Here is a 57,671-nt window from a genome sequence, read left to right as displayed (position 1 = left end):
ATTTGATCTCGCCGGTGAAGTCAGGATTCTCTGCTTCTGTCAGGTATTTAAACAGCGGTGCAATGTCATCACCTTTAACACTCACTTTGGTGCTCATTGGGAAAGTAACTTTGTACAAATCCGTACAGAAAGTATGAATATCGGCATCGCTGCCAGGCTCTTGCTGGCCAAAGTTATTTGCCGGGAAACCAACTACTACTAATTTGTCTTTGTAAGTTTCGGCCAATTGCTCTAACTCTTTGTATTGTGGCGTAAAGCCGCATTTTGAAGCGGTGTTAACCACTAAGATTTTTTTGCCTTTAAATTTAGCCAGAGAGAAGTCTTTTCCTTCAATGGTTTTCAATTTAAAATCGTAAACAGATGCTGTTTTGGTTACAAATAGCAGCGCCAAACAAATTGCTAATATTTTCATGTTGTGTTAATTTGGTTTCAGTGTATGTGAGCGTTACGGTAAAATTACCCAATTAGTTGCCGCTTAGCCAAATAGTAATCTTCTTTTTCTGTCATTTTTTTCTTGGCGGGGGCAGATTTGTCTGTATAACCCAGCAAATGCAGCGCGCCGTGAATGATTACCCGGTGTAGCTCGTCAGCATCGCTAACCTTAAATTTGGCAGCATTTTCTTGTATGCGGGGTATGGAGATAAAGATATCGCCAACTATTTTTCCCTCTTCTTCAGAATTATCAAAGGTGATGATATCTGTGTAGGTATCATGATCCAGGTATTGCTGATTAATCTGTAACAAATACGCATCCGAACAAAAAACGTAGGTAAGCTCGCTTAATTTATAACCTTCGGCAATGACAGTATCAGTTATCCATCGCCTCAGTTTTGCTTTATCCTTTAACTTGTAGGTGATATCCTCCTCAAAAAACTGGATAGCCGGCATTACAGTTTAAATAACAGTTCAACCTCGTTGCCCTTGGTATTGAATACACATTGGTCTGCCAGGTGCTTAACAATAAATACTCCTCTGCCGGTTAAGTTTTCCAGGTTTTCTTCGGCGGTTGGATCGGGCAGGTCATTATAATCAAAGCCATCTCCTTCATCGGTAATTGTCCAGGTTGCGCGTTTAGGGTCAACCTCAACGTTTACGATCACTATTTTCGCGGGGTCTAATTTATTACCGTGCACAATGGCATTGGTAACTACCTCATTAAGACAGGTCATCATGTTTGCAAATATGTCATCAGCAACCTGGTATTTGTCGGCTATTTCCTCAATCAAAGTTTCCAATAGCGTAATACTATCACGCTTAGAGGGCAATTGTAAAGTATATAAGTCGGTTGCTTGAATAGGTGCTTCCATATTATTTTGCATTAAGTTGATCAAAATACGATTTTATTTTTTGCTTGTAGTACAAATTAAGTGCAGGGGGAACGGTCTTGATTTGCTCTGTTTGTTTTCCTTTGGCCTGCTGATAATCTTGCAGTGCTTTTATATAACCCGGCGGCATGTCTTTACCAGCGTTGCTCTCCCGTTGCTTATCTTGTTCTCTTTCCTGTTCTGCTTTTTCGGCCTCCAGTAAACGTGTGTGAATTTCCTGCTGGCGCTTAATTGCCTCGTCTGTTATTTTTCTGTTTACGATATCTTTTTCGGTTTGTTCCATTTGGCGCGATATTTTATCCGCATCCTTAACACCCAAACCTCCGTCTTTGCTTTCATCATTATTTAATTGTTGCAAAGATTGACGGATCATTTGCTGCTCGCGGGCCATTTTTGCCAGTTGCTCACTCATCTGGCCCTGCTGGCTCTGGCTCATTGGTGTACCGCCTTGCTTTTGCATCTGGTCGCGCATTTTTTGCATATTTTGACTCAGCTTTTCCTCCATCTGTCGTAATTGCGAAACAGATGGTTGTTTGCTTTTGCCACCCTTGCCGCCTTGGTTCATTTTGTTTTGTAGCTGGGCCAGTGCGTCGGCCAACATCAGCGCCAGGTTATTCATTGATGTCATGGCATACTGTTGATTGCGGTTAGCTTCGGCAGTACGCCGGTCGCCCAAATTGTCGAGCGCACCATCAATTTGTGTGTTAATTGCGGTTATTTCACGGTTTACGGTCGATTGTATTTGCGGAATACGTTTGCTCAGCGAAAATAAACTATCCTCGGCTGTTTTTAAATTATCCTTTATATTTTTTTGAGTTTGTGCCAGCGTAACATAATTAGGGTCTGACGGGTTGATGGTTCTGAAAGATTCCATTACCTTTTCCTGGCCAAACGAGCTATTTACCAAACTTTTCAATAACTCGCGCAACTGCTTTACATCAACCTCGGTTTGTTTGCTTTCGCCATCTTGCTGATCCTGCTCCATTTTTTCCGCCATTTTCTGCATTTGTTTGGCGGCGTTTTGCTGCGATTGCGAAGCTTTAGACTTGTTGTTTTTTGACAACTGATCTGAGCTTTCCTGCATTTGGTTCTGGATCTGGCTTTCCTGATCCTGCGGATTTTTATAGTCTTGCTTATTTTCAGAATTCTCCAGGTCTTTCAGATTTTTCTTAATAGCGTCGAACTCCTTATTCAAGTTTTCCTGTTGTTGTTTCAAGCGCTCTGCATTGTCCTTATCGGCTTGCGAGTTTGGGTCATTGGTTTTTTGCTGATCGGCCTGTTTGCTTTGGTCGGATAATGTCTGCTGCTTATCGGCGAGTTTTTTTAACTGATTGATGTTTTGATTCAGCTTTTGATCAAACTCCAGTTTCTTGTAGAGCTCCAGCATCCTGTCAAGCTCCTTTTTCAAGGATTTGTTGTCCGTCTGCATTTTAGAAAGCTCGTCGCGGGTACCTTCTTTTTGTTGATCCTGCATGAGTTGCTGCAGCTTTTCCAACAGCTCTTTGGTTTTAGGATCGAGCACGTTGTTTAGCAGGTTCTCGATCTGCTTTTGCTCTTCCAGCAACTCTTTGTTCTGCGGTTCGTTTTCGCGGCGATTATACAGGTTCTTTTTATTATCGTCCTGAATCTGTTTCACCATATCGTCCAGGTCTTTGCGTTTTTGCATCAAATCTTCAACCTGTTTCTTTTCGTCGAACGATAACGAAGTTTTGTCAAGCAGCGTCTGCTCCATTTTTTTAGAGTCGCGCTCTATCTGGTCGGCCAGTTTAATGGCCGATTGCATTTTTTGTTTAACGCCCGTAGTGCCGGCATTTAGCTCATCGCGCAGCTCATTCGCATCGGGTACGTGTAAAGAGCGCTCAGCCGTGCGGGCTTTCTGCGGACCGGTTACTTCGTTATTATCGGCTACTTCAAAGAAATAAGTTACCTGGTCGCCCGGTTTAATGCCCATGTCTTTCAGGTTCCAGAAATAAAAGAAATCTGAAAGCGATTGATTCAAATCGGCTTTAACGGATTTAATTTGGTCTTTTCCGTCCGGCCCGCCAATGCGGTAATGAAAAGTCAGCGACGAAAAACCATGATCATCCTGGATCTTGCCATTAAAATAAAAAGACTGGTGGCTAACCGAATCCGGCTTTTCATCAACGCTGATGGTTGGCGGCTCGTCGGCAATGGTATTGATGCGGTATGACGCGGAGTCGCTTTGCGAAACCATGGCATTCTGCGGATTCAGCTTGTAGATAGACGGCTTGATGACCCGCTCGATATGTTCAAAGAGATCAGTACTAGCGGGAGCCAGGTTGTGCAGCTGATCATTCATTTCGAATGACAGCGCGCTGGCATTTTGCGTATGAAACAGCCATTTAACGGTTGTCCCTGCGGGGATGGTCAGATCGCCGGCATTGGCTAAAGTTTCGTTTTTCTTATGCAGATAAGCCGGATACTTTAGCTCCACATCAAAATGCAATAACGAAGGGCGCAGGTTTACTTTGATCTCGTAAGGCTGCGAGGTAAAGCCATTGCCAATTAATCTGAACGTGGTGTTTTGTTGCAGATTACTAAACTGATAATGAAAGCGGCTAACGTTTTCTTTGTCCAGTTTAAACGTTGCGCCGGCGGTTTCTACATAAATGTCTGCAGGTAACTGGTTGCCGGTAAGTTTCAGGTCCAGTTTTAAATCCTGGCCCTGTACGGCAGAAAGCGTATTGTTTAATACCACAAATTGAAAAGGCGCAACCGGCGCAAAGTATTCGTTATGCCGGATGATCTTTTTAGTACTCTCGGTCAAAACGGAAGGCGCAGCCAACCCAATAACAATGATGACCGCGACCGGGACCAATATCCACTTTAAATACTTGTTGTTTTCACGGATGTTTATGGCTGATGGAAAGCGGACCGGTTTCAGGTTTTCGATGCGTTGATCAATGCTCGCCTCAATCAAAGCGCGGTGGCGCTCATCTTCGGCAGCCAGTTTTTTAAGCTGGAGGGTGTTGAGCAGTTTGTCATTGATATCGCTAAAGTGCTTAGCAATGATGGCGGCCGCTTCGTCGTGGGTTAGCGTTTTGCCCAATTGCATCAGCGCCAAAATAGGCGGAATAACGAGCCAGCCAATCAACCCCAGATTCAACAGGATAAACCCGTAAAACAAAATCCCCCGAAAAAATGAATTGAAATTGCCGAAGTACTCGCTTACCGTAATAACCACATAGGCCGAAAACAATCCTGCGCCCAAAAAGATCAGCCCCCGCAACAAATTGTTGAGGTAATACTTTTTGATCAAAGTATTGATCTTATGGATCAGGACATTATAGTTTTCGGCAGAGGGCATAATTGGCTTTAAATGTACCGCTAATCAATGTTTAAACTGCAAAACACGCCGTAAATTATACGTTACAGCATATTATATTGGTAAACTAATATAGTGAAAAATAAAAAGCGGCGGTATACATATCAGCCTAAGTTGTTTACTTTTATTATACAAGCCATTAATTATGAGGCAGCATACGGTTGTATATATAGAATAACGCACCAAAACTAGCCTGTTGTTTAACTACGAGTGAAACAAAAAAACACCTAAAAGTCTTTTTTCTTGTTTCATTTTGTTTCACTCTCTTTTTATAATCTCTTTATATAGAGAATGTTGTCATAAAATAGTGTTTCACTTGTTTCATCTTTGACACACGCACGTGAAACAGAACACCCAACAAGGCGTCGGGGGCTCATCCCGACTTCGTTTCACTCGTCGACCACCCTCTTCGCCTTTGGCGGAAAGAGGGTTATTGTTGCTTTATCAATTTGGCTTATTACCATATTTACCGCTTGCGGAAGAGAGGGTGGTCCAGCGAAGCGCCGACCGGGTGAGTCCTCCGCGATGCGGTCTAAAGCCACGCCCTCCAAATTTACCCACACATGATAATCACCTCAAATACTTGCCTTACCTTTGTAAGGTAAACTTATTAGTTTATCGAATTATATGGATAATAATCTCGAATATGTATCGGATCTGCGCACTATAGTAGGGCGATTGATCAAGAAACTCAGGAAGGAGTCGAGCACGGCACAGCAGATGTCGTTAACAGAACGCTCGACGCTGGGCCTGCTGTATCAGCACCGGTCCCTGCTGCCCAGCGAGCTGGCGGCAATGGAAAAGATCACCAATCAATCCATGTCCGAAATACTGAGGCACATGGCGGAGTTGGGTTTTATTACCCGTACCGCATCCGAAATAGATAAACGAAAGGTAAACATCAGCCTGTCTGCCGAAGGCGAAAAAACATTATTGCAAATGCGCAATGAGCGCGACCGCTGGCTAAGCCAGGCTATAACCGCCACATGCACACCGGCAGAACAAGAACAAATTAAACAAGTCATCGGTTTACTCACCAAAATAGTTGAGTTTGAGTAGGCTGAGATTGAGCGTGATTTAGAGGATAAGATTAAATTAATGGACATTACTACATTCAGAGCATTCAAGAGCCGCAACTACCGGCTCTATTTTACGGGCCAGTCTATATCATTAATTGGTACCTGGATGCAAAAAACCGCCGTAAGCTGGGTTATCTATACGCTTACACACTCCACGCTGATGCTGGGGGTTACCTTGTTTGCCAGCCAGTTCCCCTCGTTTTTGTTTTCGCTGATGGGCGGCGTGGTGTCAGACAGATACAACCGGTTCCGCGTGTTGCTGCTTACGCAGTTTGCCTCGATGGTGCAGGCGGTACTGTTAGCCGTGCTGATATTGCTTAAACACTACGAGGTTTGGGAAATATTGAGCCTGAGCGTGATGTTGGGGATCATTAATGCATTTGATGTGCCCGCGCGGCAGTCGCTGGTTTATGAGATGGTGGAAGATAAGAACGACCTGCCTAATGCCCTGGCCTTAAATTCGTCGATGGTAAACTTGTCGAGACTGATTGGTCCGGCGATAGCGGGCCTGATCCTGGAGGGCCTGGGCGATGGCGCCTGTTTTGTGGGTAACGCTATGAGTTTTGTCGCGGTTATCGCTTCGTTATTGATGATGCGACTGCCGAAATACGTAAAGAAAGAGCATAAGAAAAATGTATTCGGCGAATTGCGCGAAGGGTTCTCTTACATCAAACGCACACCGTCTATTTTGTTTGTGTTGGTGATGCTGGCGCTGATGAGTTTGATGGTGTTGCCGTTTAGTACCTTGATACCTTACTATGCCCGCGATGTGTTTAAAGGCACGGCCACCACCTTCGGTATCATTGACAGCTTTATTGGGCTGGGGGCGTTTTCGGGGGCGATATTCCTGGCATCGCAAAAGCCGGGCGCCAATTTGCCGAAGATTTTATTCATTAACACCATTGTTTTTGGTGTTGGATTAATGTTGTTCTCGCACGAAGGCATTTACCCGTTGGCGCTGCTATTTGTAACCATAGCCGGTTTTGGGATGATGTCGCAGGTAACGGTGAGTAATACATTGATTCAAACTACCGTCGACCCCGCCATGCGCGGCCGGGTGATCAGCTTTTATGCTATGGCGTTTTTCGGTATGCAGCCTTTAGGTGGTTTGCTGGTAGGGGCCATATCTAAATGGGTTGGTACTAAAGATACATTGATGGGCGAAGGCGTAGCGGCTTTGCTTGTCGCCGGACTGCACTGGCGCCATCTGCGCAGCGAGAAACGGAAGGCTAAAGTTAAAAAAGTGGTAATAGACCCAACAGTGGTTCACGCAGTTCAAAGTTAACATCAAAAATAACCCTCTTTCCGCCGAAGGCGAAGAGAGGGTGGTCCAGCAAAGCGCAGACCGGGTGAGTCCCCCGCGTTAGTGATAGCAGCGGATACCGGCCCCGAGCTTAAGGCCTTGAAGGCGTATGAGCGGATAGCACGGGCCGCAGGCAACGCCATAAGTTACCTGTCGGCGATTAACTCACCCCGACATCACTTCGTTTGTCGACCCTCTCTTCGCCTTCGGCGGAAAGAGGGTGAACATCCGCCGTTAAAATATGTTAAAGTTAAATCGAACGTTTTAAATAATAGTAAATTGGTGCCGCTTAAACATGAGTAAAACCATCAAACATATTGCCTTAGCGCTTAGCTGCCTGTTTACATTCAGCCAAACGCAGGCGCAGGATGCCTTGCTGAAAGGCCGCGTGCAGGAGTTGAAAAATGAAGTTTTGCTATCGGGTATTAAGGTAGAGAACCAGACCCAGCATGAAACCGTATTTAGCGATTCGCGCGGAGCCTTTATCATCAGGGCCAAAAAAGGCGATGTGGTTTGTTTCTCTGGAACCAATTACGCGCCGGACACCGTTTACATAGCCGACTTTAAATACCTGGTGATATCACTTGAGCCAAAAATTAATCAGTTGCAGGAAGTAAACGTTAAAACCACCGAGGCCCATTTAGGAAACCTAAGCGCTGCGCCTAATACGGGCCCACTGGGAAGTAAAACCATAGTTTATCAAAAAGACGAAGGCCCCGACAAAAGGAACGGCGGTCTGAAATTAAAACTCTTCGATTCGCACAGCGATGAAAAGAAACGGGAAAAGTTACGAAAGTTGGAAGAAGGTGATGCGCAATATCACGAGATCGTGATGGTTTTTAACGAAGAGAACCTCAAAAAATATGTGCCGCTAAGAGGGCAGGAGCTTAAGAACTTCATTTTAAAATATACGCCCGATGCCGATACGTACTATAGTGGCAAGTTTAATCTTGCGAGCTACCTTAATGAGAGTTATAAAGAATTTATGACGATACCGGAGGATAAACGAAAATCGACCACGTACTTTCAGTTAGACGGCGACGGTAACTAGTTCTCCCAAACGCTTTAAAAACAAAAGCCGTCCAGATTATTCGGGACGGCTTTGTCATTATATATAGACACTAATTAGGGGCAAATTTCAATTTGATAGTCTTCATTTAAGTTTAAAAAAGGGCCGAAATACTCTCGCAGTCTTTCGACCCTACATCTACCTATGAAAAACAACCCTTTTGGGAGGGTTATGAATATAAGACAAACACAATGCCAATTGTAACAACCGTGTTACACAAAGCTAAATTGGACTGATTATATCGGGATGTGGAATTAACTATGGAGAAAATCTTCCCCAATTAGGGCATGATATACTCAAATTGTTGCACAAGAGTTAATAAACACTGAGGAGAGAATGATAGGGTTGTTACCATAGCCGAAAGATGATGCCAAACATCGCCATTTAAGGCGTTCATAAATTATTTTGCTGTGGTTTAGCAAAATAGCAAACTATCCGTAAATACGGTTGTTAGAAATATTATGGAGTACAATGTATATCTGTTAGCTACCGATCCCAATAATCCGTGCCGCGACGTTATCCACTCGAGGGATACTGAATTGAAGATAAGGGTGTCTTGTTTAGACTCTGATACCTTTGTGGCTAATCCTAACGAGATACAGTTGTTTGGCTACGCCAATAAAAAGCTATACGCCTTTGAGACGATAGATATTGCGGCAGAAGATGCTTTAGACGTGGTTGGGGCGATACAGTGGTATGCAGATTATATCGAATACCCCGAAATGGAAATTTTGCCCGAGGACCCACGCCCCGGACAAAATATCGCTATGTAATTATACGTTAACCTTAGCCAGGTAGTCCATATTAATTTTCATGCTTGCAGATGGCGATCCTGCCGGATACTCTTCCTGCTCAACGAAATAATACTCTAAACCGGCAAGTTTAGCTTGTTTAAATAAACCGGCAATATCCAGCCCGCCATTACCAAACTCTACGCTGTTTTTACCCTTCATATCTTTTAGGTGCCATAATTTAAAACGGCCCGGATTAGCGGTAAAGTAATCTATCGGGTTTTTTCCCGCGGCTACAACCCAGCCCAGGTCCATTTCCATAGTAACCAATTCTGGGTCGGTGTTTACCAATAGTATGTCATAAAGTGTCTGACCTTGATCTTGTTTGAATTCAAAATCGTGGTTATGGTAGCCAAATTTTAAACCGGCAGCCGCACATTCTTCGCCCGCTTTGTTAAAACGTTCAGAAACTTTCTGATAGTTTTCTATCGTATCGCCAGAGAAAGGCAATGATGAACATACCAGGTAGTCCTGGCCGGACTCGGCAGCCTGCTCAATTGTTTTTTGCCAGTTTTCATCAATGCTGCAATGGCCGCTGCGCAATGTCATACCCAGATCTTTACAGGCTTGCTTCATTTGCTTGCCTGTTAAGCCGTAGTATAAACCCTTACCGCTTGCGGCAGATTCTACTTGTTTAATGCCCAGATTGGCAATCGTTTTCAATGTTGCATATGCATCTTTCAGCATCTCATCGCGGAAGGTATATAGTTGTATACCGGCGTCGCTGGTGGCTTTTTTAGCTGCTGCAAATGTAAAAGAAGGCAACAGTACCGATCCTACGGCCAGTGCCCCCATGTTTTTTAAGAAATCCCTACGTTTGTTCATGTGTGTATGTGTTGAGTTGTGTGTATACTCTGTTAATTGCTATCTAAAAATTTAATGTTATGTAGCTTAATAGGCGTACCGGTAAACACAAAGTATATATCGGTTATGCCCAGGTTTGGCGGCAAAATAGCCTTAACGTCGCCAGGGGTATAATAGCCGGTGTATTTAGCCAATAATGTGCCCTGCGGCGAGCCTGCATGCACTTCAATAGTACCGGCAACGTCTGTTTTGCTGTTTGATACGCCAAAGGCTATCTGTTTGATGTCCGTTAAATCTGTTGAACTGAAACGCAACCAGGCACCATCAGTTTTATTGGTAGCGACAGTACTGTCGCGGTTAAATGAAATTTCATGAAACTCGGTAGTCTTCGATACCGGCACGGTCGGCGCATGCAGTACCAGCGTTCGTTCGCCCGTTTGGGCCGGCAGCCCTTTGGCACCGCGATCGGTGTAAGCCGCACGCAGGATAAAGCTGCCGTCGGTATTTTTGTTGGTTGCCGGGATGCTGGTGGTGTAGGAGCCACTAACCGGTAATGATTTTACTGCAGCCTTAGGATAGGCTAAACTCAACACATATTTAACAATAGCTTTTACGTCGCCGTCTGCCAGCGCAGGGTGTGCAGGCATCATGGCATCGCCCCAGTTGCCCGAGCCGCCCGTAATAATTTTTTTAGCTAAACGGTCCGGCGCACCAGGATCGCCTTTATATTTTATGGCTACCTGCGTAAATGCGGGGCCCAATACTTTTTCGGTAACAGAGTGGCATGAACGACAATCATTTTTAGCGATCAATGCAATACCCGCAGCATTTTCTGCATTGGCATCAACCGCGCCTTGTTTAGAGGCAATGGCCGTCATATTATATCCCTCCGACAAATAATCGGCGCTTACCGATACGTGCGATGGCAAAATGCGTTTGTTGGCCAGGCTGCCGTCTTCCTTGTCGTTTACACTAACACTATACTGAATGGTTTTATCCGGGAAGAAAAAGCTGGAGTTACCCGCGGTTACATTAAATTTAACCACAGGAGGCTCATTGCCGGCATTAATTTGCACTGCTTTACTGTTTTTACCGCCATGTACGTCGGTAACGGTTAATAACGCTTTATAAATACCCGGCGTAATTAGTTGCACGGCTGGGTTTGCTTGCGCGATGACTTTGAAAGGCGCGCCGTTGCGGGTGATCTTCCATGAATAACTTAATTTATCGCCATCGGCATCTTTGGTGCCTTTTGATGATAATACAACCTTCAATGGTACAGCGCCGGCTGTTTTGTCTGCCGATGCTTGTACCTCTGGTTTACGGTTGCCACCATTATATTCTATGCGGATTAATTCTGCTTCGGGATTATCTTTGAAATAACCATTGCCGTATTCCAACACATATAAATCGCCGCTTGGGCCAAATTTCATATCAATTGGTCCGCGTAGTTTAAAGCCCGGCAGAAAGCGTTCCATGCCGGCGTAATTTCCCGCATCGTCGATAGATACCACGTTGATCCAGCCACGCACCCAATCGGTAACAAACCATTTACCTTCATAATAAGATGGGAACGGACGCGGAGCGCCTATAAAATCATCCGCATGAAAAAGTGGACCGCCAACGGCGCTGTCGCCACCACTTTCCAGCAATGGCCATTTGGTGCTTTGTTGTTTTGAATAATAAATGAAAGCCGGAGTAGCCGGAGGTAAATCTGTCAAACCGGTATTATTTGGCGAGGTGTTTTTGGGATGAGCGGCATCAAACCATTCGCCAGATTTTTTTGTGGCGAAATCATAATGATTATAAGCCAGGTTATCGGCCACAAAATATGGCCAGCCATAGTTACCCGGTTTTTTAGCCTGGTTAAATTCGTCGTATGATTGTGGTCCGCGGTTTTTAAAATCGTCCTCGCTGCCATCCGGTCCAACTTCGCCCCAATATAACCAGCCGGTTTTGCTGTCGATAGTTAAGCGCCAAGGATTACGATCGCCCATGGTGTAAATTTCGGGGCGGGTTTTAGCTGTACCCACAGGGAATAGATTTCCTTGCGGAATAGTATAAGTACCGTCTGCTTCCGGGTGTATTCTCAAAATTTTACCGCGCAGGTCATTGGTATTTGATGCGCCTTTTTGCGAATCTTCTGCCGACATACCCGGGCGCTCATCCAGCGGCGTAAATCCGTCAGATGCGCGAGAGAAGGTATTATCACCGGTGCTCAGGTATAAATTTTTGTTCTTGTCAAAAACCATCCCGCCACCAACGTGGCAGCACTCGTAGCGTTGTACAACCACATCCAACAGGTGTTTGCGCGTTGATTCATCCAGAGGGCCTTTGCCGTCCCATGTATAGCGTACTAAAGAGTTTTTTGGGTCATTGCCAGCAGGAGAGTAATAAATATAGATCCAGTGGTTTTTATAAAAGTCGGGATCAAGGATCACGCCTTGTAAACCATCTTCGGCCTCGCTTACCTCGCCGGTTTGGCTAACGTATTTAGTGCTTACGGCAAATTCATGAATGATGGAGGTTTTTTGCGTAGTTGGGTCGTATAGCTTCAATTTTCCTTTACGCTCGGCGTAAATAACTTTTCCGTCTTTGAGCACCTGGAATTGCATGGGTTCCTGCACATCTTGCGCCAGTACCACTTTGGTAAAACGGTTCTCGTCCGGCTTAATGGTTGATTGAGCCGAAGCATTTAAAAGGACGGTGGCTGTTAGTAAGCCTGTGAATAAAATACGTCTACGCATAATTTCGTTGTTAAGATAGCAATGAAAGCTGGTTTTTGTTGAGAATAAATCTGTTATCTCGCTGATTTTTTACAAAAGACTAAATTTGTTACACAAATCAGACAAATAACAGACAATAATTGGCAGGGGCAAACATATTCAAAAATCTGCGCATGCCGAAAGGCGGTGTATTTTTTACACTTAATAAACCCAAATAACGGTCAAATTTCATCCACCACGTCATCGCCACGCTCGTACCTCGCTCGCGATGACGTGGTGGATATGATTTTGCATTGAAACGCGGCTTATGCCTCTATGATTAAAAGATTTTCAATAAGTTTGAGCAAGCCTTTTGTAAACCAACCCAACGTCCCATGGTTAAAATAAAACATCGTCTTTTATTGAAGATGCTTTTGTTGTTGCCCGCTTGCCCGCTACTACTGCCGGGCCGGGTCTTTGCACAAGTTCCGCAAAATATCAACGCCACCTCAACCCTGGCCGACCCGGCCATGGAAAGCCATTTCAAAATACCGCCGCATAGCGCCCGGCCATGGGTGTTCTGGATGTGGTTGCGTGTTAATGTCGACGAAAAAGCGATAACGGCCGATCTGGAAGAGATGCATAAAAAAGGCATAGAAGGCGCAATACTTTACGAAAGCGGTACCGGCTACGAACCCGGCTCGATGACGGCCAATATGGTGTTGGAAGGCAAAAAATATGTGATTAAACCAAGTGCAGATCTGAAAGGCGCTTTCCAGGCCCCGCTGCCGGTCCCTTTATTAAACTCATGGGATAAACGCACCCGCGAACTATTCAGGTTCGCAGCCAAAGAAGCTAACCGCATCGGGATAAAATTTGTATTGAGCGTGGGCTTGGCTGGAACCTCCGGACCAATAGACCCGGAATATGGACAGCAGGCGCTGATCTGGTCGGAGAAGGATGTGGTTGGCGGCACAGCCGTTAATGAGCAATTGCCGGACCCATCGCAAACTGTTTTAGCGATGCATGAATCGGTTGCCAATTCATCTGCTGATTATAAAAAGAAATTAAGCCGCATGCCGGCTATAGCCAAAAGCGAATTTAAGCGTCATGAAATAGCGGTACTGGCAATACCGGATGAGGCGAATGTGCAAGCATCGCAAGTGATTAATATTTCTGATAAAATGGATGCCGACGGCAAACTGCAATGGAATGCCCCGGCCGGTAAATGGAAGATTATGCGTTTTGCGTATCGCCCAACAGGCAACCATGATGTGTGGGGATATTTTACCGATGGCATGAGCGCAGAAGCGCTAGACACCACCTGGCACACCACCATTGGCAAAATGCTGAAAGAAATGACGCCCGAAGAGCGCAAGGGCCTTTACGGGGTAGAGGATGATAGCTGGGAGGGGGGCGAAACCACCTGGACCAAATTGTTCGCTCAAAAATTTAAAGAACAACATCATTACGATTTGATAGCATGGCTGCCGGCTGTTGCGGGTATCACCCTGGGCGATACCACACAAACCGACGGCATCCGCCGGGACTATTACCGCACCATTGCCGACCTGATAGCCGCTAACCATTACGGCCACCTGCGCGAGCTGGCTAATCAAAACAGATTAGTCTGTTATTCGGAAGCGGCGGGACCAAACACATCGCAGTTAGACAACCTTAAAAACTCTAACGCGGTAGATATGGCTATGGGCGAATACTGGGTGCCTTCGGTGCACCGTGCTACGCCTGAGCGGCGGTTCCTGTTACGCAATACCGCAACGGCTAATCACGTCTATGGGAAAAAAGTAACAGCCTGCGAGGGCTTTACTTCCGTCGGCCCACACTGGGAAGAAAGCTTCTTTGACCTGAAAAACGTAGCCGACCAGGCTTTTTGCGATGGTTTGAATTTGAACGTGTTTCATAATTTCACCCAGTCGCTGCTGGTTGATGCCAAGCCCAACTATGTTTATTTTGCGGGGACGCATTATAGCCGCAATGTAACCTGGTGGGAGCAAACCCCGGCGTTTAATGCCTATATGGGCCGCTGCTCATACATGCTGCAGCAAGGTTTATTTGTTGCCGATGCCTTGTATTATATGGGCGATGGCATCGGCCATGGCGAGCAAATGAAATCAACTCCTGAACTACCGGCCCAAGGCTATGACCATGATAACTGTAACCTCGACGTGCTGCTACATCGCGTTAGCGTAAAAAACGGGCGACTGGTATTGCCTGATGGTATGAGTTATAAAATGTTGGTGTTACCTAATCAACCTAAAATGGCTTACACGGCTTTGCAAAAAATCGCCGGGTTGATAAACAGCGGAGCAATAGTGGTTGGTCCGCAGCCGGAGGGCTTGGCGGGATTGGTTTTAAATGTGGATAATAGTATAAAAGCTAAACAGATGATTAGCGAACTATGGTCGCCAAACGCAAAGCATCATGTCATTAGCAATCAAAGCCCGGCGCAAGTATTGAAGGATATTAAACTACTGCCCGATTTTGAATATACCGGACTAAGCACAACCGGCGAGATAGACTGGATTCACAGACGGGTAGCCGGTAACGATATCTACTTTGTCGCCAGCCGGTGGGATGCTAAAGAAAAGATCAATGCCACTTTTCGCGTCAGCGGCAAACAACCGGAGTTATGGGATGCGGTAACAGGTGAGATGCGCATCGCAAAAGCTTTTACCCAAAGCAACGGCCGGACTACAGTGCCATTGGCGTTTGAACCGCGCGGTTCGGTATTTGTAGTTTTCAGGAAACCAATAGCCGCTACTGCAAAAGGAACAACGCGGTCAAACTATGCAAGCTATATCACAAAAGCTACTTTAAAAGGCAGCTGGGAATTACACTTCGACCCCAAATGGGGCGGCCCGGCTAAAATCAAGATCGACTCGCTGATGGATTGGACCCGGTTTGACGATTATAACATCAAACATTATTCGGGCACGGCGATTTACAATAAAACATTTAATGTGGCTAAGGCCGATGTCGGCAAAAAATTATTGCTTGATTTAGGCGAAGTTCACGAAGAAGCTGTGGTAAAAGTAAATGGCATTGACTTGGGTGTGGTGTGGACCAAGCCGGCACGCATTGATATCAGTAAAGCCATTCATCCCGGCGAGAATAAGTTGGAAATAACCGTGGTGAACTTATGGCCCAACCGGCTGATCGGCGATGAACCGCTGCCGCAGGAAAAACGCTTTACGCAAACCAATATTCACAAGTTTAGTAAAGACACACCGTTGCTGCCCTCTGGCTTGATTGGGCCGGTAGAACTGGAAGAAGCAAAATAAGTTATTAAACTATGCGCTACCTTCTTAGGATAATTATTTCCGGTATTATTTTGATCGCTGTTTGCAACAATGTATCGGCGCAGCAAATGGAATTATCCAACAAAAATGCATCGCGCGAAGCGAAAGCGCTATACTCTTACATCCAGGCGATGTATGGGCATAAAATGCTGGCCGGGCAAATGACATCAAATTGGGGCAGTTTTGACGAATTAAAATATTTGAAAGACTCTACCGACAAACAACCGGCCATTCGCGGGCTTGATTTCATCGACAGCAATAAGAATGAGCGCGAGGTAAAGTTTGCCAAAAAATGGTGGCGCAAAGGCGGTATCCCAACCATCATGTGGCATTGGGGGGCCCCGGCTATTGGCAGTGGTTATGAAAACACCAAGAAGGAAGTCGATATAGACAAGGTGTTCCAATACGGTACGCCAGAGAATATTGCGTTTTGGAAAGAGCTGGATGAAAAAGCGAAGCTCCTTGAAAAATTAAAGCGCCGTCATATCCCGGTTTTGTGGCGTCCCTTTCATGAATTGAATGGTAGCTGGTTTTGGTGGGGCAAAAAAGGGCCGGCGCAGTTTAAGCGGCTTTGGATAACCATGTACAATTACTATGTGCACGAAAAACATCTCGATAATTTGATCTGGGTTTTATGCTACGCCGATAAGCCCGACAGCGCCTGGTACCCCGGCAGGCAATATGTTGATATAGCCGGTGCCGATACGTACCAGACTGAAGATAAAGTGCCGCGACTGGCTATGTATGATGGTGTGAGGTCTATTGTTGGGGATACGCTGCCTATAGCCATGCACGAATGCGGCATTCCGCCCGATCCGGAGAAGTCATTTGCCGAGGGTGTTAAATGGTCATGGTTTATGGAATGGCACACCAACTTCCTGACTAAAGTACCTGTGCAACAGCTGCGCGCTGTTTACAACAGCGATCTGGTTATTACGCTGGATAAAGTGCCCGATATCATGAAAGTATACGGCGGAGCCAGGCCTACTCTCTGGCGACGAGTACGAAACTTCTTCGACACGTTGTCTATTAAACGGCCATTTCACCTAACAGGCCCACGTAAAACCTCTTATCTGCCGGGCCAATAAAAGTCCTAAAGTTGTATATATAAGTCAGGGTAGTGCTAAAATTTGTTAATACATTAGTACTTATACCAATTATACTTCCTGATGAAACTTATTAAACCGCTTGGTTGGTTGGCGATGCTATTTGTTGTGCAGCCGCTGATGGCTCAAAATGTAAATGTTAAATCGCCGGATGGAAATATCAGGTTCGAGCTGTCGCTGACCAAAGAGAAACCGATCTATCGCGTTAGCTACAAAGGTAAATCAATTATCAACAACTCCGGCCTGGGCCTGTCTTTTAAAGACAGTGGAAATTTTGTATCGAACTTAAAAATGCTGAAGCCCATTTATAAAAATGGTGTGGAGCAATATGATTTGGTGGTAGGTAAAACCAAACACGTAAACAACAGCTATCGGGAGGCTATTATTCCTTTGGTTGAAAGCAATAGTCTGCAAAGAAGCATTAATATTGTTGTTAGGGTTTTTAATGATGGTGTTGCTTTCAGATATGATTTTCCGCAGCAAAAAAATTGGGCGGCCTATACTTTGACAAACGAGAACAGCGAGTTTAACGTAGCAGGTGATCCGCAGCTGCGGATTTTGTCATTCAAAAACTATGATAACGCGCATGAAGGACTTTATGAGAAAATGCCGTTAAGCGCATTAAAAGACGATGCGCTGGTGGATATGCCTGCATTGTTTGAATTTCCCAATAAAGTATATATGGCTATTACCGAAGCGAGCCTACGCAATTACGCCGGAATGTACCTGGGGAAGCACAACGGCGGATTGATCAGCAAGCTATCCCCGCTGCCGGGACAAACGGAAATAAAAGTAAAAGCTATCATTCCGCATCATACCCCCTGGAGGGTAATGATGATCAGCGACCGGGTTGGTGCATTGATCGAGTCGAACATCCTGACCGATTTGAACGAGGCATCTAAGATCAAAGATGTGTCCTGGATTAAACCAGGTAAAACCTCATTCCACTGGTGGAACGGCGACGTAATGCCCGACACCTCGTTTATGCCGGGTGTGAACTTTGAGTTCAATAAATATTACATCGATTTCTGCGCGCGCAATCATATCGAATACCATTCGGTAATTGGGTATGGCGGCTTCGCCTGGTACAGCAATAATTGGCCAGGCTATGGTTCGCCGGGTACCTATTCAGATGTAACTAAGCCCGTTGGTTCGCTGGATATGCAGAAGGTATGCGATTATGCCAAATCCAAAGGGGTAGGAGTTCACGTTTGGATACATTGGCAAGCGCTTTATCCGCAACTTGAAGCCGCCTTTACCCAGTTTGAGAAATGGGGGATCAAAGGTATGATGGTCGACTTTCTGAATCGCGACGACCAGGAGATGGTAAAGATTCAAGAGGATATTTTGGAGCACGCGGCTGCGCACCATTTGTTTATTCAATTTCATGGGGCATACAAACCCACAGGAATGAGCCGGACCTACCCTAACGAATTTACCCGCGAAGGCACGTACAACTACGAAAACAACAAGTGGCGCGCCGAGGGTCTTCCTCCCGAACATGATCTGGATATTGCGTTTACCCGTTTACTGGCCGGCCCAACAGATTATCATTTAGGAGGGTTCAGAGCCGTACCTCCCGCCGAGTTTAAAACACATTTTATTCGCCCTGAGATGATTGGTACGCGCTGCCACATGCTGGCTATGTATGTGGTGATGGAAAGTTATCTGCACATGGTGGCCGATTATCCTGAAGCCTATGAGGGCCAACCTGGATTTGACTTTGTAAAAGCCGTCCCCACAGTTTGGGATGAAACCAAGGTATTAAATGCCGAACCTGGCGGGTTTTTAACCATTGCCCGTAAGCACGGCGACGACTGGTACGTAGGTACAATTAATAACAGCAGGCAGCGGACACTGAAAATATCGTTTGATTTTTTACCGCCAGGCAATTACCAGGCCGAGTTATACCAGGACGCCGCAGATGACTATAGAAACCCCAATCATCTGACCAAGATTATCAAAACAGTTAGTAATAAAGATGTGATAGATGTGCCCATTGCTGCCGGTGGAGGGCAGGCTATGCGAATATTGAAACAATAAAATAAATAAACCGTACAAAATTATGTATAATAGCTTTGCTGTTGCTACCCGGACCGGCAAACTGATAATACATGACTGTGCGAAAAGATACCCCGGACGATAAATTTAACCTCGGATTGTTTTTTGACCTCTCCGCCGACTGGCTATGTATAGCCGGGTTTGATGGCTATTTCAAAAAAATAAATCCTGCTGTTTGCAATCTTTTAGGATATACAGAAGAGGAGCTATTTTCAAGGCCCATCAATGATTTTGTTTACCTGGAAGACAAAACCAATACAGCTGCCGGCCGCCACAATCTTACGGCAAAGAACATCCCCCTATTGCATTTTGAAAACCGTTATGTAACCAAAACCGGCGAGATAATATGGTTGTCATGGACCTCGGTACCTGTTGATAGCGAGCAGTTGGTATACGCCATTGCCAAAAACATTACGCACAAGAAAAAACTGGAGGAAGAACGCAATCAAATTATCAAGAACCTGACAGGTATTAATGACGACTTAAAGCAGCTTAATTATACCACCTCGCATGATCTGCGTGCGCCGGTAACTAATCTGCTGTCGGTTTTTAGTTTGCTTGACGATATTAAACAAGAAAACAGCGAAACGCTTGAACTAATTAACCTGCTGAAAGCCGCCACACAAAACCTGAAGCACACGCTGGATAAATATGTAGACGCGCTGACAGAGAAAGCGACGCCAAATGTGTCGTTAGAGAAAGTGGACCTTAATAAAACACTGGATACCGTTTTAAATTCACTCCGATCATTAATTGCAGGATCGCGCACGGTTATTGTGGTGGATTTTAGGGAGTTGAGCCAGATCTGGTTCAATGAGGCATATCTGCAAAGTATATTTCTAAACCTCATCACCAACTCCATTAAATATGCCAGGCCCGGCGAGGCGCCTCACATAACCATATCCACACAACTGGTGGACGGTGTTGACCGGCTAACATTTGCAGACAAGGGGATAGGCTTTGATATGGAGAAAGTGAAGGATAAAATCTTTGGCTTTCATCAAAAATTTCATGATAACACAGATAGTAAAGGCATTGGCCTGTACCTTATTTATAACCACATTACCAGTCTTGGCGGCAGTATTTCGGTAAAAAGCGAGGTTAATGAGGGGGTGGAATATAGTATTTTGTTTAAGCGGCAAGAAGAATATGGGCAAAGAAATTAAAATACCTATTACTGAAGCTGGAGCGCAGGTGTTCGACGCCACGAACAAGGTTTTGGATTCACAATTTAAACACTTACAGACTCTGAAAATCAGATTAGAACAATTTGAAGTATTAAATAAAGTCTTACCAGGAGGTGTTGACAATGCACTTTTTGATGAGGTAAAGACAATGTTGGAGTATAATGCCTTATTGTACATTTCTATGTTAGACTTAGCTATTGTTGCAAAGCAACTATACCTTGTTAGTTCTGAATGGGAATTATTGTTTTACGCAAAGCACGGCTATGCTATAATATTTGAAACCTTTGAATCATATAAAAAAGTCAACTCAAAGTTTAATAAGTACGTAAAAGAAAACGCTGCGAGCTTAGAATTGGAATATGTTCAAATAGCTAAAGAAATGAAGGTATTTCGAAAAGACTTTCAGGTGGATACAGCGTTTTCTAATATTAGAAACCAAGTCGCGGCACATATAGATAGTTTCGATGTTTATTATAAGACTATAACTAGTATAAAAGTAGAAGAGTCGATCTCTGCAATAACTAAATTTTTGACGTTACTAAGTAAGCTACAAAGTTTCTCCGCAAAATTGGTAGGTGCTTTACAAGCTAAGACGGCGGTTATAAACAAAGAAACTAAGGTTAAAATAGAAGATTTAGGTAAAGATATCGAAGCAAAATTAAAGAAGGTATTGTCGCAATTGGAGAAAGAAAGAAACAAGTAATAGATCATTCATATCAGAGAAAAAGCGGCGATAAAACAAATGTTAGCATCTATCCTGATAATATCAATCAAACCTAGAGTATAATATAAGCTGATTTACAGTGGGTTATATATTATTTCATTTTTATTTTGAACAATTGTGTCATACTTCTATATTTGCAGTCCCAAAACGAGGGAGTTTAGCTCAGCTGGTTCAGAGCATCTGCCTTACAAGCAGAGGGTCACTGGTTCGAACCCAGTAACTCCCACTATAGACAAAAAGCCTTTAGATTAAGTTCTAGGGGCTTTTTTGTTTATATTAATTATGTATTTTATTTATATAATCTACTCCAATGCTAGAAGCAAGTATTATGTTGGCTCTTGTCAAAGTGTGACAGAGCGTATAAAAAAACACAATACTAATCATTCTGGATTTATAGGAAAAACGGGAGATTGGGAATTAAAATATACAGAAGAGTGTTCCGATAAATCTGCCGCGTTAAAGCTAGAAAAACAAATAAAAAACTGGAAAAGCCGAAAAATGATTGAGCAATTAATAGCATCAAAATGACTGGTTCTGCGCATCCCGATTTATAATCGGGAGGGTCACTGGTTCGAACCCAGTAACTCCCACAGAAAGCCTTTCGGAAATGAAAGGCTTTCTTTTATGTGTAAAATTTTAAGGGTTTGTTGCAAATGGAATATTACCTACATTTAATCAACCAATAACCTTTATGATGAACCAAAAATTATCCCGCGTTATAATAGTGTGCTTGCTTTTTTCGGCAACCGCCTTTGCGCAATCAAAAAAGAAAACAACAAAAACTGAATATCTTGGCACCTGGAAACTGGTTTCGTCAAAAGTTACTTACCCCGATGGTCAAATCTTTGTTGGCGACAGCTCCAACATATTACAACGGAAAATAATTACTCCCAATAACTTCGTTATCATTATTGAAAGAAAGATCCCGAGCCTAGATAACAAGAGACGAGCAACCTCTGTTGCTGGTGGCCACTACACGTTGGTTAATGGCAATTATGAGGAGGTGACGGAGTATGCGTCTTGGAAAGGATTTGAAAACGTAAAAATAAACGGCCAAATAATGATGGAGCACGGTAAGCTCCACGCTGTAGCCAATCTAACCGGGTTAAATGGTCCGGGAGTAAGTATTTATGATGAGTGGTATGTTAGGGAGGATTAAGACAACTACGGGGTAAGAATAAAATACCAACAGAAAGCCTTATATTTAGTCGACCAATAAAAATTTAATCAACCAATAACCTTTACCATGAACCAAAAATTATCCCGCGCTATAATAGTGTGCTTGCTTTTTTCGGCAACCGCCTTTGCGCAATCAAAAAAGAAAACAACAACTGCAGACCACATTGGCACCTGGAGACTCTTATCCCAAAAGGTTACCTATCCTAATGGCCAGATCTCTATCGGAGACAGCAGCAATGTATTCCAACATAAAATACTGACTCCCAAAACTTTTGTGGTGGTTATCGAAAAGAAGATACCGGCCTATGATAACAAGAAGTTATGCGTTTCTGTAGCAGGCGGGCACTACACACTTGTTGACGGAAACTATGAGGAGTTGACAGAATACGCCGCCTTTAAGGGCTTTGAAACCATGCAGGTTAAATATAAATTAACGATGGAGAATGGTAAATTGCATACCGTTGGCACGCTTGGTAGCTCGAACGGCGAATCGACTATATATGATGAGGTTTATGTGAGGGAGGATTAGATCAGAATTATTTTGATTAGCCTGATTGTTTACTAACGAACGAGGCACGAGTTAGCTACGCCCATATACCACGCCGCATACTCGCGCTAGCGGAGTCAAGTACTCAAAAAATCAAAGTGATCTTGACGAAGCAAGCGATCTTGTAAGCCTTTGTGTTCAGTTAAGATAAAAGAATGTATTATTAGTCTAAAAGAATTGTTGATATCGGGCCCTGTAAACTAAGACCTACCTTTGATTCTTTTAAGAAAGTCCTTAATTTACGATACTACAATGACAGGTCTAACCTACATCAATACGAAAAGCAATATCCCCCGGTTCACTGCAGATGTCTACCTAAGACATGCTAGAGGATTCGCTTATGAAACTGATACTCATTTCATTCATACTTTCGGGAGAAATACAGGATTCAATATTATTTCTATAGGTCTCACCGCTCTTCAGGCAAAAGAAGGGACATTGAAAGAATGGGTTGAAAACACCTTTGGTGCTATAGATATTAAGCCGTTAAATCTAAAAATAGGCAATGTAGTAAAAAGTGTTTGGAGACCAACACTATACCATTACGAAGACACGTTTCAGGCCTTAGATTGTAACGAAACAGATATGAGACTCGCAGAACAATCACTGAGACTGTTGATTGGAAAACTTGACGAACTCTTTCTATATATTGAACCCGATGCTGCATGCATAAATACTTTTAGCCACAAAACACGTGAACTTTTGATACTGGCATGTGCCGAAGTTGAGAATAGTTGGACTGCGTATATGGATTTGGCAAACGCTACCCCTGTTAATAGAAAAAGCTTTACAACTAAGGACTATGTCAAATTATGCGATAAATTGCATTTAAGGGATTATCAATTTACTCTTAAGTCCTATAAATCTTTGGGTCCTTTTAGACCTTTTAACAATTGGCAAGCAAATAATCCTTCTACGTCACTTGATTGGTACGATGCTTACAATAAAACAAAACACGATCGATCAAAGTTTTTTTCGACAGCCACGTTAAACCATTGTATAAGTGCCGTTGTCGCTACACTCGTCATGCATTGCGTAAGGTTTAGCCCCATACCCATGTTTGAGGATAAGAACATGTTTTCCGCGTTAATTACCCAACACTTCCAAGGGGAATTGATTGACACCAAACCTGAAACGTTTTATCTTCATGAAGTTAAAATCCCAGCCAACACGCGCAAGGATTTGTTTCTTTTTAACCCACGAGAACAAGGGTGGACACAGCCATTTAAACAAGAGCCTTTAACACTGTAGACTTTCTGGTGCAATCAATAAGATACCAGTCAAAAATCAACTAGGCTGCTCTTCAGCATTTAGGGCTTCTACACAGGCAAGAGTACTCCACCGTTAATTTGCAAACAATAAACAGCCCGGCAGCAACAACACGTGAACAAAAAATGACCGATAAGTCATTTTTTGTGTTTCATTTTGTTTCACGATATATTAATAAAAGACAGTAATTCACTGAGTTATGCTAAATAGTGTTTCACTTGTTTCACATATCACACATTCATGTGAAACAGTGGCATCTCATTTTGCTACATCACTTCACCGGCACAATCACCACATCCTTTGCCCGGCTAACCGGCAGCACCACTAAATGCGATAGCTTGCCGTTTTCTACATGCCCTGCAACAGTCGTATTACCGGGTGCATGGAGTTTAAAATCGGCGGTCCAGTCGGCGGGCCAGGCAGGGGTTAGTTGGATGCGTTTGCCGTCGCATTGCATCAGCATGTTTTGCAGGGTGATCATGCCCGAGCCGCCATTGTCCAGATCGGGGATATAATCATGATCGGCGCGCCAGAACCAGCGGAATTGTTGCTCGCCGTAATTCGTAAACTCGGCAATTGCTGCTTTTTTTGCTACGCCGGTAAGTCCAAGAATAGAAGCCTGGGTACCATCTTGTCCCCAGCAGGTATTCTGCGGGAAGAGCCGGGCATCAAATGTTCTGAGCGCCAGGTCAAGATTTGGTTTCCCAACCCCGTAGATCCGGTATGGAAAAGCGACGTATAGCTCCGGGTTTTCGCTATTTTCTGTTTTACCGTATTTGGCTGCCGGCAAGATAATGTCCAGGCCATCGGCACTGCCCTCTCCCAAAGCGGGTGATTTGCCTTTGGCTGTTTTGCCCATTGGCAGTGGCGGCAAATCGCGTAATACACGCAACCAGCTCTCGCGCTGTTGCGGCGTGGTCATATCATGCGATAACGCCAACAAACGCGGAATGTCGCTCATCAAACCCGCAATATCCGGCGTTGGGTTGGCTGCGGTAAGCTGGTAGGTTTCCAGCGACTGCATGGGCGACATATAGATCTTACCATTGGTATCCCTCGGCCAATGTTTATCATAATAAGCGATAATGGCATCGGCAAAAGGCACTATCGAGTTTCGGGCGAAAGCTTTATCGCCATAATAATCGTATTGGTCCAGCATCTCGGCAATTACCTCGAGGGTGCCCTGTACGTGGTAGCGCTGCCAGCGGCTGTCTATATCATTGGTTGGGTTGTTGGTGCCAAAATCCTCCATCCTTGGCATGCCCCAAAACTCCATGGTTTCGGGGTAGCTTGCACCGTCATGGTGATAATAGACCGCGTTGCGTGCTTTGGCAAAATCCAGGCGCTTTAAATACATACCAAACCAGGGTTTGAGCAGGTCGTTATCGCCGGTCATTACCAGCGGCCAGTATAACAGGCGGTTGTTTTGGTTCCAGTAACTTTCGCCCCATTCGCGGAAATCGGGGTCGTGGTTCTTTCCGTTTTGTTTCCTGCTTTCAACCAGATCATGCCCTACGGTAAACAACCCGCCATTAAACTTAACCGCCGACTCGCCGCGCGACGATGCCGCCAGCATATAACGCTGCATGGCATAACCTTGCGATACTTTTTGCGCATCGTCGGTACCGCTTACATGGATCCAGCTGCGGTTCCAGAAATCGGACCACCATTTTGTATGGGCCTGGCGCAGTTTGTTGATATCATTTGCGGCAAGCGTGGTTGCCAGTGTATTTATTTTATCGTTCCAATTGGCGGGGGAGGCGGATTTAGTATCAGTCAGCGCTACGATATCAAGGCGTAACTTCTTCCCCACTTTCGCTGATTGTAAGGTGCGATCATCCTGTTTAACCAATCCGGGGCCGGTTAACAACGCACCAAAACAACGCTGATATAGCGGATCGGAATATTTGCCGTTTAAGCTTTCCAAATGCTGCTGTTTGAGGATATATGGATAAAAACTATCAGCATTATAATGGCACCAGGCCAGGCGGTTGCTGCTGATGGGAAATACGAAATCGGGCTTTAGCTTTGGCTGACGCTCGCCACTCATGATGGTTGGAAAGTCGGGATCTGTTGCCGAGGATACTGTGGCGTTCACTTCGCGCCATGTTTCAAGGCCCGCATTCAAGGTGCCGGCGCTGGCCAGCTCTGCCTCTACATGGATTTCCGGATGATTGGCATCCACCCAAACTAATACTTTATTCGCTCCCCGCTTAATTTCAAGCATCCCACTCTCCAGGCGCAGCACTTGCGAAAAGCCAACGGTATCTGCAAATGGATTGGGCGTTAATTTGATACGAACGCGACCAATCTTAAGCAAACTTGCGGTTTCTGCCCATGCATCTGATTTAGCAATAAGCACTACAATATCGCCGTTTTTTTCGGTCCACACGTTTGCTGCAATATCGCCGTTACCCAAAGGCATCGAGCTGTTTTCATCATTACCCAGCGTATGCCATTTGACATTGTTTGATGCGGCTAAACTGTTAGCCAATGGTTGTTTTACCTGGGCAATAGCGCTGCTTTGCTCAAATAAAAACACACTCAATAATAAGGGTAAAAATCGACGGTTCATGGTATAATTGGTTTACAGGCTATGAAATTAAGTAAACCTAATTAATATTTGACAAATCTATCCAATTTTTTGCAATCGATTGCCAAGCGAGTTTTCCGGCTTTAACAAAAAAAAGAAATTACCTATCTTGCAGCATACCAATAATGAATCCATGAAACGTTTTTTATCATCGCTTTTAATTATATCTCTTTTTGTAAGTTACCGCACTGCCGTTGCACAAGTTGCTCAATTACCAACGCCGTGGACAGAAGCCGCCAGTAAAGCCGAAGTTCCATGGTCAGAATATCCGCGGCCGCAAGAGCAGCGCGAGGAGTGGTTATGCCTTAACGGTAAATGGGATTATCGTGGTGGTAAAGATGCTCCCGATGCGCTTCACCCGCAGGCAGCAGCCTCATTCGATGGTGTTAAAGAAAAAATATTGGTGCCGTATTGCCCGGAGTCTTACCTGTCGGGCATTCAGCGCAAGCAGGAGATCAACATGTGGTATCGCCGGGCTTTTGATTTGCCGGCTACCTGGAAAGGCAAGCATGTCATTCTGAATTTCGGCGCGGTAGATCATGACGCCACTGTATTTGTAAACGGCAAAAAGGTTGGCACACATGCAGGTGGGTACGATTCTTTTAGTTTTGATATCACGGCCTTTTTATCAAAAGGAACAAATATGTTGATCGTTGCCGCCAATGATCCAAATAATGGTAAAGTGCCTTCAGGCAAAAGTGGCCCGCGTGGCGACTATACCTTTTCATCGGGCATTTGGCAAACCGTATGGCTGGAGCCGGTAAGCGCTAACTATATCAAAAGTATCCGCTTACTGCCAGATGTAGATGGCAAGCGATTAAGAGTATTGATCAATAGCAACAGCACAGGCAAGGTTGCGGCGGTGGCGCTGGATGGTAAAAATATTGTTGCTGAAATAAAAGCGACAGCGGGTTCTTCATTTGAGATTCCGATTGATAAGCCTGAACTATGGTCGCCGGAGCATCCTTTTTTGTATGATTTGAAACTAACACTTTATAATGCCGACGGTAGCGTTGCCGATGAGGTGAAGAGCTATTTTGGTATGCGCGATATTAAACTGGGTAAACTCAATGGGGTTATGCGTCCGTTGGTGAACGGCAAATTTATCATGCAACTGGGTTTGTTGGATCAGGGTTACTGGCCGGATGGTGTGTTAACGGCCCCAACTGAGGGCGCGATGAAGTTTGACATGGAGGCCGCTAAAAAGGCAGGGTTTAACCTTATCCGCAAACACATGAAGACCGAGCCGCAACGTTTTTATTACTGGGCAGATAAGATGGGGCTATTTGTTTGGCAGGATATGCCGGCGATCTGGTATCAGAACGAAGACACCACGGTAAACCGCGGCGTATACCGGAAGGAATTAAAGGCTATTATGGATGATCATTATAACTCGCCATCTATCATCACCTGGGTGCCCTTTAACGAAAACTGGGGCGCATTCGATGTCAAGAACATCACCAGTTGGGTTAAACAATATGATCCGTCGCGCTTAGTAAATGGTAATTCGGGTTTCAATAATAATCCCGACTATCAAAAACCATACGGCGACCCGGGCAATGGCGATTATGTCGATACCCATATTTACGTGGGCCCATTTGGCGCTTCAAAACCCGATGAGCATCGGGCAGCTTCGTTAGGCGAGTTTGGCGGGGTTGGCCTTTACACCATCGGCCATATGTGGCCGGTAGAAAATAATGCTTACGATTACGCACCGACAAAAGCCGCGCTTACAGACCGGTACGTGTTTTTACTGGAAAGGGTCGATCAGTTGATGAAATACAAAGGGCTGAGTGTAGCTATTTATACCCAGACCACCGATGTTGAGCATGAAGTTAATGGTGTATTGACTTATGACCGCGCCGTGGAGAAAATGCAGTTGGACAGGGTTAAAGAGATTAACGAAGCCGTGATCAAAGAAAGTTATAAACTAAATAACGAGCATAAATAACAGCGGTATAAACCAGGCGATTGCTTCATTTTTTCTGCAGCTTCTTTACTACCCAGGGTAGCGTCAACCCCTGGCCCAGGAGCGAAAGGAGCACAACGCCTATTGTCAGAAATAAAATTTCGTTACGCATAGGGAATGGCTTGCCGCTTTTTAACAGAATGGGCAAGCCAATGGCGATAGCCAATGAAACAATGCCCCGCATGCCAGACCAGGTAATAATAAAGCTGGTGCGCGAGTCAAACAAAGCCTCTTCACTTATTTTACGTTTGCCCTGAAATGCTTTTTTAAGGTTGAGCTGCTGCAGATAAACCCTTACCATACGAATAAGCAAGGTAGAGATAGTTATAATGGCTGCATAACCAATGTAGGGCCATACTTGTACTGTGCTCAGTTTTTTAAATATCAGCGGAAATTGTAGGCCGATGAGCAAAAAGATCAAGCCATTAAGCAAGAATATGATGACGCTCCAAAAATGCAGCGATTGATCTTTGACAGCATCGGGAAATTTTTCCTTGCTGAACCTTGACATCCCTAAGCCTAAAACTACTACGGCAATCACGCCCGAAACCTTGAAATGCTCGGCTACCAGGTAGGTAACAAAGGGCATTAACAGCATCAGGCTAATCACCACCATATCGCTCTTGCGGAAGAAGCGGATAAGCTGCGCCATTAACTGTGCCACGACAAATCCGGTTAAAAAGCCGCCGGCTAACACAATTACGAATTGAAAAACAGCCTGCCAGGCGAAAAATGCAACTCCGGCGACTGCCGCAACTGCAAAACGATAAGCCACTAATGCCGAGGCATCATTAACTAAACTTTCGCCCTCTAAAATAGTAACGGTGTTATGCGGCAAGCCAAGCCCTTTGGTTATGCCGATAGCAGCAACAGCGTCGGTTGCCGATAATATTGCACCTAAAACAAATGAAAGCGGCCAGCTCATACCTGGTATCATATAATGTGCAATTGCGGCAATACCCGCCGTAGTTATAAATACTAAACCAATAGCCAACGTACCTATGGTACTGATGTTGGTCTGAAATTCTTTGAAAGAGATGTTAAAGGCCGCATCATATAATAATGGCGGCAAAAAAAGCAGCATAATGATATCCGGATTAAGCTCGATATCGGGCATCATGGGTGCAAAGCCCACCGCTATACCTACTATCAGCAATAATACAGGCACCGGAACCTTGATCCTGTCGGCAATGCCCGATGCTGCAATCATCACAGCCATGATCAGTAATATCACAGTGTAGTTTTCCATGAGCCTTGTTTGGTTGGTAAATATAGGTGGGTTTTTTCAAAAATGTAAAAGCCGGTCTCCGGGCCATATTTTTAATTGCCGACCTTAACTATTTCTCTAATTTTGTTTAGATTTTGTTTTTTAATTGAGTATCCTGCATAAGTTACAATAAACGCCGGATGTTAATACCGTTTGTCGCAAATGATTTTTGTGACTCACCGGGCGAAGCCATGTCCAATTGCATAAATCTCAAATCAACTATCGGGCTACAATTAAGCCATTATGTCTATAACTATTAAAGTCGAAAACTTATCGAAAGTATATCAATTAGGCAACTTTGGTACGGGTACGCTGTCGCGCGATTTAGAGCGGTATTGGTCAAAAATAAGAGGTAAGGACGATCCGTTTTTAAAAATCGGCGAAGTCAATGACCGGGCAGTTAAGGGCGGAAGTGACATGGTGTGGAGCCTAAAAGATATCAGTTTTGATATACAGCAGGGCGATGCAGTAGGTATCATTGGTCGTAATGGCGCCGGCAAAAGTACGTTGCTGAAGATTTTAAGCCGCATTACCGCGCCAACCACCGGAACGGTTAAAGTACGTGGCCGGATAGCAAGTTTACTGGAAGTAGGTACGGGGTTTCATCCGGAGCTTACCGGCCGCGAGAACATCTTTTTGAACGGTGCTATATTAGGGATGCGTAAAAAAGAAATAACGCGCAAGTTTGATGAAATTGTTGACTTTGCCGGTGTTGAACGGTATATTGATACACCGGTTAAACGTTACTCGTCGGGCATGTATGTTCGTTTGGCCTTTGCCGTTGCAGCGCACCTGGAAAGCGAGATCTTGATAGTGGATGAGGTGTTATCTGTCGGCGATGCCGAGTTCCAGAAAAAATGTTTGGGCAAAATGGGCGATGTAAGCCGTGGCGAAGGCAGAACGGTTCTTTTCGTCAGTCATAATATGGCTACCGTAAAGGCCCTTTGCAATAAAGGTATTGTGCTTAATAACGGTCAGGTTGTTTTTGATGGCGGTAGTGACGAAGCGATATTTAAATACAGTAACAGTGTGGTTAACGCAGGTGTTAATCCGCTTGATAATATCAATTACCTTTCAGATAAGATCAGGATTACAGAAATGCTGTTCAATAATAGTACAGCCAACAACCTCACACTTAGTCCCGATAATAATTATAGTTTTGATATGAAGCTAAAAATAATGCATAAGATACCCGTTTCTGCGCAGGTTGAGTGCCGTTTTTATGATGACTATAATAATCCGCTGGCTTTTTTTAGCCCGGGCCACTACCATAGCTCCAACCCGATAAACACCGGCGAAACCGAATTGCAGTACAAGATCCGCTTTCCGGATAACCTTAATAATATCAGCTTTTACATGAGTATTTATTTTACCGACCCCGGTAAAGAAATTCATGCTGTGGGCGAGCGCATTTTATCCATCGAGTACACCGGGTATCCTATGCAAAACGGGCATGTTTTTGAGTACGCCAAAGGGGCCGGGCTATTATTCTTGAAACCGGAATAAGAAAATCAACAGCGCTTCATTGAAAAAGTACATAGCCTATTCATTGTGGGATAATCTGCCAATTTATACGGTCGGTATCCTTAAAAACATTATGCAGGCTGCAACTATTTATCCCGATTGGCAGGTGATTGTTTATTACGACGGCTCGGTGCCTGAACAAATAATAACCGATATTAAAAATGAAGGCGCCATAGCGGTTGATATGACGGGCGGGATATATGGAATGTTTTGGCGGTTTTACGCAGCCGACCTGGAAGATTGTGAGCGGGTAATATTTCGTGATGCCGATTCGCGGCTTTCTACCAGGGAAAAACTTGCGGTAGACGAATGGATAAATAACGATGATGCTATCCACATCATGCGCGATCATCCCCATCATCAGGCAAACGATGAAAACCATTTTAAGATACTTGGCGGTATGTGGGGCATTAGGGGCAATTTACTGTCTATGCACGAACTTGTCGCTTCATTTGCCGGACAGAACGAGCTTGCCTATGGCAGCGACCAGTATTTTCTGAATGAAATCTATAGCCGGTTTCAAAACTCGGCTACCATTCATGACGATTTTTTTGATAAAAAGCCATTTCCTACCCAAAGAGAAGGATGGGGGTTTATAGGCCAAAAAATAAATGAAAACGATGAGCCTTTTAATGATGATGGTTTGGTAATTCGCGATTTTTATGAAAAACAAACGATAATCAGCCATATCAAATCAAAAGTTAAATCACTCTTTCGCTTGGTCTTAAAAAAATAGAGCCGTTTTAATTGTTGGATACTTTACGAAAAATAAAATCATACTTACTGCGTATCGCGGGTACGTTTTTCATGTGGTTGTTACGGCTAATGCCCCGAAACCATAAAATGCAGGCGCTTTCGCGTTTGAATTTGCGTATACTGAAACTAACAGGTATAAAAGCATCATTTCCTGTATTTATCGACGGCGGGTTTAAATGCCTTTATCCGCGTAACATCAGTATTGGCGCCTATGTTTCTTTGGGTCATGATAATCATATCTGGGCATTTGATAAGGTTAGCATAGGTAACTATACCCAAACTGCAAAAGATCTGCTGATCATTGCGGGTTCGCACGACACCGGTTCATTACGGCCCCTTTCTAGTCAACAGGTTGTTATTGGCAGCGGTTGCTGGATAGGTGCAAGGGTTACCATCATAGGTGGGGTAAGCATAGGCAAGGGCGTAATCATTGGAGCGGGCAGCCTGGTAAACAAAGACATTCCTGATTTTGCCATCGCAGCCGGAAATCCTGCCAAAATTATCCGGTTCCGCAACCCCGACGACGTTCAATGGAACCCGTTCAAATCATTCAGCATCCATGAGCTATCCTAAAATATCTGTTATAACTCCCTCATACAACCAGGGCGGGTTTATTGAACAAACTATTTTATCTGTAATTGGCCAGCAGTATCCTAACCTGGAATATATTATTATTGATGGCGGCAGCACAGACAACACGGTAGAGGTGATCAAAAAGTACGGGCAGTATATTACTTATTGGATAAGCGAAAGCGACAACGGCCAGGCTGATGCTATTAATAAAGGTTTTGAGCGCGCGACGGGCGATATTTTATGCTGGCTTAATTCTGACGATTATTATCTGCCGGGCGTATTAGCTAAAGTAGCCGGTTTGCTGGACACCTCGCAACCCCAATTGCTGTTTGGCAACTGTATCCATCTGGATGAAAGTAAAAACTTTACCCATGGCAGTTATTTTGATCCGCAGAAACCATGGGACATTAACACGGGCGATTATATAACCCAACCCAGCAGTTTTTGGACCAGAAAAGCCTGGGAGCAAACAGGGCCGCTTAATGCGGAGCTGCATTTTGGTTTCGATTGGGAATGGTATGCTCGCGCAAACCATGCGGGTGTGAAATTTATTCCTTCAACCGTCTATTTCTCTGTATACCGTTTACATAGCCAACAAAAATCGCAACCGCAAAACGCCGCACGGGCTACAGAGTTGCTGCAATTACAGCGCAGGCTTAACCCGGATAAATTTAAACGTATTGATGACAGCGTAAAAACACACAAAAATGGCTTAAATATCATCTATGCCCTTGGAGCAACATTGCCGGCAGTATGGCAGCATCGTTTGCTTAAAGTGTTTTATCCGGGCTTGATGAAACTGACAGATCATTCAACATTAAAGAAAATTTTGCAGAACGATGCAGTTGCCTGATCTGGAACAATATCGTAAATCGATGATTTCAAAGGGCATTGAATGGCCCTTGAAACCGATTGCTGCAGAGCCGGGTGGGCTATTAAAAGTATTACCACCTGTTGCCGGAAAATCGGGTTGGCCGTGGACAGAAGAGACAGATCCGGCCGTTTACCAAACCCAAAAGCAATGGCCCAAGCTTAGCATTGTCACGCCATCTTATAACCAGGCAGCGTTTTTAGAGCAAACCATCCGTTCTGTCTTGCTTCAAAACTATCCTAACCTTGAGTTTATCATTATTGATGGCGGCAGCACAGACGGCTCGGTAGAGATCATTAAAAAATATGAGCCCTGGCTTAGTTACTGGCAAAGCGAAAAAGATGAAGGGCAAGGCCAGGCCATTAACCTGGGTTTTAGCCTTGCATCGGGTAATTATTATGCCTGGATAAATAGCGACGACTATTATTGCAAAGACGTTTTTGAATTAACAATGAGTACGTTTTTAAAAAGCAAGGTAGATTTTATCTACGGCTATGCCTACAACTATACCACGCAGCAAAACCGCTTTGAGTTAATAAAAATGATGCCCTTGCTTGATTATTTTATAAAAATACCCAGTCTTGCCCAGCCATCATGCTTTTGGAGCAGCAAAATACACGAACCTATATGGGAGGAGCTGCACTGCGCCCTTGATTTTGAATTATGGCTGCGGATGGTTAAAGGCCATGCCAGAAAATTGATCAGGCAAGCCCTCGCGGTTGCCAATGTGCATGACGATGCTAAGACATCAGATCCGAAAATGAAGGAAAAATGGCACCAGGACCACCTGGCCATATGGGCGGATGATGCCCACGGAACCGTTTACGAATGGAAGAGAATTGTTTTTCTGAATAGGATACGGCTTAAACTCTATCGCTGGTTTGGGGGCTATTAAGGCGTAATGTTATTTAATTCGCTTCTTTTTTTATTCTTCTTTTTAATAGTAACCAGCGCGTACTACCTGCTGCCGCATAAACTACGGTGGATATGGTTACTGGCGGCCAGCTGTTATTTTTATATGTACTTTAAACCGGTATATATATTAATTATCTTCTTTACTATAGCGGTTGACTATGTTGCCGGTTTACTGATAGAACAAGCTACCGGTTGGCACAGAAAACTTTGGCTGCTGCTAAGCTTAGCCACCAATATAGGTGTTCTGGCTTTTTATAAATATTTCAACTTTTTGGCCCACAATATCAATTTATTGGCCGGCCACTGGCACGGGCCGCAACTGCCGTTGCTTAACATTATACTGCCCATTGGTCTTTCATTTCACACGTTTCAGGCCATGAGTTATACTATCGAGGTTTACCGGGGTAATTACAAGGCCGAACGACATTTGGGCCTTTATGCGCTTTATGTTATGTTTTACCCGCAAATGGTGGCCGGCCCGATAGAGCGCCCGCAACATATCTTGCCGCAATTGCATAAACGCCACTATTTTAATCAGCAAACATTCATTACCGGCATATTTTTAATGTGTGTGGGCTTATTTAAAAAGGTGGTGATAGCCGACAGGCTGGGTCTTTATGTCGACCCGGTTTTTAATAACCCTCACGCGCATTCGGCTGCCGATTTGTTGATTGGCACCTACTTATTTGCGTTCCAGATTTATTGCGATTTTAGCGGCTACTCGGACATTGCTGTTGGGGCGGCTTTAACCTTAGGCATAGAGTTAATGAAAAACTTTAACCAGCCTTATACAGCTCTAAACGTTTCAGCATTTTGGCAGCGCTGGCACATATCGCTTTCCACCTGGTTTCGCGATTACGTTTATATCCCCCTGGGCGGCAATCGTAAAGCATTAATGCGTACCTGCTTAAACCTGTTGGTGGTTTTTTTAATTAGCGGCTTATGGCATGGCGCTAACTGGAAATACCTGGTGTGGGGCGGTATTCACGGCTGCTTGCTCATCGCTTACCAGCTAATGAAGCGCCTGGGGATACGTATTGAAATCCCCCGAATGATCAAATGGCTTTTAACCTTCAACTTGATATGCCTTGCCTGGGTATTCTTCAGGGCCAATTCTGTCCACGAGGCGTTTTATATCATCCATCAAATTTGCACTTTGGCTAACCTGCATTATACGGCAAGGGGTATTATGCAACCTGCCGAATTATATTATTGTGCATTAATAATTATTGCGCTGGTAGTAAGCGAACATTATTTGAGTGGATACGCACAGTTTTCAAAAGCCAAATTAATTACAGCGTCGTTATTGCTATTTGTGGGATGCTACTTCCTTGGGGTGTTTAACGAGGCTCAATTTATCTATTTCCAGTTTTAATGCGGAAACTGTTTGCCTGCTTAGTGTTTGTTATTAGCGCACTGGTTTTATTGGTAGCAATGAATCAGTCGTTTATTAATCGCGTTAAACAAGATCGGTATTTCGATCATTTAAATACCGGTAAACGCGACAATTCAGTATATCACCGGCTGTTTATACGTTCTGACCGTTGGCGGTATGGCGATTTATACGGCCTGTCGTACTTGCATCAATATAAATATCAGCTTGAGCCTTTTCATCAATATACCTCAAGAGAAACGGGTGCCGCTAACAATCGCGTACTGTATATAGTGGGCGACAGTTTCCTGGCGGATAAGCGTTTAAAAAAAGCTTTTTCAGATTTTGACGAGGTGATTTTCCTGGACAGGCGCTTTCCTTACGGCCCTATCGTGCCCGATACCACCAAAAAAAACTACCTGGTTATGGAATTTGCAGAACGTAACCTGGTTGGCTATGATCTTCAAACCACCGAAACTACCTGGAGTGCAGACGATATCAAACAACATAAAAACTTTGACGCGCTTGCTGCAAAACAATCGCCGCCAGGCTTACCGCACGGTTTGGAACGTATAAGCGGGCTGATATTTAACAAAGACCTGAGCCGTAACCTTGAACTGCTTTTGTTTGACGACAGGCTTTTTACACCTGTTAAAGAATTTAAAGCTGCTATAAACTATTGTTTTGGAAGAGTTGCTCCGGAAGTTGCAGTAAGTACCGATAAAAAACGTCTTTTCCTGAATATGACGGTTGATACCACGCAGCCCGAATCAGCTTTTAAACCGCACACGGATAACGACATTGCACAAATCAACCAAAAGCTGGCGGCGGCCGACAGCTATTACCAGTCCATTGGCTTTAAAGGTGTTTTTTTGTCGATCATACCCAATGCGGTGTCTGTTTATGACAGAAATAGGATGACCTATAATAATTTGCTGACCCGGGTTGAAACCAAAACCACCGTACCAGTAATCAGTATCGACAGTGCTTTCAGGCAAGATCACCGCAATTTATTTTACAAGAGCGACGCGCATTGGAATCCGGCGGGTTTTGACGAATGGGTTGGCTTAACCGATAGCTATTTTAAAACACATTTAAATTAATCATCATCTCATCGCCGGTTAACATGGTCAAAACTTTTCTGGCAACGTTAAAGCTGTTACGTAATCATGGTGCCCCATCGCACATTCTTTATTTTGGTGAGGCTTTAGGCGATAACCTGTTGTTGACAACTATTGCCCGCGGGCTTCATGAGCAAACCGGCAAAAAGGTTTGGATTAAAAGTGATCATCCTGATCTGTTTAAAAACAATCCGGATGTTGGCTTGATATTACCATTCAATGCCTTGTTATCCCGATTTGCACTCGCCTTGCGAAGCATCAAATTAGTAAGGCCATCGTATGCCAACTATGATGAAGTACTGGATAAAGACTCGGTACCCGAAAAACATATCGTTTTAAAGCTGGCCGACTGTGTGGGTTTGAAAGGCGAGATCAAAAACAAACCCAAAATTGTTTTGACGGAGGCTGAAGTACTAGCCGGCATTTATGCCAAAGATCAATTGGTTATAATTACGTCAAGCGTCAACGGCAAAATACCTATGCATAATAAAGAATGGCTTGCCGAGCGTTACCAACAGTTGGCAGATAGGCTTTCTGATCAATATACCATCCTCCAACTAGGTGCTGCAGACGACTATCCGTTAAATAATGTCACAGATCTTCGCGGAAAGACAAATTTGCGGGAGAGCGCCGCCGTTTTACATAACTCGCGGTTGTTAATAGCCCATGTTGGGTTTTTAATGCATTTGGCCCGTGCTGTTGATTGCCCGGCCGTGATTATTTATGGTGGACGCGAGATGCCTGAACAATCCGGGTACGCCGCTTACCACAACATCTACAGTGCTGTAGCATGTTCGCCCTGCTGGCTAAGAAACCTTTGCCATTATGATAGAAAATGCATGACCGCTATATCGGTAGATACCGTATATAGTGTCGTCAACCAGCAATTACAACGCCCCGTTGGTCCGCTGCCGGTAGATAGCTTGTTCAATGATTGAGATCTCGGTTATATTACCTACTTATAATCCTAACCCCAATAGGCTTAGGCAAACATTGGATGGCTTGAAAAATCAATCAATGAATGTCGAATCCTGGGAACTCATCATCATTGATAATAACTCGTCGAATAATTTTAGCCACGATATCGATCTTACCTGGCATCCTAACGGCAAAATAGTTTTTGAGGCACAACAAGGCCTTACACGCGCCCGCATTAAAGGTTTTTCGGCGGCGCAGGCAGCTGTTATTGTCATGGTTGACGATGATAACATTCTTGATCCGGATTACCTCAGCCGGGCGGTAGCGCTATTTAACACCGAAAGCCGCTTAGGTGCTGCCGGGGGAAAATCGTTACCGCTTTTTGAATCAGATCCTCCTCAATGGCTTGATGGTTTTTACGGAAGCCTGGCATTGCGCGATTTGGGCGAGCAGCCTATAATCGAAACCTGGGCGTATCAATATCCATCAGCCGCGCCTATAGGTGCGGGCATGATCATCCGTAAAATTGCCCTCGAAAAATACCTGGAGGCAATGCAAAACTCGCAATCATTGATTGCCGACCGTACCGGGAACAGTCTCTCATCGGCAGGAGATAATGATATCATTTTATGGCTCCTGAAATCGGGTTGGCAAACGGGTTATTTCCCGCAGCTCAAATTGCAGCACATTATCCCTGCAAAACGTATGACAATTAGTTACCTGGCTAAATTGCAATTGGGTATAAACAGCTCGTGGGTACAGGTGCTGGCCGCGCACCAGATCTGCCCCTGGAAACCAATAGCCGCAGGGAGCGTGGGGTTAAGAAAACTCAAAGCTTATTTTAAATATGCAGCCTGGAAAAAGCCGGTCAATTACTTAAAATGGAAAGCCGCCTGCGGTATGTTTGATGGTTTAGCAAAAATAGCTTGATACAAAAACTGATAGATATTCTTTACCGGCACCCGCGCTCAAACTATAGGCGTTACCAACGGTTTGGTGGGGTTTGGGCCTATCGGCGCATGCTTGCCGGTCAAAAAGCGATGATGCTTGCCGTGGCTCACCTGCCGCCTATATCTTCATTCGCCGACGGGATGCCCATCTATTTTTTAACTGGCAAAAAACATCTTTACCAAACGCTGTTCTGTATCAGCTCTTTGGCCCGTGTTGCCAATCAAAAACTCCATTTTATATTAATTGACGATGGAAGTTTTAACGCGCAGCTGATTGCTCAGATCAATAAACAAATCCCGGGGGCCGGCATCATTCAAAAGAACGAACTTGATGAGACGTTTTCAAAAAGACTCCCGGCAGAAAAGTACCCGGCCTTACACAGAAAACGTGCGATATACCCACACCTAAAAAAATTGACAGACGTACACCTTTTACCCGGTAATAAATGGAAATTGGTGTTGGATTCTGATATGCTTTTCTGGCAAGAGCCCACAGCGATATTAAACTGGTTAATGAAACCTGCTGAGCCATTATATATGGTTGACCAGGTAGAAAGTTATGGATACGCAAAGCAGTTAATGAAAGATCTGTGCGGGCACGATATTCCGTCGCTGTTAAACGTTGGCGCTATTGGACTAAACAGCCTGGCTATCGACTGGGGTGCCCTGGAGAAATGGATCAACGTTTTAGAAGAAACCAGCGGATCTTCTTACTATTTAGAGCAAGCACTTTCTGCAATGTTAGTAGCAGGACAAAAAGCGACGGTGTTAAATGCTGACGAGTACGTTGTTAATCCTCTTCAATTAAATGATGGCGCTATCCTTCATCATTATGTGGATCTGTCGAAAAAAATATATTTTGAGGAGGCATGGAAAAAGCTCCGTTAGTTTCTATTTGCATGCCCGCTTATAATGTGGATAGTTTCATTGAAGAAACCATCCGATCCGTAATTTCTCAGACGTTTAAAAACTGGGAGCTGATTATAGTTGATGATGGATCCACCGATTCGACACCGGCGATACTTTCAAAAACTATTGATCATAGGATAACAGTTTTAAGCCCGGCTAATCAAGGTGCTGCCGCTGCCCGAAATCTGGCCTATCAAAAATCTGCAGGGAAATACATTGTTTTTTTTGATGCCGATGATTATATGGCCCCCCATTTTCTGGAAACACAATTGGCCAAAAGCGTAGAAACCCCGAATGCATTAATAATGAGCGATTGGAAGCGGTTTAACGGCGAAGTCCCGGATAAAATCCTGGCCGAGCCGGTGCCGTTTTCTGAAATGTATTTTGACGATTGGATAGCTGAATATTGGTACCATTGTAACCCGATGACCAATCCGGGCAGGGCGCTCATCCCCAGATCTGTCATAGAAAAAGCCGGAAATTGGAACGAGACTTTAAGCTTGAACGATGATTTGGAGTTTTTTACCCGGATCATGCTTAGTGCAGATAAAATAATCTTTAATCATGATGCTGTGCTTGGTTACCGCTCAAACGGGACGGGCTTATCATCTTCCAAAAAAGAAGAATCGGTGAACTCGCTTTTCAAGTCTATTGATTTGTCTGTAAAAATGGTTTTACAGCGATATGGCGAGCATGAGTTAGTACGCAAAAGCTGCGCTAACATGTGGCAGAGTTTTATTTACATCACCTTTCCGGGTTATCCTGATTTGGTATTGGAAGCACAGGAAAAGATTCACCCAATAGCCAAACCCGATTTCAAATATCCGGCAGGAGGCGTTACCAGGTTTTTGATTTACTTTTTAGGGTGGAAATTGACCCGGCGGCTTAAAACCGTATTCGCCTGATGCCCCGTTGCCGCATCTATCTTTTTACTTATAACAGGAATGGGCTTTTGCCCCGTGCTATTGAAAGTTTGCTCAACCAAACCTTTACCGATTGGGTATGCGAGTTGCATAATGATATGCCCGGTAACGTGTTTCCGGCTGAGTATATAGCAGTGCTAAACGATTCCCGGTTTCTGGTTATTGATCATGAAAAAAATCTTGGCGCTATAAAATCGTTTAACCTTGCTTTTGAGAAATGCGGAGAGGATTTCATTTCTATATTGGAAGACGATAATTGGTGGGAGCCTGATTTTTTGGAAAAAATGATTGCGGTTCTTGATACCCGGCCTGCTGTACAATTGGCGTGGTGCAACATGAGGCTGCATAAAGAGCTGCCCGGCAATAATTGGGAAGACACCGGAAAAACGACCTGGGAACAAGACCCGTTGCTGGCTATAAAAACATTTGATTTCCCTAAGCCTAAACAAGCATTCAGCTATTTGCATTCTATTGGTGCAATGTTGGTCAGAAACGTCGATTTGCAAAAGTTGCAGATACCGGTGGATGTAAGACTCGATTTTATTGAGCCCATACGCGAACGGGCATTTTCTCATCCTATAGTATTGGTTAATGAACCATTGGCCAACTTTGCCATAACCATATCAACCAACAGGGCGGCGGGCAATGAGGGTGTGCATGAACACTACTACCTGTTATTGGCCAGCTTTTTCCAATATGCAGCAAATGATGAAGCGCTGATAAAGGGTGTTTGGGCAGAGGTAAGAAAAAGCACTGTACGAAGTACGCATAACCTGCTACTGGCCGGGCTATTAGATAGCAATTGCCGTGGCCTGCTAAAATACGCCGGCTTTGCCGATTGGCTGTTCTTTTTTGCTTACAATGTTAGGTATCCTAAAGTTGTGGGTTCATGCCGGCGTGCAAAAACAACTTACGCAGCCTTGTGGCAATATTTGAAAGAGAATACCGCATTACGGTTCGAAACCAGGCCCAATTGAAGAAACAAATAACACCTTGAGCGCTTTACCTAAACATATTTGTATTATCACACAATCACACCTTTGCCGTAACCCAAGGGTGTTGAAAGAAGCGATACTGCTTGCTCAAAATGGGTATAAGGTAACCGTGATCAATACCGGTTACAGCGCGCAATTAAGTAATGAGGACGATGAATTAATCAAGCCATATAACATTAAACTTTTGTCGGCCGTAACGCTTCAAGCCGGTTCCATGAAATCAATATTGCTGCGGCTCATCGGAAAAACCGGGCGATGGATGGTGAGGGTTTTAAAAATGGAGACACCGCTGGCACTGGGGTATTACTCATGGGGATACAAAAATTTGGCCCTGAAGCAAGATGCCGACCTTTACATTTGCCATCAGGAAATAGGCTTATATTGCGGGGTACAGTTAATTGAGCAGCAAAAAAAAGTTGCTTTTGATCTGGAAGACTGGTATTCAGAAGATTTATTGCCCGAAGCAAAATCATATCGCCCGCTAATTTTACTACGGCAGCTCGAACAACAGGCGTTGCAAAAAGGTGTATTTTGTATCAGCACTTCAAATGTTATGGCTAAGCACTTGGGCGACGCATACCATTCGTCCGAGCCAACCCGTATCTATAATGTTTTTAATAAAGATCGGTCGATCTTTGATGAAGATAAGCAAATGGGCAGTCCGTTAAGATTGTTTTGGTTTTCGCAAACCATAGGCCCGGGGCGTGGGCTTGAAGAGTTTGTTGCGCTTTTGCACCAGATGGAAGCCCCGCTTGAGCTTCACCTGTTAGGCAATGTAAGTGTTGAATATCGCAGCCTGCTACAATCAGGCATCGCTCAAAAGCACAAGATCTTTTTTCATGAACCGGTAAAAGCTGCTCTGCTTCCCGAGAAAATCAAATCGTTTGATATTGGCCTGGCCATTGAAAACACAAGCCCTCTAAGCCGTAATTATACGGTAACCAATAAGTTTTTTCAATACCTGCAGGCGGGTCTGCCGGTTATTGCAACACGCACGGCCGGGCAAATAGAGGCTTTCGAAAAATATAAGCCGGGTATACTCATTAATTTACCTGCAGGGGCGAAAGATATAGGAGATTTGAATACCTGGCTTAGCGATAAGCAGGCACTAAAAAACGCTACCCGGGCTGCACAGAATGCGGCGCGAGAATATAACTGGGAAAACGAATCAAAAAAATTATTAAGTCTCGTAGAAAAAGCATTGCATGAATAAGGTTACGCTACAGATCAATCTGGCACCGGTAGATTATCCGCATGCGGTACAAATACTGCCGCACCAGTTAGCTATGCTCTCAGGCCAGGTAGACGAAATCCTGTTGACCGTTGACACGCGCAAAGGCAAGGGCCGTTTTGCAGAAGGCTGGTTAAAGTATCAGCAGCTTTTTAATGATTTTTTAGAACAAAATATCAGCACGAAATACCCGGTAACTATACTGCCGGTTGATTATAGTGCACCCGCAAAGCAACAGATTGCCAAAGCTTTTTTTGAAGGAAATTATATCCCTGACCGCGACTTTCGCGGCGGGCCGTTTTACGTGTATTTTTTTGGTTTGCATGCGGCTAAAAACAATGTCGTATTTCATTTAGATTCTGATGTTTTCTTAGGTGGCGGTAGCCAAACCTGGATTAACGAGGCCCTGGCCAAATTAGCGGCCGATGATAATTGTTTTGTTGTATCGCCACTACCCGGGCCGCCTCATCCTGAAGGCATCCTCATCAGTCAGCCTGATTCAAAACGGGTTTCGGCTAATGCGTATGTTTTTGAGGGAATGAGTACCAGGATCTTTATGCTGGATAAAAGCAGGTTCGAAAAAACGAAATTGCATCTCCAAAAACCTTCGCTGCGCAACCGGGTAAAGGCTTTGGTTGAGGGCAATCCGCCGGCTGATTTGCCTGAGCATATCATCAGTACCTATATGCGAAAGCATAGTTTAAAGCGGATAGATTTTTTAGGGGAAGGCAACGGAATGTGGTCGTTACATCCGCCTTTTCGAACTAAGGGGTTTTATGAAGATTTGCCCCAAATCATAAAAAGAGTGGAAGAAAACTGCTTACCCAAGGCGCAATTAGGTTTCTATGACGTAGTAGATGATGTTTGTGACTGGGCAGAAGCAAGAAACAAACTGGCGGCCAACCGCTGGTATAAAAGATTGTTTAATTGAAACGCGTACTCATTATATCGCCCTATTTCCCGCCGGTAAACGCAGCCGATATGCAGCGCGTGCGAATGAGCTTGCCTTATTTCGGACAATTTGACTGGGCAGCAGAAATAGTGATGGTTGATGAACATTACACAGACTTACCGCAGGATGAGTTGTTGCTGCAAAGTTTGCCACCGGATATAGTAGTACACAAAGTAAAGGCACTCCATAAAAAATATACCAGCCGGGTAGGGTTGGGCAGCCTGGCGCTGCGTTCGTTGCGCTTTTACCGCAAAAAGGTGGACAAGCTGCTTTCTGCCGGTGGATATGATCTGGTTTATTTCTCGACTACACAATTCCCAATCTGTGCTTTGGGGCCGCGCTGGAAAAAGAAGTTTGGCGTGCCCTATGTGATAGACATGCAAGACCCCTGGCACTCTACTTATTACCAGGATAAGCCAAAGACACAGCAACCGCCTAAGTATTGGTTTTCTTACCGGCTTAATAAATACCTGGAGCCTGTTGCGGTAAAAAAAGTTGGCGGGTTGATAGCCGTTTCTCAAAAATATATTGACACGTTAAAGCAGCGTTACCCCAGGATCAGCGATGTTCCATCGGCTACTATCACCTTCGGCTCTTTTGAGCCGGATATGGAGATCGCCTTAAAAAATGCGGATCAATTTCCGGCTTTGTTGGATAGCAATACCATCAACATCGTTTATGTTGGCCGCGGCGGTATGGATCTGCATAAAGCTATCGAGCCGGTATTTAAGGCATTTAAATCGGGGATGGACGAAGATGCTGATCTCGGCCGCATACGTTTCTATTTCATCGGTACCAGCTATGCGCCGGCAGGAATGGGTGAACAAACCATCATGCCGCTGGCTGATCAATATGGCATAACCGACTACGTAGTCGAAACAACAGATCGCATTAGCTATTACCATGCCTTGTTTACCTTAACGCAGGCTAATGCCCTTTTTATCCCCGGCTCTGACGACCCGCAATATACGGCCTCAAAGATATACCCTTACCTCATGACGGGCAAACCCGTATTGGCTATTTTTAACCCGGATAGTCCCGCTATTCCGGTTTTAAAAGCTTACGGAGTAAATTGTACGTTCGATTATGAAAGCGTGGCCCAAAGCGCTTTAATTGCCTTCCTTAAAGATCTTGCCGCCGGCAAGACAGCCCCCCCCACGTATAATACCCAGGAAATTAAAAAACACTCGGCCAAACAAATGGCCGCCGAACAATGCCGCATTTTTGATGCTGTTGTAGAGAAATAGATTAGCTAAAAAAGAATAGGCATAATTTATCCGTTGTCATCTCGACCATAGGGAGAGATCTATACACGCGCAATTCTTAGCAATGTATAGATCTCTCCTCGTTCCTTCTCGAGATGACAAGTTTTTTATTGTTGAGAAAGGACTAACCTCGCGTTAGCTAAAAATAATAAGCTTCAGCGCCAGCGGAATAACAATCACACCAAGCGAGATCAACGCATAATTACGATACAGCTTGCTGCCCTTGCTGTCATATCTTTTGACGATCTCTTCGTATCTATTGTTGTAGAAAATCAACAGATAGTTTAGTATTACAAAGGGCACAAAGTAGGTAATCAGTACCGCAATGCCGGTATTGTAACCTGTGGTATCAAATATATGCACCGGGAACAAGATCAGCAGGCTATGGTTAAGTGCATGCAGCAATAAAAACAGCGCCAGCAAATTAATCCCCATTAATACCGACATGGCAACCAAAGGCATTAGTTTCCAACCGCCATCCGGCGATTTCCCTTCGCGGTGCTCTGCAATCGCGCTCGCCCAGATCCTGTAGTAAATGTTCATATGGTTATAACCTGAAACAGGCCTGAAGGTTTGGCCTGTCGTTGCCAAAAGCAATAATCAGTAAATAGTGCCATAATCGCATTAAACAACACCATTACGGGCAGATAATACTACTTATCTTTGATGTAATGAAAGCGGCCATCCCAATATATGATATTTGCAACCTTACCCAGCGTCAGGACGATTTGCTGATCAGCAGGTTTGCGCCGTATTTAAAAAGCCATCGTAATTTGCACCTGGCGCATAAACACTCTTTTTACCACCTGGTGTTTTTTACCAAAGGCGGCGGCTCGCAAACTATCGACTTTCAGCAAGTACCGGTAAAATCCAACCAGATCTATTTTATGATTCCGGGACAAGTGCACAACTGGGCATTTAAAGGCGAGGTAGACGGTTATATCATCAATTTTTCGGTGCCGTTCTTTCAGTCGTTTTTGTTGAAGGCTAATTATTTAGAAGATTTTCCGTTTTTTACCGGTATCGTGGATGATTCGGTAATCGAGATCCCTGCGGATGCTCAACAACATATTATCAGTTTATTTGAGCAATTGATCCACGAAACCGAAGAGCCAAAGCCATTGGCCGATGATATGGTGCGTTCAATCATGCTGCAATTATTTATCAGCGTGGCGCGCCAGGGGCTAACAAGCGTAAATAAAACCATCCCGACGTATAATTATACGTTGCTGCGCAGCTTTCAAAAGCTCATCGAAAAAAATTATACCTCGTTACGTTTGCCTAAAGAATACGCGGAGCTGCTATACATCACCCCGAACCACTTAAATGCTTTATGTAATGATGTACTGGGGATCTCAGCAGGCGAGGTGATTCGTAACCGGATAGCTTTGGAAGCAAAACGCCTGTTGATCAACAATGATCTGACCGTATTGGAAATAGCCAACCAGCTCAACTTTGCCGACAACTCGTACTTTACCAAGTTTTTTAAGAAGCAGGTAGGCAGTACGCCCGAAGAATTTAGAAAAACAACCAACAATCATGAATAGTTTAACCCTAAAACCCAGCCATATGCCAACCTCACAACTCTCAGCAGCCATACACGCCAAATGCCCAAAGTGCCGCAGGGGCGATATGTTTAGCAATAACAGCTATAACCTGTTCTCACAAAAAATGAATACCAACTGCCCGCATTGCGGCTTTACGTTTGAGCCGGAGCCGGGGTATTTTTATGTGGCGATGTTTGTGAGCTACGCGTTTAACGTGGCCCAGATGGTTACCATGGCCGTTGCACTTTATGTATTAAGCGGCAGCCGCAACCCATGGGTTTATGTTGGTGCGCTATTAGGTGTGTCCGTACTTTTATCGCCGTTTAATTTCAGGTACTCCAGGGTAGTGCTGTTGTACTGGTTAACACCTGGTTTGCATTATGATCCCAATCGCGATCGCGACGATTATGTAAACCCTAATTACAAACCCGAGTAATAATCATAACCCAACTCGGCCCAATAATCGCGCGGGCGGGTGTTGCTGAAGGTAATAGTGCCGATGCGCTTTAGGTTTTTGATGCCATATTTTACCGGGATGATGAGCCGTAATGGCGCGCCATGCTCTAATGGCAGCGGCCGGGCATTTACCTCGTAAGCCATGATAGTTTGCGGATGGATAGCGCTGGGCATATCAATACCTACATAATAGGTTTTGTCGGGCGTTTCCATACCAACATATTGCAGTTGTGCCTGGTCATGCAGGTTGTAGTGATTCAAAAAATCGCTAAACTTTACGCCGCCCCAGTAAGAGATCTGGTCCCAGCCCTCAACACATTTAAAGTCGTAAACAATCTCTGTTTTTGGCAATGTCCTCAACTCATCCAGAGTAACGTTCAGCATCTCGCCATTGGGTTTCTTTACCTGTAGGCACCAAGCCGCCACATCAAATTTCTTTTCGGCCTCTATGCCTATATCACTATTTACCCGCACATTTTTGGATGCCATAGCCTTAGGGTAAGTTTTAACCAGGTGATTTTCGTTATACAGAAAGCGGCGCACGGCCAGTTCGGTTTTATTCAACGCGCGGCGCAACGGGATGCGTTGGTTGCCGGTTATACCTTTAACCTCATACGGCGAGTTGTACAACCAGCGCCACCCAAGCACTCCGCCAACTGCCGCGGTACCAAAAATTCCGAAGGACAGAAAGGTGCGCCGATTGATTTTCTGCTGAACCGTTAAGGGTTTTTTAATTTTCTTTTTTACCATCTGTCTTTTTAACTTTTGGTTGTGTTTCTACCACTTCAAATCCGGTGATTGCCGAACTGAAATTTTTCCATCCCGCCAGGAAAACCTGCACCACGTGGATCACAAAGAAAAATACATAGCCTATAGTGAGCATAAAGTGAATGATGCGTGCCGCATGATAACCGCCGCAAAGCCAGGTTAAATAATAAAACTGCACGGGTTTATAAATAGCCAGGCCGGTAATTACCGAACCTATGCCCATAATAATAATAGCGGTATAGGCAATGCGCTGCGCAGCATTATACTTGTTTTGCGGCGGTGCCATTTTGCGGATATGCAGATCATGCAGCAGTACGAGCCAAGCTTCTTTGAAAGATTTTTTTTGCGGGACCAGCTCGCGCCATTCGCCCGAGATTAAGGTATAGGCCACATAAAAGATCCCGTTCAAAATAAAGAACCACATAAACAAAAAGTGGAATGCCATGCCTTCCCATAACCTGTGCGTAATGTTGAAGTAGTTATAAAACCCTTCGGGGAAAAACGTAAAATACGTATGGCCAAACAGCTTGACGCTATATTCGTCATCGGCCCAATAAATCAGCATTCCGCTCCAGATCATAATGCTCAACATCGGGAAGTTTACCCAATGGCACCAGCGCATGGCTAAGGAGTGTTTTTCTTTGATCTTTTTCACCATTTTTTGTTAAGCAGCCGGTAATATAGCCTGTTTTGCTGCGCCGATAATTTCGCCAGTTGCGGTGTCTTGTATAAACGCTATCACTTCCACGCTTTGCGGGTTAACGCCCTTTGGTATCAGCAAAGTATTGCTGCCGTTTTTAGCGGTCGATCTTTTTAAATCGCGCACTATCTGCACGTGCGATAAAATGTGTCCTTGATTTTCGCCGGCCTTAACGTTGGTTTGTGCCGATTTTTGTACCAAGGCAAAAACAACTTCGCTGTATTTAGCTGTACTGTTTGTATGGTAATTTACGGTTACCTGCGAGCCGTTGCTTTTAATATCGCTCAAAACGAGTTGTGCCGATGCCTGTTTGCCTAAACCGGCTTTGATAGCGTTGTGCAAAGTGCCGTCCTCTGACCCTACAAATTCTTTCTGGCCATTAACTACAATCTGCGGCGTGTATACTGATGACAGGTGCAGATTTTTTGCATAGTCGGTTTGGCGCTTAGAATAATCGGCATTGCTAAAAACGTCTTTCCAGCCTAAACGGTTCCAGTAATCTACGTGGTAAGCCAGAATATAAACCGGCTGGTTTTGATATTCTTTTTGCACCTTAGCCACCAGCTCATCAGCCGGCGGGCAGCTGGAGCAACCTTCGGAGGTAAAGAGTTCAACTACTACAAAGCCTTTGTCGGGCGTTGGTTTTGGTTTATGGGCCGAAGCCGAAAGAGTGAGGCCGAACAGGCAACTCATTAAAAGGATAGACGCTTTAATATTTTTCATGATACAATGAATATAAAGATATATACGTGCTTGGTCGGACGATTGGTCTTATCCTTACAATAAATTTAATAATTTTATTTGATCTGTAAGGTTTTACTTATACCCGCGTCTAATTAACAAATAAAGATACCGAAACTAAATGTCGACCCTTAATACCCTTAACCCGCATTCATGGGTTGATAACCATGCCGACTACTTATATGCCTATGCATTAAGCCGGATCAGTGACGACGAGCAGGCGCGCGACCTGGTGCAGGAGGTGTTTTTGGCTGCGCTTGAAAAAGTAGATCGCTTTGAGGGCAGAAGCAGTGAACGCACCTGGCTGACGGCGATATTGAAAAATAAGATCATCGATATCTATCGCAAACGTTCGTCGGGTTTAACTAACAATAAGGCCGAAAAGGCTGCTGTACATGAGCAGGAAGACTTTTTTCATGAAGACGGCCACTGGCGCGAAGAGCATTACCCCCGGGAGATGGCAGTTGAAGGCCATGACCCATTACATAATAAAGAGTTTCAGCACGTTTTGCAGCAGTGCATGCAAAAATTGCCCGCGCTTTGGCTGGCGGTATTTACTATGAAGCATATAGAAGACGAGTCGACAGAAAATATTTGTACCGAACTTAGGGTAACGTCGGCTAATTTTTGGGTGATCATACATCGTGCTAAATTGAACCTGAGGGCTTGCCTTCAAAAAACGTGGATTTAAGATGGGACCGTTAAAAAAGATTGTTTACAACTGCAAGCAAGCTACTTTTCTGATCGAAAAGAAATTGATAAGCAAACTTACATTTCGAGAAAAGATAGAATTACGCATCCATCTTTATGGCTGTTCGGTATGTCGTATCTTCAATAAACAGAGCGCCGTTATCAATCAAATGGTGAAACAGCTTTTTAGCGACGCCAATAGCGATCAAAAACACCTGGATAATGATTTTAAGCAAGGCCTGCAGCAGCGTATAGAAGAAGAATTAAATAAAAATTAAGCTTGTTGTAAGGATTGCGTTTGGTGTGCGACTAAGCCTTAAAACACATTAAACGACAACAAAAAATGAAAACATTAATTTCAAAAGTCCTGATCGCAGGCGCAATCGTAACCACTTTTTCTTTAAATCTTCAAGCAAGCCCGCTACGCCCAATGGCTGCCGACACCGGCAAAATGGGCAAAATGGGTAAAATGGACAAGATGGGTAAAATGGATAAAAAGCCAGCTCAAAAAATGAGCAAAAAAATGGCGCCAAAGAAGATGGCCAAAGACACAGGCAAAATGTAAAAAATGTAATTAAAAGGGGCTTATAGCCCCTTTTAAATGTTTTAAGTGATTAATCCGCATAAAAAAAATAATAACCACGTCATTGCGAGCGTAGCGTGGCAATCTCTACACGATAGGTGACCGCTTTGCCGGAGATCGCCACACTCGTACCTCGTTCGCGATGACGTAACGGGGGATTAGATGTGCAATTAAACCACATCGTCGTGAAACAAAAAAATACTTAAAAGTCATTTTCACTTGTTTCATTTTGTTTCACTATTTTTTTATAAAACTCTATCGTTCAGAATATTAAATAAAAATAGTGTTTCACTTGTTTCATCTGTTACATACACACGTGAAACAAAACAACGTGTTGGCTTAGGCGATATATAACTCGTTATCAACCCAATCATCCAGCTCCTGCGGGTTATGGCTCACGATGAGTACCGTAGCGCCGATCTCCTTAAAGACTAGCCGCAACCCGGCAATCAGTTCAGCCTTCATCTCCGGGTCGAGCGCCGAGAATGGTTCGTCCATCAACAACACTTTGGGTTTGATAGCCAGTGCCCGCAGAATGGCCAATCGCTGCTGCTGTCCGCCGGATAGATGGATGGGTTTATGATCTGTTAGCGTATCCAGCTTGCCTAGCTTGAGCAGTCTATCTATCCATTGCTGGTCAGAAGTAGCGTAAGCCAGATGCTCCGCAATGGTCATGTTGGGAAACAGTGCATAGTCCTGGAAGACAAAGCCAGGCATGCGCTTTTGCGGGCTTAGGTTGGTACCGTTAGCCGTATCGAGCCAGCATTGCTGACCAACCATGATCTTGCCCTGCTCCGGCTGTATCAGTCCGGCAATCACCTTCAACAAAGTGGTCTTGCCCGCACCTGATGGTCCGTAGATCTTGGTGGTGCTACCGGTAGCAAACTGATGGTCGACCTTCAGCACGTGCCGCCCTTTATAAACCTTTAGGTTCTTCTCTATCGCTATGCTGATCATTCTAAAGGGGATTTAGCCTGGTACTTGTTGAAGATGAACACAGCGATGACCATGATAAAGGTAATAGCAAACAGGATGAGCGAGTAGGTATTGGCCGATGCGTAGTCCATCTGCTCAACCGAGTCGTAAACGGCGATGGACGCTACCCGGGTAACGTTAGGGATATTGCCGCCTATCATCAATACCACACCAAACTCGCCCAACGTATGGGCAAAGGTTAGCACCACCGCAGTAAGCAAGGATGGTTTGATATTGGGCAACAGCACGCTTTTAAACGTCTGCCAGCGCGTTTTGCCCAGCGTGTACGAAGCTTGGGCCAGCGAAACCGGCAGCTGCTGTAGCGCCGACTTAATTGGGCCTATCATAAAGGGCATGCTGTAGATAAAGGAGGCCAGCACCAGGCCCTTAAAGGAAAACACGAACTGGATATCGAACACCTCATGCAGCCACTTACCCAAACCATGCTGCGGGCTAAACGCCAACAGCAGGTAAAACCCCAGTACCGACGGTGGCAGCACCAATGGCATAGTGATGATAGCCTCTATTATAGTCTTAACAAAGGAGCGCCTGCCAGACAGCCACCAGGCCAAAGGTAACCCGGCTACCAACAGCAGCGAAGTGGTTATCGTTGCCAGTTTAAGGGTAAGCCAGATCGGTGACAGGTCCATGGATGGGTTTAGTTAAGTCGATAGCCGTAAGCTTCGAAGATCTTCTTCGCATCGGCGCTTAGCATGTAGTTATAGAACTTCTCTGCATCGGGGTTAGCCGCACCGTGTTTCAGAATCACCATGCCCTGTTTGATAGGCGAGTAGGTTTTAGGGTCGATGAGCTTCCAGTATAACTGGGTCTTGTTAGCCGGGTCCTTCAATAAAGCCTGTGTAGTAAAGCCTACGTCTACCACACCCGTGATGATATAGGTGTTTACCTGCGATATGCTCTCGCCATATACCATCTTGCTTTTCACGTTGTCCAGTACGCCTTTTTGCTTCAATACCTCGCTTGCTGCCAGGCCGTAAGGCGCTACCGCTGGGTTAGCAATGGCGATCTTTGATATACGCGGAGTTAGGAGAGTGCGCTCCCAGTTCTCAAAGCCGATGTCTTTAGTGCTGCAAATGACCAGGCTACCATAGGCATAAACTACCGGGGCTTTAGTGGAGAAGCCGTCTTTGTATAACGATTCAGGGAAGCTCATATCCGCCGAAAGGAACACGTCAAAAGGTGCCCCGTTCCTGATCTGTGCTACCAGTTTGCCCGATGAACCGACGATAGGCTCGATGTCGATATTGGTACGTTGCTTAAAGTCCTTTTGTAAAACGGAGATAACGGCTTGCAGGTTAGCTGCTGCCGCAACCTTCAAACCCTGCGCGAATGTTGATGCACAAAGCAGCAAGTTAAAGGCAATAAATAAGACTATCGATTTATAGGTTACTGTTACAGTTTTTCTTCGATCCATAGTTATCAACTAAGATGTAAAGATAAAACGAATTATTAGAAACAATAGTGCCAATAGCCTACTACTTAGGTGCCGGAATAGGTGTCTTCTTCAAAGCCTTTGCTACCGCGATAACATTACCGGCTACCAGCTTAGCCACCTCAATTGACCAGCCCTTGCGGAACTCAGACTCCAGGTACTTCTTGCCAGGGCCGGGGCCGTTGTTCCAATAGGTATAGCTTTGGGGTGCTATGGTAAAGCCCACATCCATTAAACCATGAGCTAATTCGGCAACTACGTGACGCGCGCCATCTTCTTCGCCGGTTACTACGAATCCGGCTACTTTGTTGTAGGTTACCGGGCGACCGTAGCGGTCTCTGGCGGGATACAGCCCGTTGATTCGTTCCATCACTTTCATGGCCATGCTTGACAAGGTGCCCATCCAGGTGGGGGTGGCTATGATCAGGATATCGCTGTCCAGCAATTCTTCTAATATCGCCGGCCAGGCATCGCCCTCGCCCATATCAGATTTGGTGCCGGTGATCACGTTATGATCGGCAATGCGGATCAGCTTTACTTTTGCGCCGTGCTTTTCCAGTTCCTTGATCACCTCGGTAGCCAACGCCCCGGTATTCGATGGTTGGGGCGATGGTTTGAGCGTGCAGTTTAATACGAGTGCCTTCATATCACAAACAACCCCAAGCCCTGTCAAATGTTTATAAATAACAAAGGCGATAGCTTAAGCCATCGCCCTCATTTTTATATAATTCATCTTTTGTCTTAGTTGCCCGGTTCGTCTGTAGGGGTACCTACAATTTTAAATACCTTGTCGCCATTGGTATCAACCGCATCCTGGAAGTAATAGCCTTCTTGCGATACATAGTATTTCTGGCCGGCAAGCTTTAAAATTTTGCAGCCTTCAGGAAGGGTATCAACCAGGTCGCCTATTTGTGGCAGATCATCCTGGGCGCCGCTAACGCTGCCACTGTCTATATTCAACTCGCCGTCTTTACCTGCAATCTGGTAAACTACGGTGCCGTCATCGCGGGTTACCGGTTGGTAATAAACACCATTCAATTCATAGTACTGCATCCCATTAATGGCTATAGACTGTGCGTTTGCAGGCAGTTTTTCAATACTTGCGCCAATTGGGGGTTCAACAACGGTGTAGTCGTTATCTTCCTGGCGGTAGTATAATCCGTCGCTGTAAAAGTATTGATCAGGCCCAAAATAAAACGGATAATAACCGCGAGGCAAAATGTTTATCCTGAAGCCCAATTGCGGAGTATAGTAAGTTCTGTAATAGCCGCGGTTTTGAAAGTAAAACCCGCCTGGGCGTGGTGACACATAGTTATGTCCGAAACGCATACCCGGATAGCTGCGATAACCGTTACGGTACGAACCACCATTACCTCGTGGAATATACGTAGGCCTGGCAGAGCCAATAGTTGGGTAACGACGCGGACCCGCATCTGGCCGGGTAAATACTGGCGCAGCTTGATGCTGTACACCACGTGGCTGACTGCCCGGTGCATTTACCGCTGCTTGACGTTGATAAGCATTTTGTGTGCCGCTACGCTGCGTTTGCTGAGGTCGTGGACTACCGTGTTGAGCCTGCGGTTGTGGGTTGCTCCTCTGAACTTGTGGGGCCGGGCGCGGCGCTGGTGCTGCCGGAGGTGGGGTTGAGCCATTGTTGCCCGAAGATCCACTGCTGTGATCGCTGCCGCGTTGTGCATAGGCCGGAATACTTAAGCCTGCACATAATAGTGATACCAAGCTTATTCCGATTAGGTTGTTATAAATCTTTTTCATCTGTTTTATATTATACCGTTGCGGGTTGTAAATTTTAGACTTACAAAGGTACAAACGGTTTAATCAATATATTATAACGTTTAACCATGTTGTTCAAGTATGTTTGGCAGAGCGCTTTTACAGGCTCTCTGCCATAAACACAGCCACGCCATCAAAATACAAACTAAAAAAGCCATCGGCTACTGTAATGTAAGTGTTTTTACCGGTTTCCTCCAAACCTTTGGTTATTAAGTTTTTTGCTGGCGATACGATCTTGATCAGTTCACCTGCAGGCTTCCACTTGCTAAAACCCGATTCAACACTATATATTTTTTGCTGCTGATAGAAGACAACCAAGTTGATTTTATTGACATAAGGCTGGTATTGGGCCAAATCAAATTGATCTGTTACAATATTTACCGAAGGGTATCCCTTGTCGACCAAATGGTCAATCGCGGCAATGTTTTCAGGTTTTCCATTGGTAGGCAGTAGTTTAACGTCAGATTGCAGTTCATTGTCAATATCATCAGCAATGATCCAATCCACTTTAATACCAAAGGCATTTAGTTGTTCGGCCACTAACGGCGTAACCAGCAAAGTTGGACTCCACTCTAATAATTGACCCAATTGCTCATCATCAAACCCTTCAAGGCTCAACACCAACAGGGCAGGCTCCTGTTTTTCTCTGACGATGTGGTGCGATGACATATTTAATAGATTTTCTTATAAATCTCCTTTACGGCTGCCGCCGGATCTGGGGCAAGATTTACTGCCGAAGATACAGCAATTCCATAAATGCCCGTTTGCAGCAATAGCTCTACATCATTAATGCCGATGCCGCCAACAGCAATCACTGGTATATCAACCATCATTTTTTCTAATTGCTGATATCCCTCAAAACCTAATAATGGTTTGTCATTCACTTTGGTAGTAGTGTGCCCAAATGGGCCATAACCGCAATAATCAACCACGCCCAATGCCTGTACCGCCTGTAAACCTTTAATGTTTGTTGCTGATGCGCCTAACGTTTTGTCCTCGCCAATCTTTGCGCGGATGGCCATTAAATCAGCATCCAGATCTTCGATATGTACGCCTTGTACATCAACCCTATCCAATAAATGGTAGTGATTAGTTACAACTAGTGTGGCACCCCAATCGTCGCAAATAACCGCTATTTGGCTTATTTCGTTAACTAACTCCTCCTCGTTTTTAGTAAGACAACGGTATTGTACCCAATTGGCACCGGCCTGGCAAGCTACTTGTACTTGTTCAATGTGGCTGCGATTTGAAAGGTCTTGTGTAAGATAATGGAATTTTGAGATGTATTTTTTCATTCAGGCAGGTTATCGACATCGAAAATAAACAATGCAAATGCAAAATAGGTCAGTGTAGCTTCAAATCTTTCAGGCAAGCTTCTTCTAATACCCTACGCACGCTCTTTTTGCCATGGTATGCCCATTTAATCAAACGGATGCGTTCTTCAGCTATTTCAATGCCGGTGATGTCGCCATCGTCAAAACAACAACAACCACTATTAAAATAAGTATCCAGGTAACCCTTAAAATCTGGCGGACGAGAAGTTTTTAAATGCAGCTTATCAATCTGGGCCTGTAGCTCGTCGGCTTCTTTTCCTTGAGCGGCCTTTTGCTTTTCGTATAAAACTTCCAACTCGGTAAGGGATCGAAACACTGGCTGGTGCGTATGCCCGGTAATTAATATGATGTTTTTGTGTTTGGCACTCCACTCATACATCATTTTGTTGTGTTCAGTCTTTAGCGTGTCGTTGTTAGATGGCGTGTTGGGGTTGATATGCAAATAAGACTGAAACGGCGCCCAGATATCAGACACAAACCATTTACTGAACCAATTGCCATCGCTTTGCAAATCGCCCTGATGCCCGTGGGTTAAATAAATGGCCAGTTTGCTTTTGCCGATAGTGGTTTGCAGCACAGCCCCTTCATAAACCTTGGTCTGCTGATCATAAATTTGCGCCAGGCTCACCATAGCCAGCGGGTCATTATCCCAATAAAGATCATGATTGCCAAAGATCTTAATAAATGCATCGCGGTCCAGGAAGCGCTGCTCAGCCTCGAACGTTTTCTTGTTATGTTTTTTAACTGTGAAGAAGATGTTTTCCCAAAGCTCCTCGCTGTCGCCGAGATTAATATAAAAGAATTTTTCTTTGTTGTAATAATTCAGCGCAGCTAAATAGTTGTTGGCTGCTTTGGCAAAGATGTCTGACCCATCGCGCGCGCCTTTATGCTGATCTGATAGGATAATGAATTTATCTTTTGCGGCGTCAAACTCTACAATACGCCCGCGCTTACCGGGGTTTTGCATAATGTTTTGGTAAAGTGCCGAAAGCGCAGCATCAACACGCTTTTTGTCTGGCCTCGACGACCATTTATTAGCGAGTGTGATTACCGGTTTAGTGAGCAGGCCTTGCAAAAATTTGCGCATGATGGTTTAACAGCAGATTTTACGTTTTGTGTGTGTTAGACTTACGAAGTTTTTAAAACTTCGTAAGTCTCTACCAACCCTCTTTCCCGTTTGCGGAAGAGAGGGTGATCCAGCGAAGCGTAGATCGGGTGAGTCCCCGCTGTGTAAATAATTTTTAAACACCCTTGTTGTTTGCTAAAAATATTAGCAAATTTGATGAATGAGTCACCAGGAAAATCCGGAGTTTTTTAAAGGGCGTGGAGCGCAGATCAATACCGATAACAAGTTTCTGAAACGCAAATATGTACTCGACCATATCGAAGGATTGGATGAAGCGTTGCTGGAAAATACCACCACGCAGCTTTTCATTGAGACGCCGAAAAAGATCGTCAGCGAATCAAATAGCCCCGACTTGAGCCATATGTATTCCATTAACCCTTACCAGGGCTGCGAGCATGGCTGTATATATTGTTATGCCCGCAATACACATGAATATTTTGGCTTTAGCGCCGGACTGGATTTTGAACGCAAACTCATTGTTAAACCCAACGCGGCGGAGTTGCTGGAAAAGTACTTTAATAAAAAGAATTATAAGCCGGTGGCCATATTGTTATCGGGCAATACAGACTGCTATCAGCCGATAGAACG

At 44.6% G+C, this 57,671-nt stretch carries 55 protein-coding genes and 1 tRNA gene (2 of these 56 cut by a window edge); 36 read left to right on the top strand and 20 right to left on the bottom strand.

What is annotated here, in order from left to right:
- The 4 genes in view from HB679_RS18660 to HB679_RS18645 are tightly spaced (at most 44 nt apart) and all read right to left on the bottom strand, a layout consistent with a single transcriptional unit that may run on beyond the window.
- Positions 1-412, bottom strand: partial view of a glutathione peroxidase gene (locus HB679_RS18660; protein WP_214073533.1) — the 5' portion only. 101 nt of this gene lie to the left of the window's left edge; only the first 412 of its 513 coding nucleotides appear in the window; the start codon lies at positions 410-412; its stop codon lies off the left edge, out of view.
- A gap of 44 nt (positions 413-456) precedes the next feature.
- The gene (ybeY, locus tag HB679_RS18655; RefSeq protein ID WP_214073532.1) at positions 457-888 is read right to left on the bottom strand and encodes an rRNA maturation RNase YbeY; all 432 of its coding nucleotides are present in this window, start codon (positions 886-888) and stop codon (positions 457-459) included.
- Positions 888-1,307 (bottom strand): ATP-binding protein, encoded by a 420-nt coding sequence (locus HB679_RS18650; RefSeq protein ID WP_214073531.1) that lies wholly within the window; start codon positions 1,305-1,307, stop codon positions 888-890. Before HB679_RS18650 ends, ybeY begins: the two co-directional genes overlap by 1 nt.
- A 1-nt stretch (position 1,308) precedes the next feature.
- On the bottom strand, positions 1,309-4,653 hold the full coding sequence (locus HB679_RS18645) for a DUF4175 family protein (protein WP_214073530.1): 3,345 nt from the start codon (positions 4,651-4,653) through the stop codon (positions 1,309-1,311).
- 645 nt (positions 4,654-5,298) lie between these two features.
- On the opposite strand from HB679_RS18645, the gene HB679_RS18640 reads away from it, so the two are divergent.
- The 4 genes from HB679_RS18640 (at position 5,299) to HB679_RS18625 (ending at position 8,895) form a co-directional block, all read left to right on the top strand.
- Complete coding sequence (locus HB679_RS18640; protein ID WP_214073529.1) at positions 5,299-5,730, top strand: MarR family transcriptional regulator; 432 nt, start codon at positions 5,299-5,301, stop codon at positions 5,728-5,730.
- Between the two features lie 39 nt (positions 5,731-5,769).
- Positions 5,770-7,035: an MFS transporter gene (locus HB679_RS18635; RefSeq protein WP_214073528.1), complete on the top strand. Its 1,266-nt coding sequence runs from the start codon at positions 5,770-5,772 to the stop codon at positions 7,033-7,035.
- 313 nt (positions 7,036-7,348) lie between these two features.
- Complete coding sequence (locus HB679_RS18630; protein ID WP_214073527.1) at positions 7,349-8,104, top strand: hypothetical protein; 756 nt, start codon at positions 7,349-7,351, stop codon at positions 8,102-8,104.
- Between the two features lie 479 nt (positions 8,105-8,583).
- Positions 8,584-8,895 carry a hypothetical protein gene (locus HB679_RS18625; RefSeq protein ID WP_214073526.1) on the top strand — a complete coding sequence of 104 codons (312 nt, stop codon included), beginning with the start codon at positions 8,584-8,586 and terminating at the stop codon, positions 8,893-8,895.
- Here HB679_RS18625 and HB679_RS18620 read toward each other — a convergent pair whose 3' ends face one another.
- Positions 8,896-9,738: a TIM barrel protein gene (locus HB679_RS18620; RefSeq protein WP_214073525.1), complete on the bottom strand. Its 843-nt coding sequence runs from the start codon at positions 9,736-9,738 to the stop codon at positions 8,896-8,898. It abuts the gene before it with no gap.
- Positions 9,739-9,770: 32 nt separating this feature from the next.
- Entirely contained in the window at positions 9,771-12,464 is a 2,694-nt protein-coding gene (locus HB679_RS18615) for a PQQ-dependent sugar dehydrogenase (protein ID WP_214073524.1), read from the bottom strand.
- A 353-nt stretch (positions 12,465-12,817) separates the two neighbouring features.
- Between HB679_RS18615 and HB679_RS18610 the strand changes: the two genes are divergently transcribed.
- The 10 genes from HB679_RS18610 (at position 12,818) to HB679_RS18565 (ending at position 23,797) form a co-directional block, all read left to right on the top strand.
- Entirely contained in the window at positions 12,818-15,724 is a 2,907-nt protein-coding gene (locus tag HB679_RS18610; RefSeq protein WP_214073523.1) for a glycosyl hydrolase, read from the top strand.
- An 11-nt stretch (positions 15,725-15,735) separates the two neighbouring features.
- Positions 15,736-16,830 carry a glycosyl hydrolase gene (locus HB679_RS18605; protein ID WP_214073522.1) on the top strand — a complete coding sequence of 365 codons (1,095 nt, stop codon included), beginning with the start codon at positions 15,736-15,738 and terminating at the stop codon, positions 16,828-16,830.
- 81 nt (positions 16,831-16,911) lie between these two features.
- A complete protein-coding gene (locus tag HB679_RS18600; protein WP_214073521.1) occupies positions 16,912-18,891 on the top strand; it encodes a glycoside hydrolase family 97 protein in 1,980 nt (659 codons plus the stop codon).
- 71 nt (positions 18,892-18,962) lie between these two features.
- Positions 18,963-20,075, top strand: coding sequence for a PAS domain-containing sensor histidine kinase (locus HB679_RS18595; RefSeq protein WP_214073520.1), 1,113 nt, complete (start codon positions 18,963-18,965; stop codon positions 20,073-20,075).
- Positions 20,059-20,799: a hypothetical protein gene (locus tag HB679_RS18590; protein WP_214073519.1), complete on the top strand. Its 741-nt coding sequence runs from the start codon at positions 20,059-20,061 to the stop codon at positions 20,797-20,799. The genes HB679_RS18595 and HB679_RS18590 overlap by 17 nt, the downstream gene beginning before the upstream one ends.
- 172 nt (positions 20,800-20,971) lie before the next feature.
- Positions 20,972-21,046, top strand: a tRNA-Val gene (locus tag HB679_RS18585).
- A gap of 56 nt (positions 21,047-21,102) precedes the next feature.
- Positions 21,103-21,348, top strand: coding sequence for a GIY-YIG nuclease family protein (locus tag HB679_RS18580; RefSeq protein WP_214073518.1), 246 nt, complete (start codon positions 21,103-21,105; stop codon positions 21,346-21,348).
- 163 nt (positions 21,349-21,511) lie between these two features.
- Complete coding sequence (locus tag HB679_RS18575; RefSeq protein ID WP_214073517.1) at positions 21,512-21,979, top strand: hypothetical protein; 468 nt, start codon at positions 21,512-21,514, stop codon at positions 21,977-21,979.
- A gap of 87 nt (positions 21,980-22,066) precedes the next feature.
- Positions 22,067-22,528 (top strand): hypothetical protein, encoded by a 462-nt coding sequence (locus HB679_RS18570; protein WP_214073516.1) that lies wholly within the window; start codon positions 22,067-22,069, stop codon positions 22,526-22,528.
- 270 nt (positions 22,529-22,798) lie between these two features.
- Positions 22,799-23,797: a hypothetical protein gene (locus HB679_RS18565; RefSeq protein ID WP_214073515.1), complete on the top strand. Its 999-nt coding sequence runs from the start codon at positions 22,799-22,801 to the stop codon at positions 23,795-23,797.
- 289 nt (positions 23,798-24,086) lie between these two features.
- On the opposite strand, the gene HB679_RS18560 is transcribed toward HB679_RS18565, so the two are convergent.
- Positions 24,087-26,390: a DUF5703 domain-containing protein gene (locus HB679_RS18560; protein ID WP_214073514.1), complete on the bottom strand. Its 2,304-nt coding sequence runs from the start codon at positions 26,388-26,390 to the stop codon at positions 24,087-24,089.
- A gap of 151 nt (positions 26,391-26,541) precedes the next feature.
- Here HB679_RS18560 and HB679_RS18555 point away from each other — a divergent pair, with 151 nt between their 5' ends.
- On the top strand, positions 26,542-28,359 hold the full coding sequence (locus HB679_RS18555; protein ID WP_214073513.1) for a sugar-binding domain-containing protein: 1,818 nt from the start codon (positions 26,542-26,544) through the stop codon (positions 28,357-28,359).
- A 25-nt stretch (positions 28,360-28,384) separates the two neighbouring features.
- On the opposite strand, the gene HB679_RS18550 is transcribed toward HB679_RS18555, so the two are convergent.
- Positions 28,385-29,626 carry a Na+/H+ antiporter gene (locus tag HB679_RS18550; protein WP_214073512.1) on the bottom strand — a complete coding sequence of 414 codons (1,242 nt, stop codon included), beginning with the start codon at positions 29,624-29,626 and terminating at the stop codon, positions 28,385-28,387.
- A gap of 261 nt (positions 29,627-29,887) precedes the next feature.
- Here HB679_RS18550 and HB679_RS20670 point away from each other — a divergent pair, with 261 nt between their 5' ends.
- The 15 genes from HB679_RS20670 to HB679_RS18475 all read left to right on the top strand — a co-directional run bounded on the left by HB679_RS20670 (position 29,888) and on the right by HB679_RS18475 (position 44,901).
- Entirely contained in the window at positions 29,888-31,150 is a 1,263-nt protein-coding gene (locus HB679_RS20670; RefSeq protein ID WP_255547660.1) for an ABC transporter ATP-binding protein, read from the top strand.
- 19 nt (positions 31,151-31,169) lie between these two features.
- Complete coding sequence (locus HB679_RS18540) at positions 31,170-31,904, top strand: hypothetical protein (RefSeq protein WP_214073511.1); 735 nt, start codon at positions 31,170-31,172, stop codon at positions 31,902-31,904.
- Positions 31,905-32,011: 107 nt separating this feature from the next.
- Positions 32,012-32,497 (top strand): acyltransferase, encoded by a 486-nt coding sequence (locus HB679_RS18535; RefSeq protein ID WP_255547659.1) that lies wholly within the window; start codon positions 32,012-32,014, stop codon positions 32,495-32,497.
- Entirely contained in the window at positions 32,484-33,350 is an 867-nt protein-coding gene (locus tag HB679_RS18530; RefSeq protein WP_214073510.1) for a glycosyltransferase family 2 protein, read from the top strand. The genes HB679_RS18535 and HB679_RS18530 overlap by 14 nt, the downstream gene beginning before the upstream one ends.
- Positions 33,337-34,263: a glycosyltransferase family 2 protein gene (locus HB679_RS18525; protein ID WP_255547658.1), complete on the top strand. Its 927-nt coding sequence runs from the start codon at positions 33,337-33,339 to the stop codon at positions 34,261-34,263. Before HB679_RS18530 ends, HB679_RS18525 begins: the two co-directional genes overlap by 14 nt.
- Positions 34,264-34,269: 6 nt before the next feature.
- Complete coding sequence (locus HB679_RS18520) at positions 34,270-35,658, top strand: MBOAT family O-acyltransferase (protein ID WP_214073509.1); 1,389 nt, start codon at positions 34,270-34,272, stop codon at positions 35,656-35,658.
- On the top strand, positions 35,658-36,758 hold the full coding sequence (locus HB679_RS18515; protein WP_214073508.1) for a hypothetical protein: 1,101 nt from the start codon (positions 35,658-35,660) through the stop codon (positions 36,756-36,758). Before HB679_RS18520 ends, HB679_RS18515 begins: the two co-directional genes overlap by 1 nt.
- A gap of 23 nt (positions 36,759-36,781) precedes the next feature.
- Complete coding sequence (locus HB679_RS18510) at positions 36,782-37,714, top strand: glycosyltransferase family 9 protein (protein ID WP_214073507.1); 933 nt, start codon at positions 36,782-36,784, stop codon at positions 37,712-37,714.
- The gene (locus HB679_RS18505; protein WP_214073506.1) at positions 37,707-38,624 is read left to right on the top strand and encodes a glycosyltransferase; all 918 of its coding nucleotides are present in this window, start codon (positions 37,707-37,709) and stop codon (positions 38,622-38,624) included. Before HB679_RS18510 ends, HB679_RS18505 begins: the two co-directional genes overlap by 8 nt.
- Positions 38,621-39,532, top strand: a complete 912-nt coding sequence (locus HB679_RS18500) for a hypothetical protein (RefSeq protein WP_214073505.1) — start codon at positions 38,621-38,623, stop codon at positions 39,530-39,532. Before HB679_RS18505 ends, HB679_RS18500 begins: the two co-directional genes overlap by 4 nt.
- Positions 39,514-40,458 carry a glycosyltransferase family 2 protein gene (locus HB679_RS18495; RefSeq protein WP_214073504.1) on the top strand — a complete coding sequence of 315 codons (945 nt, stop codon included), beginning with the start codon at positions 39,514-39,516 and terminating at the stop codon, positions 40,456-40,458. Before HB679_RS18500 ends, HB679_RS18495 begins: the two co-directional genes overlap by 19 nt.
- On the top strand, positions 40,458-41,453 hold the full coding sequence (locus HB679_RS18490) for a glycosyltransferase family 2 protein (protein WP_214073503.1): 996 nt from the start codon (positions 40,458-40,460) through the stop codon (positions 41,451-41,453). Before HB679_RS18495 ends, HB679_RS18490 begins: the two co-directional genes overlap by 1 nt.
- Positions 41,454-41,469: 16 nt before the next feature.
- A complete protein-coding gene (locus HB679_RS18485; RefSeq protein ID WP_214073502.1) occupies positions 41,470-42,684 on the top strand; it encodes a hypothetical protein in 1,215 nt (404 codons plus the stop codon).
- Complete coding sequence (locus tag HB679_RS18480) at positions 42,677-43,633, top strand: hypothetical protein (protein WP_214073501.1); 957 nt, start codon at positions 42,677-42,679, stop codon at positions 43,631-43,633. The genes HB679_RS18485 and HB679_RS18480 overlap by 8 nt, the downstream gene beginning before the upstream one ends.
- The gene (locus tag HB679_RS18475) at positions 43,630-44,901 is read left to right on the top strand and encodes a glycosyltransferase (protein ID WP_255547657.1); all 1,272 of its coding nucleotides are present in this window, start codon (positions 43,630-43,632) and stop codon (positions 44,899-44,901) included. The genes HB679_RS18480 and HB679_RS18475 overlap by 4 nt, the downstream gene beginning before the upstream one ends.
- 153 nt (positions 44,902-45,054) lie before the next feature.
- Here HB679_RS18475 and HB679_RS18470 read toward each other — a convergent pair whose 3' ends face one another.
- A complete protein-coding gene (locus HB679_RS18470; protein WP_214073500.1) occupies positions 45,055-45,462 on the bottom strand; it encodes a hypothetical protein in 408 nt (135 codons plus the stop codon).
- 128 nt (positions 45,463-45,590) lie between these two features.
- Between HB679_RS18470 and HB679_RS18465 the strand changes: the two genes are divergently transcribed.
- Positions 45,591-46,466, top strand: coding sequence for a helix-turn-helix domain-containing protein (locus HB679_RS18465; protein ID WP_214073499.1), 876 nt, complete (start codon positions 45,591-45,593; stop codon positions 46,464-46,466).
- Positions 46,459-46,902: a DUF983 domain-containing protein gene (locus HB679_RS18460; protein WP_214073498.1), complete on the top strand. Its 444-nt coding sequence runs from the start codon at positions 46,459-46,461 to the stop codon at positions 46,900-46,902. The genes HB679_RS18465 and HB679_RS18460 overlap by 8 nt, the downstream gene beginning before the upstream one ends.
- On the opposite strand, the gene HB679_RS18455 is transcribed toward HB679_RS18460, so the two are convergent.
- From HB679_RS18455 to HB679_RS18445, 3 genes are read right to left on the bottom strand one after another with little or no spacing between them, the layout of a single operon-like run.
- Positions 46,887-47,672, bottom strand: coding sequence for a molybdopterin-dependent oxidoreductase (locus tag HB679_RS18455; protein ID WP_214073497.1), 786 nt, complete (start codon positions 47,670-47,672; stop codon positions 46,887-46,889). The two genes, HB679_RS18460 and HB679_RS18455, sit on opposite strands and share 16 nt — an antisense overlap.
- On the bottom strand, positions 47,653-48,348 hold the full coding sequence (locus HB679_RS18450) for a cytochrome b/b6 domain-containing protein (RefSeq protein WP_255547656.1): 696 nt from the start codon (positions 48,346-48,348) through the stop codon (positions 47,653-47,655). Before HB679_RS18450 ends, HB679_RS18455 begins: the two co-directional genes overlap by 20 nt.
- Positions 48,349-48,354: 6 nt before the next feature.
- Positions 48,355-49,113: a DUF1223 domain-containing protein gene (locus HB679_RS18445; protein ID WP_214073496.1), complete on the bottom strand. Its 759-nt coding sequence runs from the start codon at positions 49,111-49,113 to the stop codon at positions 48,355-48,357.
- Positions 49,114-49,252: 139 nt separating this feature from the next.
- On the opposite strand from HB679_RS18445, the gene HB679_RS18440 reads away from it, so the two are divergent.
- The 3 genes from HB679_RS18440 to HB679_RS18430 all read left to right on the top strand — a co-directional run bounded on the left by HB679_RS18440 (position 49,253) and on the right by HB679_RS18430 (position 50,386).
- Positions 49,253-49,822 carry a sigma-70 family RNA polymerase sigma factor gene (locus HB679_RS18440; RefSeq protein ID WP_214073495.1) on the top strand — a complete coding sequence of 190 codons (570 nt, stop codon included), beginning with the start codon at positions 49,253-49,255 and terminating at the stop codon, positions 49,820-49,822.
- A gap of 1 nt (position 49,823) precedes the next feature.
- The gene (locus tag HB679_RS18435) at positions 49,824-50,099 is read left to right on the top strand and encodes a hypothetical protein (protein ID WP_214073494.1); all 276 of its coding nucleotides are present in this window, start codon (positions 49,824-49,826) and stop codon (positions 50,097-50,099) included.
- A gap of 65 nt (positions 50,100-50,164) precedes the next feature.
- Positions 50,165-50,386, top strand: a complete 222-nt coding sequence (locus HB679_RS18430) for a hypothetical protein (protein WP_214073493.1) — start codon at positions 50,165-50,167, stop codon at positions 50,384-50,386.
- A 357-nt stretch (positions 50,387-50,743) separates the two neighbouring features.
- On the opposite strand, the gene HB679_RS18425 is transcribed toward HB679_RS18430, so the two are convergent.
- The 8 genes from HB679_RS18425 to HB679_RS18390 all read right to left on the bottom strand — a co-directional run bounded on the left by HB679_RS18425 (position 50,744) and on the right by HB679_RS18390 (position 57,044).
- Positions 50,744-51,361 (bottom strand): ATP-binding cassette domain-containing protein, encoded by a 618-nt coding sequence (locus HB679_RS18425; protein WP_214073492.1) that lies wholly within the window; start codon positions 51,359-51,361, stop codon positions 50,744-50,746.
- The gene (gene modB, locus HB679_RS18420; RefSeq protein ID WP_214073491.1) at positions 51,358-52,029 is read right to left on the bottom strand and encodes a molybdate ABC transporter permease subunit; all 672 of its coding nucleotides are present in this window, start codon (positions 52,027-52,029) and stop codon (positions 51,358-51,360) included. The genes HB679_RS18425 and modB overlap by 4 nt, the downstream gene beginning before the upstream one ends.
- Before the next feature lie 8 nt (positions 52,030-52,037).
- Positions 52,038-52,814: a molybdate ABC transporter substrate-binding protein gene (gene modA, locus HB679_RS18415; protein WP_214073490.1), complete on the bottom strand. Its 777-nt coding sequence runs from the start codon at positions 52,812-52,814 to the stop codon at positions 52,038-52,040.
- Positions 52,815-52,875: 61 nt separating this feature from the next.
- Entirely contained in the window at positions 52,876-53,478 is a 603-nt protein-coding gene (locus HB679_RS18410) for a flavodoxin family protein (protein WP_214073489.1), read from the bottom strand.
- 95 nt (positions 53,479-53,573) lie between these two features.
- Entirely contained in the window at positions 53,574-54,605 is a 1,032-nt protein-coding gene (locus HB679_RS18405) for a DUF6515 family protein (protein WP_214073488.1), read from the bottom strand.
- A 117-nt stretch (positions 54,606-54,722) separates the two neighbouring features.
- Complete coding sequence (locus tag HB679_RS18400) at positions 54,723-55,292, bottom strand: thiamine pyrophosphokinase (protein WP_214073487.1); 570 nt, start codon at positions 55,290-55,292, stop codon at positions 54,723-54,725.
- Positions 55,293-55,294: 2 nt separating this feature from the next.
- Positions 55,295-55,918 (bottom strand): thiamine phosphate synthase, encoded by a 624-nt coding sequence (locus HB679_RS18395; RefSeq protein ID WP_214073486.1) that lies wholly within the window; start codon positions 55,916-55,918, stop codon positions 55,295-55,297.
- A 49-nt stretch (positions 55,919-55,967) separates the two neighbouring features.
- On the bottom strand, positions 55,968-57,044 hold the full coding sequence (locus tag HB679_RS18390) for a metallophosphoesterase (RefSeq protein WP_214073485.1): 1,077 nt from the start codon (positions 57,042-57,044) through the stop codon (positions 55,968-55,970).
- A gap of 199 nt (positions 57,045-57,243) precedes the next feature.
- Between HB679_RS18390 and HB679_RS18385 the strand changes: the two genes are divergently transcribed.
- Positions 57,244-57,671, top strand: partial view of a PA0069 family radical SAM protein gene (locus HB679_RS18385; protein WP_214073484.1) — the 5' end (the start) only. 643 nt of this gene lie beyond the right edge of the window; the window shows 428 of its 1,071 coding nt (coding positions 1-428); it begins with the start codon at positions 57,244-57,246; its stop codon lies beyond the right edge, outside the window.

The sequence above is a fragment of the Mucilaginibacter sp. dw_454 genome, assembly GCF_018449775.1.
Taxonomy (GTDB): Bacteria; Bacteroidota; Bacteroidia; order Sphingobacteriales; family Sphingobacteriaceae; genus Mucilaginibacter.
Note: the sequence above shows the minus strand (reverse complement) of the source record. Positions and strands in the feature narration are given on the sequence as shown.

What these genes read in the sequence shown, in the direction of transcription:
- HB679_RS18435 (WP_214073494.1), top strand. Translation starts at nt 49,824, where the DNA reads ATGGGACCGTTAAAAAAGATTGTTTACAACTGCAAGCAAGCTACTTTT.
- HB679_RS18560 (WP_214073514.1), bottom strand. Translation starts at nt 26,390, where the DNA reads ATGAACCGTCGATTTTTACCCTTATTATTGAGTGTGTTTTTATTTGAG.
- HB679_RS18425 (WP_214073492.1), bottom strand. Translation starts at nt 51,361, where the DNA reads ATGATCAGCATAGCGATAGAGAAGAACCTAAAGGTTTATAAAGGGCGG.
- HB679_RS18625 (WP_214073526.1), top strand. Translation starts at nt 8,584, where the DNA reads ATGGAGTACAATGTATATCTGTTAGCTACCGATCCCAATAATCCGTGC.
- HB679_RS18430 (WP_214073493.1), top strand. Translation starts at nt 50,165, where the DNA reads ATGAAAACATTAATTTCAAAAGTCCTGATCGCAGGCGCAATCGTAACC.
- HB679_RS18525 (WP_255547658.1), top strand. Translation starts at nt 33,337, where the DNA reads ATGCAGTTGCCTGATCTGGAACAATATCGTAAATCGATGATTTCAAAG.
- HB679_RS18510 (WP_214073507.1), top strand. Translation starts at nt 36,782, where the DNA reads ATGGTCAAAACTTTTCTGGCAACGTTAAAGCTGTTACGTAATCATGGT.
- HB679_RS18455 (WP_214073497.1), bottom strand. Translation starts at nt 47,672, where the DNA reads ATGGTAAAAAAGAAAATTAAAAAACCCTTAACGGTTCAGCAGAAAATC.
- HB679_RS18555 (WP_214073513.1), top strand. Translation starts at nt 26,542, where the DNA reads ATGAAACGTTTTTTATCATCGCTTTTAATTATATCTCTTTTTGTAAGT.
- HB679_RS18395 (WP_214073486.1), bottom strand. Translation starts at nt 55,918, where the DNA reads ATGAAAAAATACATCTCAAAATTCCATTATCTTACACAAGACCTTTCA.
- HB679_RS18470 (WP_214073500.1), bottom strand. Translation starts at nt 45,462, where the DNA reads ATGAACATTTACTACAGGATCTGGGCGAGCGCGATTGCAGAGCACCGC.
- HB679_RS18550 (WP_214073512.1), bottom strand. Translation starts at nt 29,626, where the DNA reads ATGGAAAACTACACTGTGATATTACTGATCATGGCTGTGATGATTGCA.
- HB679_RS18390 (WP_214073485.1), bottom strand. Translation starts at nt 57,044, where the DNA reads ATGCGCAAATTTTTGCAAGGCCTGCTCACTAAACCGGTAATCACACTC.
- HB679_RS18565 (WP_214073515.1), top strand. Translation starts at nt 22,799, where the DNA reads ATGACAGGTCTAACCTACATCAATACGAAAAGCAATATCCCCCGGTTC.
- HB679_RS18495 (WP_214073504.1), top strand. Translation starts at nt 39,514, where the DNA reads ATGGAAAAAGCTCCGTTAGTTTCTATTTGCATGCCCGCTTATAATGTG.
- HB679_RS18535 (WP_255547659.1), top strand. Translation starts at nt 32,012, where the DNA reads ATGCAGGCGCTTTCGCGTTTGAATTTGCGTATACTGAAACTAACAGGT.
- HB679_RS18505 (WP_214073506.1), top strand. Translation starts at nt 37,707, where the DNA reads ATGATTGAGATCTCGGTTATATTACCTACTTATAATCCTAACCCCAAT.
- HB679_RS18630 (WP_214073527.1), top strand. Translation starts at nt 7,349, where the DNA reads ATGAGTAAAACCATCAAACATATTGCCTTAGCGCTTAGCTGCCTGTTT.
- HB679_RS18460 (WP_214073498.1), top strand. Translation starts at nt 46,459, where the DNA reads ATGAATAGTTTAACCCTAAAACCCAGCCATATGCCAACCTCACAACTC.
- HB679_RS18600 (WP_214073521.1), top strand. Translation starts at nt 16,912, where the DNA reads ATGAAACTTATTAAACCGCTTGGTTGGTTGGCGATGCTATTTGTTGTG.
- HB679_RS18450 (WP_255547656.1), bottom strand. Translation starts at nt 48,348, where the DNA reads ATGGTGAAAAAGATCAAAGAAAAACACTCCTTAGCCATGCGCTGGTGC.
- HB679_RS18650 (WP_214073531.1), bottom strand. Translation starts at nt 1,307, where the DNA reads ATGGAAGCACCTATTCAAGCAACCGACTTATATACTTTACAATTGCCC.
- HB679_RS18440 (WP_214073495.1), top strand. Translation starts at nt 49,253, where the DNA reads ATGTCGACCCTTAATACCCTTAACCCGCATTCATGGGTTGATAACCAT.
- HB679_RS18620 (WP_214073525.1), bottom strand. Translation starts at nt 9,738, where the DNA reads ATGAACAAACGTAGGGATTTCTTAAAAAACATGGGGGCACTGGCCGTA.
- HB679_RS18595 (WP_214073520.1), top strand. Translation starts at nt 18,963, where the DNA reads ATGACTGTGCGAAAAGATACCCCGGACGATAAATTTAACCTCGGATTG.
- HB679_RS18405 (WP_214073488.1), bottom strand. Translation starts at nt 54,605, where the DNA reads ATGAAAAAGATTTATAACAACCTAATCGGAATAAGCTTGGTATCACTA.
- HB679_RS18640 (WP_214073529.1), top strand. Translation starts at nt 5,299, where the DNA reads ATGGATAATAATCTCGAATATGTATCGGATCTGCGCACTATAGTAGGG.
- HB679_RS18445 (WP_214073496.1), bottom strand. Translation starts at nt 49,113, where the DNA reads ATGAAAAATATTAAAGCGTCTATCCTTTTAATGAGTTGCCTGTTCGGC.
- HB679_RS18520 (WP_214073509.1), top strand. Translation starts at nt 34,270, where the DNA reads ATGTTATTTAATTCGCTTCTTTTTTTATTCTTCTTTTTAATAGTAACC.
- HB679_RS18480 (WP_214073501.1), top strand. Translation starts at nt 42,677, where the DNA reads ATGAATAAGGTTACGCTACAGATCAATCTGGCACCGGTAGATTATCCG.
- HB679_RS18410 (WP_214073489.1), bottom strand. Translation starts at nt 53,478, where the DNA reads ATGAAGGCACTCGTATTAAACTGCACGCTCAAACCATCGCCCCAACCA.
- HB679_RS20670 (WP_255547660.1), top strand. Translation starts at nt 29,888, where the DNA reads ATGTCTATAACTATTAAAGTCGAAAACTTATCGAAAGTATATCAATTA.
- modB (WP_214073491.1), bottom strand. Translation starts at nt 52,029, where the DNA reads ATGGACCTGTCACCGATCTGGCTTACCCTTAAACTGGCAACGATAACC.
- HB679_RS18645 (WP_214073530.1), bottom strand. Translation starts at nt 4,653, where the DNA reads ATGCCCTCTGCCGAAAACTATAATGTCCTGATCCATAAGATCAATACT.
- HB679_RS18575 (WP_214073517.1), top strand. Translation starts at nt 21,512, where the DNA reads ATGATGAACCAAAAATTATCCCGCGTTATAATAGTGTGCTTGCTTTTT.
- ybeY (WP_214073532.1), bottom strand. Translation starts at nt 888, where the DNA reads ATGCCGGCTATCCAGTTTTTTGAGGAGGATATCACCTACAAGTTAAAG.
- HB679_RS18580 (WP_214073518.1), top strand. Translation starts at nt 21,103, where the DNA reads ATGTATTTTATTTATATAATCTACTCCAATGCTAGAAGCAAGTATTAT.
- HB679_RS18490 (WP_214073503.1), top strand. Translation starts at nt 40,458, where the DNA reads ATGCCCCGTTGCCGCATCTATCTTTTTACTTATAACAGGAATGGGCTT.
- HB679_RS18530 (WP_214073510.1), top strand. Translation starts at nt 32,484, where the DNA reads ATGAGCTATCCTAAAATATCTGTTATAACTCCCTCATACAACCAGGGC.
- HB679_RS18615 (WP_214073524.1), bottom strand. Translation starts at nt 12,464, where the DNA reads ATGCGTAGACGTATTTTATTCACAGGCTTACTAACAGCCACCGTCCTT.
- modA (WP_214073490.1), bottom strand. Translation starts at nt 52,814, where the DNA reads ATGGATCGAAGAAAAACTGTAACAGTAACCTATAAATCGATAGTCTTA.
- HB679_RS18465 (WP_214073499.1), top strand. Translation starts at nt 45,591, where the DNA reads ATGAAAGCGGCCATCCCAATATATGATATTTGCAACCTTACCCAGCGT.
- HB679_RS18610 (WP_214073523.1), top strand. Translation starts at nt 12,818, where the DNA reads ATGGTTAAAATAAAACATCGTCTTTTATTGAAGATGCTTTTGTTGTTG.
- HB679_RS18590 (WP_214073519.1), top strand. Translation starts at nt 20,059, where the DNA reads ATGGGCAAAGAAATTAAAATACCTATTACTGAAGCTGGAGCGCAGGTG.
- HB679_RS18515 (WP_214073508.1), top strand. Translation starts at nt 35,658, where the DNA reads ATGCGGAAACTGTTTGCCTGCTTAGTGTTTGTTATTAGCGCACTGGTT.
- HB679_RS18605 (WP_214073522.1), top strand. Translation starts at nt 15,736, where the DNA reads ATGCGCTACCTTCTTAGGATAATTATTTCCGGTATTATTTTGATCGCT.
- HB679_RS18635 (WP_214073528.1), top strand. Translation starts at nt 5,770, where the DNA reads ATGGACATTACTACATTCAGAGCATTCAAGAGCCGCAACTACCGGCTC.
- HB679_RS18570 (WP_214073516.1), top strand. Translation starts at nt 22,067, where the DNA reads ATGAACCAAAAATTATCCCGCGCTATAATAGTGTGCTTGCTTTTTTCG.
- HB679_RS18400 (WP_214073487.1), bottom strand. Translation starts at nt 55,292, where the DNA reads ATGTCATCGCACCACATCGTCAGAGAAAAACAGGAGCCTGCCCTGTTG.